The 40697-nt window shown below is 68.3% G+C and carries 41 protein-coding genes and 2 tRNA genes; 18 read left to right on the plus strand and 25 right to left on the minus strand.

The window, feature by feature from the left end; all coding sequences use genetic code 11:
- Both NL1_RS08945 and acpS read left to right on the plus strand, forming a co-directional pair.
- Window positions 1–3418, plus strand: a 3418-nt coding sequence (locus tag NL1_RS08945) for a beta-ketoacyl synthase N-terminal-like domain-containing protein (protein ID WP_281180803.1), incomplete at its 5' end; no start/stop codon positions are given.
- A 131-nt stretch (window positions 3419–3549) separates the two neighbouring features.
- Window positions 3550–3987, plus strand: coding sequence for a holo-ACP synthase AcpS (gene acpS, locus NL1_RS08950; protein WP_067788698.1), 438 nt, complete (start codon window positions 3550–3552; stop codon window positions 3985–3987).
- Between the two features lie 15 nt (window positions 3988–4002).
- On the opposite strand, the gene NL1_RS08955 is transcribed toward acpS, so the two are convergent.
- Window positions 4003–4683 carry a TetR/AcrR family transcriptional regulator gene (locus tag NL1_RS08955; RefSeq protein WP_174553404.1) on the minus strand — a complete coding sequence of 227 codons (681 nt, stop codon included), beginning with the start codon at window positions 4681–4683 and terminating at the stop codon, window positions 4003–4005.
- Window positions 4684–5034: 351 nt separating this feature from the next.
- On the opposite strand from NL1_RS08955, the gene NL1_RS08960 reads away from it, so the two are divergent.
- Entirely contained in the window at window positions 5035–6258 is a 1224-nt protein-coding gene (locus NL1_RS08960; RefSeq protein ID WP_067836360.1) for a hypothetical protein, read from the plus strand.
- Between the two features lie 61 nt (window positions 6259–6319).
- On the opposite strand, the gene NL1_RS08965 is transcribed toward NL1_RS08960, so the two are convergent.
- Together NL1_RS08965 and NL1_RS08970 are read right to left on the minus strand one after the other, a co-directional pair.
- Window positions 6320–7108, minus strand: coding sequence for an ABC transporter permease (locus NL1_RS08965; protein WP_067836363.1), 789 nt, complete (start codon window positions 7106–7108; stop codon window positions 6320–6322).
- Window positions 7109–7125: 17 nt separating this feature from the next.
- Window positions 7126–8085: an ATP-binding cassette domain-containing protein gene (locus NL1_RS08970; protein ID WP_067836366.1), complete on the minus strand. Its 960-nt coding sequence runs from the start codon at window positions 8083–8085 to the stop codon at window positions 7126–7128.
- Between the two features lie 139 nt (window positions 8086–8224).
- Here NL1_RS08970 and NL1_RS08975 point away from each other — a divergent pair, with 139 nt between their 5' ends.
- Window positions 8225–8956: a TetR/AcrR family transcriptional regulator gene (locus tag NL1_RS08975; RefSeq protein ID WP_067836369.1), complete on the plus strand. Its 732-nt coding sequence runs from the start codon at window positions 8225–8227 to the stop codon at window positions 8954–8956.
- 3 nt (window positions 8957–8959) lie between these two features.
- Here the strand turns inward: NL1_RS08975 and bcp are convergent, their stop codons facing one another.
- On the minus strand, window positions 8960–9430 hold the full coding sequence (gene bcp / locus NL1_RS08980; protein WP_067836450.1) for a thioredoxin-dependent thiol peroxidase: 471 nt from the start codon (window positions 9428–9430) through the stop codon (window positions 8960–8962).
- Between the two features lie 140 nt (window positions 9431–9570).
- Between bcp and NL1_RS08985 the strand changes: the two genes are divergently transcribed.
- Window positions 9571–9792, plus strand: coding sequence for a DUF3618 domain-containing protein (locus tag NL1_RS08985; RefSeq protein ID WP_067836372.1), 222 nt, complete (start codon window positions 9571–9573; stop codon window positions 9790–9792).
- 66 nt (window positions 9793–9858) lie between these two features.
- Here NL1_RS08985 and NL1_RS08990 read toward each other — a convergent pair whose 3' ends face one another.
- Window positions 9859–10152, minus strand: a complete 294-nt coding sequence (locus NL1_RS08990) for an excalibur calcium-binding domain-containing protein (protein ID WP_067836452.1) — start codon at window positions 10150–10152, stop codon at window positions 9859–9861.
- Between the two features lie 133 nt (window positions 10153–10285).
- Entirely contained in the window at window positions 10286–11263 is a 978-nt protein-coding gene (locus NL1_RS08995; protein ID WP_067836374.1) for a pirin family protein, read from the minus strand.
- Window positions 11264–11341: 78 nt separating this feature from the next.
- Here NL1_RS08995 and NL1_RS09000 point away from each other — a divergent pair, with 78 nt between their 5' ends.
- Window positions 11342–11806 carry a MarR family winged helix-turn-helix transcriptional regulator gene (locus NL1_RS09000; RefSeq protein WP_067836377.1) on the plus strand — a complete coding sequence of 155 codons (465 nt, stop codon included), beginning with the start codon at window positions 11342–11344 and terminating at the stop codon, window positions 11804–11806.
- Between the two features lie 3 nt (window positions 11807–11809).
- Here NL1_RS09000 and NL1_RS09005 read toward each other — a convergent pair whose 3' ends face one another.
- The 3 genes from NL1_RS09005 to NL1_RS09015 form a co-directional block, all read right to left on the minus strand.
- Complete coding sequence (locus NL1_RS09005) at window positions 11810–12124, minus strand: hypothetical protein (RefSeq protein WP_067836380.1); 315 nt, start codon at window positions 12122–12124, stop codon at window positions 11810–11812.
- Window positions 12125–12200: 76 nt separating this feature from the next.
- The gene (locus NL1_RS09010; RefSeq protein WP_067836382.1) at window positions 12201–12866 is read right to left on the minus strand and encodes a transglycosylase SLT domain-containing protein; all 666 of its coding nucleotides are present in this window, start codon (window positions 12864–12866) and stop codon (window positions 12201–12203) included.
- Window positions 12867–13576: 710 nt separating this feature from the next.
- A tRNA-Lys gene (locus NL1_RS09015) sits at window positions 13577–13649 on the minus strand.
- A 311-nt stretch (window positions 13650–13960) separates the two neighbouring features.
- Between NL1_RS09015 and NL1_RS09020 the strand changes: the two genes are divergently transcribed.
- A complete protein-coding gene (locus NL1_RS09020) occupies window positions 13961–15175 on the plus strand; it encodes a L,D-transpeptidase (protein WP_067836384.1) in 1215 nt (404 codons plus the stop codon).
- Between the two features lie 68 nt (window positions 15176–15243).
- Here the strand turns inward: NL1_RS09020 and NL1_RS09025 are convergent, their stop codons facing one another.
- The 3 genes from NL1_RS09025 to orn form a co-directional block, all read right to left on the minus strand.
- Entirely contained in the window at window positions 15244–15543 is a 300-nt protein-coding gene (locus NL1_RS09025) for a hypothetical protein (protein ID WP_067836387.1), read from the minus strand.
- A 185-nt stretch (window positions 15544–15728) separates the two neighbouring features.
- Window positions 15729–15804: transfer RNA gene (locus NL1_RS09030), tRNA-His, on the minus strand.
- Window positions 15805–15859: 55 nt separating this feature from the next.
- A complete protein-coding gene (orn, locus tag NL1_RS09035; protein ID WP_067836390.1) occupies window positions 15860–16510 on the minus strand; it encodes an oligoribonuclease in 651 nt (216 codons plus the stop codon).
- Between the two features lie 239 nt (window positions 16511–16749).
- Between orn and NL1_RS09040 the strand changes: the two genes are divergently transcribed.
- Window positions 16750–18528: a helicase HerA-like domain-containing protein gene (locus NL1_RS09040; RefSeq protein WP_174553403.1), complete on the plus strand. Its 1779-nt coding sequence runs from the start codon at window positions 16750–16752 to the stop codon at window positions 18526–18528.
- A 43-nt stretch (window positions 18529–18571) separates the two neighbouring features.
- Here NL1_RS09040 and lysA read toward each other — a convergent pair whose 3' ends face one another.
- From lysA to NL1_RS09060, 4 genes are all read right to left on the minus strand, one after another.
- Window positions 18572–19915: a diaminopimelate decarboxylase gene (gene lysA, locus NL1_RS09045; RefSeq protein ID WP_067836396.1), complete on the minus strand. Its 1344-nt coding sequence runs from the start codon at window positions 19913–19915 to the stop codon at window positions 18572–18574.
- Between the two features lie 471 nt (window positions 19916–20386).
- A complete protein-coding gene (gene cmrA / locus NL1_RS09050) occupies window positions 20387–21190 on the minus strand; it encodes a mycolate reductase (RefSeq protein WP_067836398.1) in 804 nt (267 codons plus the stop codon).
- A 22-nt stretch (window positions 21191–21212) separates the two neighbouring features.
- Window positions 21213–23243 carry an NADPH-dependent 2,4-dienoyl-CoA reductase gene (locus NL1_RS09055; RefSeq protein ID WP_067836401.1) on the minus strand — a complete coding sequence of 677 codons (2031 nt, stop codon included), beginning with the start codon at window positions 23241–23243 and terminating at the stop codon, window positions 21213–21215.
- Between the two features lie 22 nt (window positions 23244–23265).
- Entirely contained in the window at window positions 23266–23823 is a 558-nt protein-coding gene (locus tag NL1_RS09060; RefSeq protein ID WP_067836404.1) for a PadR family transcriptional regulator, read from the minus strand.
- A gap of 118 nt (window positions 23824–23941) precedes the next feature.
- On the opposite strand from NL1_RS09060, the gene NL1_RS09065 reads away from it, so the two are divergent.
- The gene (locus NL1_RS09065) at window positions 23942–25273 is read left to right on the plus strand and encodes an MFS transporter (RefSeq protein WP_067836407.1); all 1332 of its coding nucleotides are present in this window, start codon (window positions 23942–23944) and stop codon (window positions 25271–25273) included.
- A 139-nt stretch (window positions 25274–25412) separates the two neighbouring features.
- Here NL1_RS09065 and NL1_RS09070 read toward each other — a convergent pair whose 3' ends face one another.
- Complete coding sequence (locus tag NL1_RS09070) at window positions 25413–26033, minus strand: TetR family transcriptional regulator (protein WP_245673153.1); 621 nt, start codon at window positions 26031–26033, stop codon at window positions 25413–25415.
- Window positions 26034–26228: 195 nt separating this feature from the next.
- Between NL1_RS09070 and NL1_RS09075 the strand changes: the two genes are divergently transcribed.
- The 3 genes from NL1_RS09075 to NL1_RS09085 are packed head-to-tail and all read left to right on the plus strand — an operon-like array spanning window position 26229 to window position 28763.
- The gene (locus NL1_RS09075) at window positions 26229–27287 is read left to right on the plus strand and encodes a ferredoxin reductase (protein ID WP_067836412.1); all 1059 of its coding nucleotides are present in this window, start codon (window positions 26229–26231) and stop codon (window positions 27285–27287) included.
- Between the two features lie 21 nt (window positions 27288–27308).
- Entirely contained in the window at window positions 27309–28457 is a 1149-nt protein-coding gene (locus NL1_RS09080; protein ID WP_067836415.1) for a fatty acid desaturase family protein, read from the plus strand.
- 42 nt (window positions 28458–28499) lie between these two features.
- On the plus strand, window positions 28500–28763 hold the full coding sequence (locus tag NL1_RS09085) for a hypothetical protein (RefSeq protein WP_373862539.1): 264 nt from the start codon (window positions 28500–28502) through the stop codon (window positions 28761–28763).
- On the opposite strand, the gene NL1_RS09090 is transcribed toward NL1_RS09085, so the two are convergent.
- Window positions 28764–29294, minus strand: coding sequence for a DUF4254 domain-containing protein (locus NL1_RS09090; protein ID WP_067836421.1), 531 nt, complete (start codon window positions 29292–29294; stop codon window positions 28764–28766).
- 438 nt (window positions 29295–29732) lie between these two features.
- On the opposite strand from NL1_RS09090, the gene NL1_RS09095 reads away from it, so the two are divergent.
- Window positions 29733–30011 carry a hypothetical protein gene (locus NL1_RS09095; RefSeq protein WP_245673154.1) on the plus strand — a complete coding sequence of 93 codons (279 nt, stop codon included), beginning with the start codon at window positions 29733–29735 and terminating at the stop codon, window positions 30009–30011.
- A gap of 112 nt (window positions 30012–30123) precedes the next feature.
- Here the strand turns inward: NL1_RS09095 and NL1_RS09100 are convergent, their stop codons facing one another.
- The 4 genes from NL1_RS09100 to NL1_RS09115 form a co-directional block, all read right to left on the minus strand.
- The gene (locus tag NL1_RS09100; RefSeq protein ID WP_067836423.1) at window positions 30124–31377 is read right to left on the minus strand and encodes an MFS transporter; all 1254 of its coding nucleotides are present in this window, start codon (window positions 31375–31377) and stop codon (window positions 30124–30126) included.
- A complete protein-coding gene (locus tag NL1_RS09105) occupies window positions 31374–32519 on the minus strand; it encodes a PLP-dependent cysteine synthase family protein (RefSeq protein ID WP_067836457.1) in 1146 nt (381 codons plus the stop codon). The genes NL1_RS09100 and NL1_RS09105 overlap by 4 nt, the downstream gene beginning before the upstream one ends.
- Before the next feature lie 134 nt (window positions 32520–32653).
- Window positions 32654–33073, minus strand: a complete 420-nt coding sequence (lpqS, locus tag NL1_RS09110; RefSeq protein WP_156094759.1) for a putative copper homeostasis (lipo)protein LpqS — start codon at window positions 33071–33073, stop codon at window positions 32654–32656.
- A gap of 168 nt (window positions 33074–33241) precedes the next feature.
- Complete coding sequence (locus tag NL1_RS09115; RefSeq protein ID WP_084510417.1) at window positions 33242–33535, minus strand: excalibur calcium-binding domain-containing protein; 294 nt, start codon at window positions 33533–33535, stop codon at window positions 33242–33244.
- A 238-nt stretch (window positions 33536–33773) separates the two neighbouring features.
- On the opposite strand from NL1_RS09115, the gene NL1_RS09120 reads away from it, so the two are divergent.
- Window positions 33774–34463: a DUF4389 domain-containing protein gene (locus NL1_RS09120; protein ID WP_245673155.1), complete on the plus strand. Its 690-nt coding sequence runs from the start codon at window positions 33774–33776 to the stop codon at window positions 34461–34463.
- A gap of 42 nt (window positions 34464–34505) precedes the next feature.
- Here the strand turns inward: NL1_RS09120 and NL1_RS09125 are convergent, their stop codons facing one another.
- From NL1_RS09125 to NL1_RS09135, 3 genes are all read right to left on the minus strand, one after another.
- Window positions 34506–35372, minus strand: a complete 867-nt coding sequence (locus NL1_RS09125; protein WP_245673156.1) for an ABC transporter ATP-binding protein — start codon at window positions 35370–35372, stop codon at window positions 34506–34508.
- A gap of 128 nt (window positions 35373–35500) precedes the next feature.
- Window positions 35501–36331: an ABC transporter permease gene (locus NL1_RS09130; protein ID WP_067836434.1), complete on the minus strand. Its 831-nt coding sequence runs from the start codon at window positions 36329–36331 to the stop codon at window positions 35501–35503.
- Window positions 36324–37178: an ABC transporter permease gene (locus NL1_RS09135; RefSeq protein WP_245673157.1), complete on the minus strand. Its 855-nt coding sequence runs from the start codon at window positions 37176–37178 to the stop codon at window positions 36324–36326. Before NL1_RS09135 ends, NL1_RS09130 begins: the two co-directional genes overlap by 8 nt.
- A gap of 147 nt (window positions 37179–37325) precedes the next feature.
- On the opposite strand from NL1_RS09135, the gene ectB reads away from it, so the two are divergent.
- The 4 genes from ectB (at window position 37326) to NL1_RS09155 (ending at window position 40586) form a co-directional block, all read left to right on the plus strand.
- Window positions 37326–38582 (plus strand): diaminobutyrate--2-oxoglutarate transaminase, encoded by a 1257-nt coding sequence (gene ectB, locus NL1_RS09140; RefSeq protein WP_067836437.1) that lies wholly within the window; start codon window positions 37326–37328, stop codon window positions 38580–38582.
- 157 nt (window positions 38583–38739) lie between these two features.
- On the plus strand, window positions 38740–39138 hold the full coding sequence (locus NL1_RS09145; protein WP_067836441.1) for an NUDIX hydrolase: 399 nt from the start codon (window positions 38740–38742) through the stop codon (window positions 39136–39138).
- Window positions 39139–39276: 138 nt separating this feature from the next.
- Window positions 39277–40401 (plus strand): lytic murein transglycosylase, encoded by a 1125-nt coding sequence (locus NL1_RS36325; RefSeq protein ID WP_245673158.1) that lies wholly within the window; start codon window positions 39277–39279, stop codon window positions 40399–40401.
- 2 nt (window positions 40402–40403) lie between these two features.
- Window positions 40404–40586: a hypothetical protein gene (locus tag NL1_RS09155; RefSeq protein WP_067836444.1), complete on the plus strand. Its 183-nt coding sequence runs from the start codon at window positions 40404–40406 to the stop codon at window positions 40584–40586.
- The last annotated feature ends 111 nt before the right edge of the window (window positions 40587–40697 follow it).

Genomic DNA, 40697 nt, shown 5'->3' on the forward strand with positions numbered 1-40697 from the left:
CACGGCGGGCGGTGGCGGTGGCGCCACGGTCGACGCGGCGGCGCTCGGCGAGTTCACCGAGCAGATCACCGGCCGCAACGGCGTGCTCGCCTCGGCGGCTCGGGTGATCCTGGAGCAGCTCGGTCTCGCCGAGCGAGTGTCTTCGCCGGAGACCACCGTCGACTCGCTGGTCGACCTGGTGTCGGCCGAATTGGGTTCGGACTGGCCGCGTTTGGTCGCGCCCGCGTTCGACGGCCGCAAGGCGGTGCTGATCGACGACCGCTGGGCGACCGCCCGCGAGGACCTGGCTCGGCTGTGGCTGCTCGATGACGTCGCCTCGGCCGACGGACCGGTCGACGGCTTCCTCGGCGCGGGCGAAGCCGTTGCCGCGCAGGCCGAGTGGTGGCGCGAGCAGGCCAAGCACGAGGCGCGCTCGGTACTGGCAGGCCTGTACGAGCGCATCGCCGAGGCGGCGCGCGGCGGCGCGGAGCCGGGCCTGTGGTCCGACGACATCGCGGTGATCACCGGCGCGAGCAAGGGTTCCATCGCCGCGGCGGCGACCGGACGCCTGCTCGGCGGCGGCGCGACTGTCATCGTGACCACCTCGAGCCTGAACGACGACCGGATGGGCTTCTACAAGAAGCTCTACCGCGAGAACGCCAGGCACGGCGCCGCCCTGTGGGTCGTGCCCGCCAACATGGCCTCCTACCAGGACGTCGACGCGCTGATCGACTGGGTCGGCAGCGAACAGGTCGACAGCGCGGGCGGCGCGAAGGTCAAGATCAAGGACGCGATGACCCCGACCTTGCTGCTGCCGTTCGCGGCGCCGCGGGTGGCGGGTGATCTCGCCGACGCGGGCGCGCGCGCCGAAATGGAGATGCGCGTGCTGCTCTGGTCGGTGGAGCGGCTCATCGGCGGGCTGTCCAAGCTCGGCGCCGATCACGACGTGGACGCGAAACTGCATGTGGTGCTGCCCGGTTCGCCGAACCGCGGCATGTTCGGCGGCGACGGCGCCTACGGCGAGTCGAAGGCCGCGCTCGACGCGGTGGTCGCCAAGTGGCGGGCGGAGAAGTCCTGGTCGACGCGGGTCACCCTGGTGCACGCGCTGATCGGCTGGGTGCGCGGCACCGGCCTGATGGGCCACAACGACCCGATGGTCGAGGCCGTCGAGAAGGCGGGCGTGCAGACCTGGTCCACCACCGAGATGGCCGACGAGCTGCTCAAGTGGTGCACCTCGCGAGCCCGCCAGGTAACTGCCACCGGTCCGCAGCAGATCGACCTGACCGGCGGATTGGCCAGGGCCAAGCTGGATCTGCCCGCGCTGGCCAAGGAGGCGGCCGAGCGGGAAGCGGACGAGACCGCGGAAGCCGCCGCGGCCGCGACCATTCCGGCGCTGCCCGCACCGCCGACCATGACCTCGGCGCTGCCGGTGCCCGAATGGGGCAAGGTCACCGCCGATCTCGCCGACATGGTGGTGATCGTCGGCGCGGCCGAGCTCGGCCCGTACGGTTCCTCGCGCACCCGCTTCGAGATGGAGGTCTCCGACGAGCTGTCCGCCGCGGGCGTGCTGGAACTCGCCTGGACCACCGGACTCGTCACCTGGGAGAACGACCCCAAGCCGGGGTGGTACGACACCGAATCCGGTGACTACGTCCCGGAATCCGAGCTGGCCGAGCGCTACCACGACGCTGTGGTCACCCGCTGCGGCGTCCGCCGCTACGAGGACGACGGCGCCATGTTCGACAACACCGCGCCGTTGATGACCTCGGTCTTCCTCGACCAGGATCTGTCGTTCACGGTCGGCGGCGAGGCCGAGGCCCGCGCCTTCCACACGGCCGACCCGGAGCACACCGTCATCGCGCCGGTGCCGGACTCGGGCGACTGGACGGTGACCCGCAAGGCGGGCACCGAGATCCGGGTGCCGCGCAAGGCCAAGCTGTCGCGCACCGTCGGCGGCCAGATCCCCACCGGCTGGGATCCCACCATCTGGGGCATCTCCGCCGATATGGCCGCCTCGGTGGACCGGGTCGCGCTCTGGAACATCGTCTGCACGGTGGACGCGTTCGTCGGCTCCGGGTTCAGCCCGGCCGAGCTGATGAGCTGGGTGCACCCCTCGCTGGTGGCCAACACCCAGGGCACCGGCATGGGCGGCATGTCCTCGATGCGCTCGCTCTACATCGACAACCTGCTCGGGGAATCGCGGCCCAACGACATCCTGCAGGAGGCGCTGCCGAACGTGGCCCTCGCGCACGTGGTGCAGTCCTACGTGGGCAGCTACGGCGCGATGGTGCATCCGGTGGCGGCCTGCGCCACGGCGGCGGTGTCCGTCGAGGAGGGCGTCGACAAGATCCGGCTCGGCAAGGCCGAGGTGGTCGTGGCGGGCGGCTTCGACGATCTGGGCATCGAGGGCATCGTCGGCTTCGGTGACATGTCGGCGACCGCGGACTCGGCGGCCATGAGCGCCAAGGGCATCAGCGACCGGTACTTCTCCCGCGCGAACGACCGCCGCCGCGGCGGCTTCGTCGAGTCGCAGGGCGGCGGCACGGTGCTGCTTGCCCGCGGTGACGTGGCGCTGGAGATGGGCCTTCCGGTGCTCGGCGTGGTGGCCTTCGCGCAGTCCTTCGCCGACGGCGTGCACACCTCGATCCCGGCGCCCGGTCTCGGCGCGCTCGGCGCGGGTCGCGGCGGACGCGAGTCCCGGTTCGCCGCCGAGCTGCGCAAGCTCGGCGTCACCCCGGACGAGATCGCGGTGGTGTCGAAGCACGACACCTCCACCGCGGCCAACGATCCCAACGAGTCCGAGCTGCACGAGCGGCTGGCCGCGGCGATCGGGCGTTCGGACGGCGCACCGCTGTTCGTCGTCTCGCAGAAGAGCCTGACCGGACACGCCAAGGGCGGCGCGGCCGCGTTCCAGCTGATCGGCCTGTGCCAGATGCTGGAAACCGGTATGGTGCCGCCGAACCGGAGCCTGGACTGCGTCGACGAGAAGATGCAGGCCTACCCGCACCTGGTGTGGCCGCGCGAGGCGCTGCGCTTCGGTGACCGGTTCCCGCTCAAGGCCGGTCTGGTGACCTCGCTCGGCTTCGGGCACGTCTCCGGTCTGCTCGCGGTGGTGCACCCGCAGGCGTTCCTGCGGGCCATCGAGCCGGTGCGGCGCGAGGAGTACCAGCGCCAGGCCGAGCGGCGGCAGCTGGCGGGACGGCAGCGGCTGGTCGAGGCCATGTGCGGCGGGGCGCCGCTCTACGAGCGCCCTGCGGATCGACGGCTCGGCGCAGAAGGCACGCCCGCCAAGAAGATTCGCCAGCTGGAGGCGGACGTGCTGCTCTCGCCGCAGGCCCGCCTCGGGGAGAACGGCACCTACCGCGCCGACGGATTCGGTTGCGGCGCGGGCGCGGTCATCGTCGGGCAACTCGAGGGAGACGGATCTTTGGCCCAGTGACTTCGGCCACTACCCTTCACTCAGGCCGTCCGGCACGGGCGGCCGGGAGCCTGCGGGGACGCCGGGTCCGGTGAGCGGAGTGCGGTCGCGCGAGCGGCCGCACTCCACGAGGGTTGAGGAGCTGCGACGCATTGACCATCCTGGGGATCGGCCTGGACTTGGTGACCATTTCCGAGTTCGCCGAACAGCTCGAACGATCCGGAACCACCATGCTCAGGGAGAGTTTCACCGCCGGCGAGCGGCGCTACTGCCAGAGCAAGGGCACCGATCCGGCGCGCAGTTTCGCCGCGCGCTGGGCGGCGAAGGAGGCGGTGCTCAAGGCGTGGGCGTCGTCGCGTTTCGCCCGGCGTCCGCAGATCGGCGACAATCCGTACCCGCTGATCGAGGTGGTCAACGACGCGTGGGGCAGGCCGAGCATCAAATTGCACGGTCTGGCAGCCGAATTCCTGCCGAGGGCGAGGGTGCATCTGTCGTTGACCCACGACGGCGACACGGCGGCGGCCATGGTCGTGCTGGAAGATCCGGGCGAGCTCGCCGATCTGATCGAGGGGCGCGAGACCACCGCGTGAGATCCCGGCGGACCGTCAGCGCTCGCTGGCGGTGCGGGATTCCTTCTCCGCGACAAGCAGATACGCGACCATCAGCCGCTTGAGCTCGGCGACGGCCTCCGCGTGCGACTGCTCGTCCTGGACCGAGAAATTGAGCATCGAGTACACGACGTGCACGAGGACCTCGGCCATCATGGTGCGTCTCACCCGCGGCGTGCGCGGGGTGAGCGGACGCAGCATCTGCGAGACGACCTCGGCGAACTGCTTTTCGTGGATGGCGCCGGTGGCCCGGGTGGAGGGCGTGGACTGCATGGCAAGCCACACCTCGCGCCGGGAAGGGTCGGTCATCCACAGGTTGGCCAGGTGGTCGACGAACTGGTTCATGTGCCGCAACCAGTCCAGCGAGGGCACCTCGCCGTGGAAGTCGGCCAGTTCCTGGGAAACGGCAACGAGATCTTGGCGATTCAGCTCACAGACGATCACGTACTTGTTGGCGAAGAACTGGTACAGCGTGCCGATCGGGACCTCGGCCCGCGCCGCGACTTCTTCACAGGTGAACGATTCGAAACCGACCTCGACCAGCAGTTCGCGGGAGGACTGGAGCAGCGCGTCGAACTTGCGCTTGCTGCGTTCCTGAGTCGGCCGCTTGCGCGGCATCAGCTCTTGCGGATCGTCTTGCAATTCCAACGCGGGGTCCAGGTGTCGCTTCGACAGCATCGCCCTGGCCTCCGTGTTCACTTCCACGTATCCAGGCTAGCGGTACCGACATGCGCGCGACACGCGCACTTGGTCTGCGTGTTCAGGTCTGTCACATTTCACCACCCATCCAGATCGGTTATGGCCACGAACACATAACCGAGCGTGCGTGCATCCGCGGGCACGTTGCCAAGGGTGTTCGCCCACCTCGGCGCACCTCCGCCTTCGCTACGGCCGTGCGCGGGCTGAGGACGGACTTTCGTCCGGACGCGCCTGCCAGGCGGGTGATCCGGTCCGGAAAGTCACTGGGAAGGCGTATCTGTGGTAGCTCGATCTGTGGTAACACTCGGCGTTTCCACCGAACGTGGCGCCGTGCACGCGGTAGCGCTTGCCGACACCGGCGAGCGGCTGCTCGAGCGCGTGTTGGTCCACCGGGTGGCGAAGACGTACAGCGACACCAAGGCGGATGTGGCGGAAGCGGTCGAAGCCGTGATGGACGAAGTCGCCGCGGAGATCGGAGAGGAACGGGAGATCGTGGGCACCGCGGTCGCGTACCGCGATGCCGCCGAGCGGCGGGCCATCGTGACCCGGCTCGCGTCCGGTCCGTGGCGCACCGCATCGCTGCTCTCGACGAAATCCGCGCACCTGAGCGCGGCCGGGATGATGACCTGGCTCCGTGAGTTCGACGATCTGCTCGTCTGCGAGGTGGTCCCGGGCCATCAGGCCTTCACGCTGGTCGATCGGGGTCGCAACCGCGTGCTGGCGGCGATCTCCCAGACCGGCGGCGCGAGCGAGGCATCGATGGGCGCCGCGGTGACGGCGGCCTGGGACCAGTTCGAGGCGGCGACCGTCCGGCCGGACGCGGTCGTGCTGATCGGTTCCGCCGCGGACGCGCCCGCCGTGCGCGAAGCCGTCGCCTGCTTCGGCGCACCTGTGCTGCCCTGCAGGATCGCGTCGTCGGCCGCAGCCGTCGGCGCCGCGCTGTTCGCCATGTCCGACGTCCCGCAGGTGGTGGACACCGCCGAGGAGCCGCGCGACAGCCGGAACACGGCGGCGGTGTGCGTGGCGGCCAGCGTGGTGGCGGCCGGTCTGGTCGTGGGCGGGGTCTACGCGGTGGGCACCTCCACGCGGTCGGTGGTGGCCGATGCGCGGACCACCGCCGACGCGCACGTGGTCTTCGACACCGGGTCGTCCAGCGGCATGATCGTGGGCTCCTCGGTGCAGCCGGGGGAGTTCCACCCGGAGGGCTTCGCGGGCGGGAATCAGGTCCCGGCATCGGTCCCGCGGCATGTGACCCTGGGCATGCCCGACGTCGCGCCCGCGCCGCAGACAGTGGTGCAGTACTGGCGCCACCAGCCCCGTCCGCTGACGCTGGAGGAGTCCGAAGCCGCGCACGAGTCCGAGCCGGCTGCCGCGCCGGTCGTTCCCGGCACCGGCGTGCCGTCCACCACCGACGTCGGAGCGCCCAACGACGCCATGCTGTTCCCCGGCGAGGCGCCCCCGCCGGCGGCCTTCACCCCGGAGTTCCACCAGTGGTGGGACAACCACCTGCGCTTGCTCGCGCAGTGGGCGTCGCAGCAGATGACGCAGGCCTGAGAGACGACAAGCCCGAAAGGCCCGGCGCCGCACTGGCGTCGGGCCTTTCGTTCGTTCGTGGTCAGGTGCGGGTGCGGCGCAGGAAGAGTACGCCCGCCGCCACGTAGCCGACCGCGGCGATGCCCGTGCACCACAGGACCGCGAGCAGGGCGCTGTCACCGATGGGTGTCCCCATCAGCAGACCGCGCATGGTCTCGATGACCGGCGTCACCGGCTGATTCTCGGCGAACACGTGCAGCCAGCTCGGCATCGAGCCGGTCGGCACGAACGCGCTGCTCACATAGGGCAGGAACATGAAGAAGAAGGTGAAACCGTTGGCCGCCTCGGGGTTTCGCGCGAGCAGGCCGAGGGCGGCCGCCAGCCAGGAGAGCGCGAGCACGAACACGGCGATCACCCCGAGCACACCCAGCCAGCGCAACGGGTCGGCGGTGGGGCGGAAGCCCAGCGCGATCGCGACAACGATGACGAGGCCCGTGGTGATCAGGTTGCGGATCAGGCTCCCGGCCACGTGCCCGGTGAGCACCGCCGACCGCGCGATGGCCATGGTGCGGAACCGGTCGATGATGCCCTCGGCCAGATCGGTCGAGATGCTGACGGCGGTGGTGGACGCGCCGAAACCCGCGCACAGCAGGATGATTCCCGGCACCACGTAGTCGATGTAGGCGCCGGGGCCGACGTCCATGGCGCCGCCGAAAACGTAGACGAACATCAGCAGGATCATGACCGGCAGCGCGATCGTCATGATCATGGTGTCGGGGCTGCGCAGCGTGTGCCGGAGGTTGCGGTCCAGCATGGCGGCGGAGTCCTGGACGGTGCGCAGCGTGCGCAGGGCCGGGGACGGGGTGATCATGGGCGTGGTCTCGTTTCTCATGCGGCCGATTCGGTGCGGCTGGGGTGGCCGGTCAACGCGAAGAAGACGTCGTCGAGGTCGGGGGTGTGCACGGTCAGCTGCTCGACGCCGATGTCCAAGTCGGCGAAGCAGTCCAGTAGGTGCTTCACCTCGGCGGCGGTGCCCTCGGAAGGCACATGGAGGGTCAGCTGCTCCGGATCCATCTGGCCGACCGCGGTGGGGACGGCGCGGGCGGCGGCCGCCAGCAGGTGCCGGTCGGCGAAGCGGAGCCGGATGTGGCCGCCGGGGGCGAGACGCTTGAGTTCCTCGGGCGTGCCCTCCGCGACGATGCGGCCGCCGTCGAGCACGGCGATACGGTCCGCGAGCTGGTCGGCCTCCTCCAGGTACTGCGTGGTGAGCAAGATGGTCGCGCCCTCGGCGGCGAGTTCCCTGATGGCCGACCACAAGTCGCGCCGGCTGCGCGGGTCGAGGCCGGTGGTCGGCTCGTCGAGGAAGACGATGCGCGGCCTGCCCATCAGGCTCATGGCGAGATCCAGGCGACGGCGCATGCCGCCGGAGTAGCCGTCGACCGGCCGATCGGCGGCGTCGACCAGGTCGAAGCGTTCGAGCAGGGCGGCGGTGCGGCGGCGCGTCTCGGCCGCGCCGAGGTGCAGCAGCCTGCCGGTGAGCCGCAGGTTCTCGGTGCCGGTCAGCACGCCGTCGACGGCCGCGTACTGGCCGGTGACGCCGATCATCCTGCGGACGGCGTCGGGTTCGGCGGACAGGTCGTGCCCGAAGACGCGGACCTCGCCGCGGTCCGGCTTGCTCAGTGTGGCGAGGATGCGCACCAGGGTGGTCTTGCCTGCCCCGTTCGGTCCGAGCAGTGAGAAGACCGTTCCCGCAGCGACATTCAGGTCGATGTCGGCGAGCACGGTGTGCGTGCCGAAGGACTTGCCGAGCCCGTGCACCGCGAGGGCGGGGAGTGGTTCGGGGGACATGGGATCTCCGATCCGGAAACTGTTTATAGAATAAACTCAGTTTATAGAGTAAACAGTTCAGGGATGCAAGAGCTCGCACGGCCGCAGCCGAGGCGGAGGTACGCCTACAGTCGAGGCGAGCAAAGGAGGTCGGAGGCAGATGACGACGTCGGACGACGCGGCGCTACCGAAGTCGGTGGAACTGTTGTGGCGGCTCGATCAGCCTGGCGGGCGCGGCCCCAAGCGCGGGCTGACGCTGGACCAGATCCTGGAGGCCGCGATCGAGGTGGCCGACGCGGAGGGCTACGCGGCGCTATCGATGAGCCGGGTGGCCCAGCAGCTCGGCTTCACCGCCATGTCGCTCTACCGGTACGTCGACAGCAAGAACACCCTGGTCGAACTGCTGCTCGATCGTGTGATCGGCGAACCGCCGCGAATCCCGCCCGGGACGCCATGGAGGAAGGGACTGGAGGATTGGGCGCGTAGCGAGTTCGAGGTGATCGGACGGCACCCGTGGTGGCTGGACATCCCGCTCAAGACGCCGCCGATGGGCCCGAACAACATGGCCTGGCTCGAGGCAGGGCTCGCCACGCTCGCCGACACCCCGGTGCCCGAGCCCGTGCGGCTGCAATTGGTGATGAACATGTCGCTCTACGTCATCGGCAGGCGCTGGGCAGCCAGCAACGTGGTCGGAGGGGCCGAGGGCGAGGAAGACTTCACCGCGGCGCTGCGGCGCGTGCTGGACCCGCAGCGGTTTCCCGCGATCGTGTCCGCCCTCACCCACCGGGCCTTCGACCAGGACGACATCGACTGGGCACAAGCCGATTTCGAGTTCGGCCTGGCGCGGATGCTGGACGGCTACGAAAACCTCATCCGCTCCTTCGAGAGCTGACGATCAGACCGACAGGTCGCGACGCAGCTTGGCCACGTGCCCGGTGGCGCGCACGTTGTACTGCGCGACCTCGATCGTGCCCTGCTCGTCCACCAGGAAGGTGGAGCGGATGACGCCGGTGACGGTCTTGCCGTACATCGTCTTCTCGCCGAAGGCGCCCCACGCGGCGAGCACCGCGCGTTCCGGATCGGACAGCAGCGGGAAGGTCAGCCCTTCGGCGTCGCGGAACTTGGCCAGCTTGGCGGGTTTGTCCGGGGAGATGCCGAGGACATCGATGCCCGCGTCGTTCAGTTCGGACAGGTTGTCGCGGAAATCGCAGGCCTGCTTGGTGCAGCCGGGCGTGCTCGCGGCGGGGTAGAAGTAGACGATCACCTTGCGGCCGCGGTAGTCGGCGAGCGAGACCTCCTTGCCGTCGGCGTCGGGCAGTGTGAACGCGGGGGCGGTATCGCCGGGGGAAAGTCGTTGGTTGGTCACGTCCTGCACGGTAACCGAACCGCCCTCGGGCGGGCGGATACACTCGTCCGCGAGCCCTGGTGACTCGCGAACGGCCGGTGGGAACGTCGTCTTCGGCCCGGTTCGCGCCCGGCGGCACGCCCATCGACAGGAGGACATACGTGGCGAAGGACACCGAGCGGATCGAGCGGGAGATCGAGGCTGCCCGCACTCGGCTGGCGAGCACACTCGACGAGATCGCCGTGCGCGCCGATCCGCAGCGGATCGCGGACGACACCAAGAGCCTGGTCGTCGCCAAGCTGAACGAACCCAAGGTCAAGTACAGCCTGATCGGCGCGGGTGCGCTGGTCGTCGGCCTGGTGCTGGTGAAGCTCTTCCGCTGAGCTTTCCGGCAACCGAAAACACCCGGTGTGGCACGGCCACACCGGGTGTTTTGTCTATCAGCGGTATCAGACCGTCGGGCAGGCGAATCCGTCGCCGTCGGGGTCCAGGTGCGGGCCGAAGCCTGGCTCGCCGCGGAAGATCGGCGCGCGACCCGCCGCGCGGGCGTCGTCGCAGTTGGCGAAGGCGCCACCGGCCGAGCCGGTCTGGGACACACCCGCCGAACCGGTCGCTGCCGACCCGGTATCGATGGCGGAGGAGCCGGTTCCGGCGGAACCGGTCGGGGCGGCCAAGGCGGCGGGCGCCGCAAGGATGGTCAGTCCAGCGACGGCGGCGCTGACGGTAAGCCGGCGAACGTTCATGTATTCCTCTGTGTTCTGCGGTGGGTGCGGCGTCTTGACGAGCGACGCCGCACCCACTGTTGCGAGGGGCCGCCCAGTTGTCAACCGCGCCGGGCCCGAATTAGGGCCATTAGGGGCTATAGGGCGGCCTCGCTCAACGTGCGGGCCTGGTACCGGGGAGGTGCTCCGCCGGGATGTTGCCCATCCGTCCCGACTGGAAGTCCTCTATGGCCTGAATGATCTCCGCGCGGCTGTTCATGACGAAGGGGCCGTACTGAACGACGGGTTCGCGGATCGGTTGCCCGCCGAGCAGCAGCACCTCGAGATCGCCGGTGTGATTGCGCTGCTTCGGATCCGCGTCGACGGAAATCGAATCGCCTGGCCCGAACACCGCGAGTTGGCCCGCCTCGATCGGCCTGCGCTCGGCGCCGGCCGTGCCGCTGCCCGCGAGCACGTACGCCATTGCTGAGAAATGCTGCGGCCATGGCGTTTCCAGGCGGCCGCCGGGGCTGATCGACGCGTGCGCGTAGGCGATCGGCGTGTAAGTCGAACCGGGACCGGCGAATCCGCCGATCTCACCCGCGATCAGCCGCACCAGCGCGCCGCCGTCGTGCGAGCTGACCAGGGTCAGTTCGCTGCCGCGCAGATCCTGGTAGCGCGGCGCTGCGAATTTCATGGCGCGCGGCAGATTCACCCACAGCTGCACGCCGTGGAACAAACCGCCGGTGACCACGAGTTCCTCGGGCGGCACCTCGTCGTGCAGGATGCCGGAGCCCGCGGTCATCCACTGGGTGTCGCCTTCGCTGATGACACCGCCGCCGCCGTTCGAGTCGTGGTGGACCATGGTGCCGTCGAGCATGTAGGTGACGGTTTCGAAGCCGCGGTGCGGGTGCCAGGGCGCGCCCTTGGCCTCGTGCGGTTCGTAGGTCACCGGGCCCATCTGGTCTAGCAGGATGAAGGGGTCGGCGCTGCGCAGGTCCACGCTCGGGAAGGGTCTTGTCACCTCGAAGCCCGCGCCCTCGCGCTGCTTGTGCGCGGTGACGACCTGCCTGACCGGCCGCTCGCGCATGGTCTCGTCGGGGCGGGGCAGGCGCGGCAGCACCAGGATGTTGTCGGCGGCGATGGCGGGCATGGGAGCACCTCCTGTGCGGATGGCCGGTCTCGGCCTGTTGGTGTCCATGTCAACCAAAGGGGGTTTAGGATCATTCCCGTGGTGCGATGGCTGAGCGACGACGAGCAGGAGACCTGGCAGGCCTACATCCGGCTGCGCCAGCGGATGGACGCGGCGATCATGGCCGGGCTGGCCCGCGACGGGCTCTCATTCGCCGATTACGAGTTGCTCGTCCCGCTCTCCGCCGCGCCGGAGGGGCGCCTGCGGGCCAAGGAACTCGCGGCAGAGGTGTGCTGGGAGAAGAGCAGGCTGTCCAAGCACCTGGCCAGGATGGCGGCGCGCGGGTTGGTCGAGCGGCGGCCGTCCGAGGAGGACGCGCGCGGGATCGTCGTCGAGCTGACGGCGGCGGGACGGATCGCGCTCGAGCACGCCGCGCCCAACCATGTGGACCTGGTCCGCCGTGTCTTCATCGATCCGATGACCGAGGCGGAAGCGAGCATGCTGCGCTCGCTGTCGGACAAGGTCAGCGCCACCGCGCAGAGCGTCACCGATCTCGCGGTCTGAGCGCTACGACCACGGCGTGATCGGGGGCTTCACCCACAGCAGCTTCTCGTCCGCGTGCGCGCGCTGCGCCGCGGGGTGGCCGGGGTTGCGGGCGGCCCATGCGTTCTTCTCGTCGAGCAGCCGGGCGACGGCCAGCCAGGTCTCGTCGGTGCTCGGCGGATTCGTCTCTGCGGCGCGGGCCAGTTTGCGGCGGGTCGCCGCGGGCATGTCGAGCAGTTCGGCGCCGCTGACATCGCGGTCCCACAAATAGACGGCCAAGCGGCGGGCCTTCTCGGCCCGGCGGCTGACCGACGCGTCGGAGTGCGCGTAATCGGCCACGCGGGCATCCTACGACGAACGCCCCGCACCCGGTCATGGTGACCGGAGGCGGGGCGTTCCTCGTATTGGAGCCGAATCAGTAGGCGCTGTTCACGTTGTCCATGCTGCCGTAGCGGTCCGCGGCGTAGTTGCAGGCCGCGACGATGTTGGCCACCGGATCCCAGACGTCGAACGGGGTGCCCGCGACGTGGTAGGCCGCGAAGGTCGGGTCGATGACCTGGAGCAGGCCCTTGGACGGGATGCCCGCGGCGGCGTTGGAGTCCCACAGGTTGATGGCCTGGGGGTTACCGCTGGACTCGCGGAGGATGTTGCGGTGGATGCCCTCGTAGGAGCCGGGGATGTTGTTGGCGTGCATGATGTCGAGGGCCTGGCGGATCCAGCCGTCCAGGTTGTTCTCGTACACCGGCGCAGGCGGGGCGGGCGCGGGCACGGGCATAGGCGCAGGAAGGGGCTCGGGGGCGGGCGCCGGAGCGGGCATCGGCGCGGCCTCGGGTGCCGGGGCCGGGGCCGGGGCCGGAACGACAGCCGGGGCGACAGCAGGGGCGACTTCCGCGATGGGGGCGGCGGGAGCGGCCTCGGGCTGCTGCTCAGCGACCATGGCGACGCGGGCCGGGACAGTGTCGTCGGCCACCGACACCGCCGACGAGGCGGCGACGGCCACGATGCCTGCCGCGGCTACGGCGAAGGTCAGGCCCTCGCGGAGGGTGGTGCGGCGCAGGGTGGAAAGGCGTCTATCGAGCATTTCTGAATCGGTTCCTTGTTCGGGGACAGGGGGTCCGGCCGCACTAGGGCAGCGCGGATCCGGCGGCGGACGCTGGTGGCGCTCGCCGAGAAAAGTCGATGTGCTGTTGTGGATTTGGTTGTGGGGGACACTCCGGTCCCCGGAACGCGACGGGCTGTGCGGGTACCGGGCGGATTGGGCCCGGGCCGCGGCGTCACGCGGAACTCCACTGCGGTGGAGCAATAGACGGGAGGCTGGCGATCAGGGATCTGCTGTCGGCTTCACACCCGCGACTGGCTGGTACCTGGATCAGGTCCGTCCGGCCGTTTTCCGAATGCGTGTAAACAACATCTCGGTCTAACCAAACCTCAGGTCTCTTTGCGACCTGATTGCAGAATGGTCACGGAAAGTGAACGGAAGATGAACGAGAGCTGAATGGCAGATGCTGCCGATCTTGGAACGCGCAGGTCGTCGTTACCGAAACGCGATGTATGCAGGGAGTTTGCTCGTAAACTCATTGTGCCGCAGGTCACAAAAATGTTGCAGTGACGTGGGCCCCATCTTGTGGTTTCGGTCCGAATCACGCCTGTTCTGGGCTGTTCCGACGGCCCAGATCACGGCGTCGTTACCTTCGTGAGACCGCCTGCCGAACAACGTTCGGACAAGGTTCGGACAAGAAAAGACCGTGCCCTTGCCCAAACATAGCTGGGGGTGAGGCACGGCCTGTACTGTGCGCCATCAGGGACTCGAACCCCGAACCCGCTGATTAAGAGTCAGCTGCTCTGCCAATTGAGCTAATGGCGCTTGCTCCGTGTTCCGGTGCGGGACAAACAGTAACAGGCCGAAGCCGTAGAAGTGAAATCGCCTGGTGAGGGGCTGTTTCGCGTGGCCGGCGACAGGTGTTAACACCGGGTCCTTCAAATGGGATCTATCCGGTGGAACTCGGTCCTGGCGTGATGGTGTTCGCGTTGGATCGGTCTCCACGGACTGGCAGAATGTAAGAACGTGGTCTCGACCGATCCCGCCGACGCGGTGGGTTGAGCTTCTGTAGTCGGTTGGATCCGAAGCCATCGGCGCATGTCTGGACGGCGCCGAGACTTGAAACGGGGTTGATTATGAGCATTGGTCGAGGTCGGCGGCGTGCGATTCGAATACTCAGCGGACCTTTGGTAGTGCTCGCCGTGATCGCATTGGGATCGTCGGCGTGCTCGTCCTCATCCGGCACTGCGGACGCGGCAGTTGCCATCGACCGTAACCCGATCACCGAATTGATCAAGCCGAAGCTGCTTGCACCCGTCAAGGACGGCGACAAGGGCGTATCGCCCGGGATGCCGATGACCTTCAAGGTCGACGACGGGAAGTTCACCAATGTGACGTTGGTCAATCAGCAGGGCAAGCAGGTCAGCGGCACCCTGGCTCCCGACGGCCGGACCTGGGAGACCGCCGAGGTGCTCGCCTACGGCAAGACCTATCGGCTCACCGCCGACGCGATCGGTCTCGGCGGCGCCAACACCACCACGCTGAGCTTCACCACCAGCTCGCCGAACAACCAGACCAAGCCGTACCTGATCCCGGGGGAGGGTGAGGTCGTCGGCATCGGCCAGCCGGTGGCGATCCAATTCGACGAGAACATCCCGGACCGCGAGGCGGCCCAGGACGCGATCAAGATCACCACCAACCCACCGGTGGAGGGTGCGTTCTACTGGGTGAACAATCGCGAAGTCCGGTGGCGGCCAGAGCATTTCTGGGCGCCGGGCACCAGGGTCGACATCCAGGTGAACGTCTACGGCAAGAATCTCGGCAACGGGCTGTACGGCCAGGACAACATCACCTCGCACTTCACCGTCGGCGATGCCGTGATCTTCACCGCGGACGACGACACGCACCAGGTGACGGTCGAGCAGAACGGCCAGGTGGTCCGCACAATGCCGACCTCGATGGGCAAGGACAGCACGCCCACCGACAACGGCATCTACATCGTGGCGGACAAGCACGAGAAGATCATCATGGACTCCTCGACCTACGGCGTCGCGGTGAACTCCTCGGACGGCTACCGCACGCCGGTCGACTTCGCGACCCGAATCTCCTACAGCGGCATCTTCTTCCACTCGGCTCCGTGGTCGGTGGGTCAGCAGGGTTACTCGAACGCCAGTCACGGCTGCCTGAACCTGAGCCCCGCGAACGCGCAGTGGGTGTTCAACTTCGCCAAGCGCGGTGACATCACGATCATCAAGAACACCGTGGGCGGCACGCTGTCCGGCACCGACGGCCTCGGCGACTGGAACATTCCGTGGTCGGAGTGGAAGGCGGGCAACGCGGACATCGGCTAGGCAAGAGTCCGGCATGACAGCGAAAAGGCCCCTGGCGCGAGCGCCGGGGGCCTTTTTCGTGCGTGTACTCAGGGGATGTACGGCCCCGGGGTGCCCGCGCAGGTGAGGTTGGCGTTGATCGCGCTGCCCAAGGCCGCGCAGACCAGCGGGCCGCCGAAGATGATCTGCTCCAGCGCAGAGCCGGAGCCCGTGGTTGTTGCGCCGCCCGAGGATCCGGTGCTGGACGAGGATCCGCTCGTGATGCCCGCGGAACCGGAGTCGGCGGGCAGGTCGATCGGAGTCGCCTCGCGCGCCGCCGAGGCGGTGCCGGTGGATCCGCTGAGCAAGGTGGCGCCGACGAGAGCTGCGAGAACGGCGGAACGCTTCACGTGGTGCTGTCTTTCTCCTGAACCGGGCGATGCCACGGCGGCACGCCCTGGTGCCGCAGTTTACGGCCGCGTGGAGAGATCCGGGACACATTTGGCACTACGTGCGTTTCAGAACACATTCCAGTCCTGTGGCGCCTGCCCGGAAACGCGAAATGCGCGAGTCCATCGGACTCGCGCATTTCGCATGGGGTGAGTGACGGGACTCGAACCCGCGACATCCAGGATCACAACCTGGTGCTCTACCAACTGAACTACACTCACCATCACCGGTGTAATACCGGCGCGCTAGATACTAGCGTGCCGACCCGGCGATTCCCTAATCGGCTTCCAACACGCCATTTCGCGGCGCCGAGCCCGCGGGCTTGGCGGTGCCACTGAGCTGGGCGGCGACAGCGGCGATCTCCGTGGTGGACGGTCCGGGCGGCGCGACGAACGCGGTGCGCCGGTAGTACTCGAGTTCGCGGATGGATTCCTTGATGTCGGCGAGGGCGCGATGAGTGAGGCCCTTCTCCGGCTGGCCGAAGTAGATGCGGGGGTACCAGCGGCGGCACAGCTCCTTGATGGAGCTCACATCGATCATCCGGTAGTGCAGGTGGCTGTCCAGCGCGGGCATGTCGCGTGCGATGAATCCGCGGTCGGTGGCGATCGAATTACCCGCCAGCGGAACGGTTCCCGCGACAGGCGCGTAGGCGCGGATGTAGTCGAGCACCTGCTGCTCGGCCTCGGCGAGGGTGACGGTGGAGCGGCGCACCTCCTCGGTCAGGCCGGAGCGCTCGTGCATGTCGGCGACCACCGGGGGCATCGTGGCCAGCGCCTCGTCATCGGCGTGGATGACGATGTCGACGCCGTCACCGAGAATGTTGAGGTCGCTGTCGGTCACGAGAGCGGCCACCTCGATCAGCTTGTCGCTGTCCAGGCGCAGGCCGGTCATCTCGCAATCCATCCACACCACTAGTTTGTCGGACACTCAGGCAACCTTACTGGCATCGCTGGGCCCACCCTCCGCGAACAAGCGCGTCCGCCTTCCGCGCGCGCCGCCGCCGCTGGATTCCCCGCGCCACGGTGCCGGTTTCCGCACAGCCGCCGGTTTCCGCACAGAGCGGTGTCGGCGACGCGACGGCGGGTATGACGCTGTCACGGGCTATCGGCGAATTACGCCCGACTGGACCCATGAGCGTTGTCGGTTCGACAGACGGAGGACGTGCGATGACCACCCCCCAGGAGAAGGCGGCCGCGGCGCGTAGGGCCGCGGACGAGGCGGCGCGAGTGGCCGCGGAAGCGGCAGCCGCCGCGGAAGCCGCCGAGCGTGAGCTGGCCGAGCAGCAAGCGGCGGCCACTCGGGATGGGAAGGGCGAGTTGGACGCCGCCGCGAAGGCAGCGGGTGCCGGAGCCGACGCGAACTCCGCGACGGCCGCCGAGGCCGAGGCCGATGCCGCTGTCGCGCCGAGTACCGACGTGGACTCGGCCGCACACGAGATCGCCGCGGGCTACGCCTTCGAAGGCGCGGCGCTGGAACTGGGCACCGTGGTCGTCGACGGAGCCGTGGATCCTGCTGCGCGGGTGCGGATTCCGATGCGCACGATGAACCGGCACGGCCTGGTCGCAGGCGCCACCGGCACCGGGAAGACCAAGACGTTGCAGGGCATCGCCGAACAGCTCTCGCGCGCGGGCGTTCCGGTGGTGCTCGCCGACATCAAGGGTGATCTGTCCGGTCTGAGCCGACCGGGGGAGGCCGACGACGAGATCAGCGCCCGGGCACGCGAGACGGGCGCGCAGGACTGGGCGCCCGCGGGCTTCCCGACCGAATTCGTCTCGCTCGGCACCGGTGGGATCGGGGTGCCGATCCGGGCCACCATCACCTCGTTCGGCCCGGTGCTGCTGAGCAAGGTGCTCGACCTCAACGAGACGCAGGAATCGACCCTCGGCCTGATCTTTCACTGGGCCGATCAGCAGGGGCTCGCGCTGCTCGATCTGAAGGATCTTCGCGCGGTCATCACCCATCTGACCAGCCCCGACGGCAAGGCGGACCTGAAAGGCATCGGTGGTGTGTCGGCGCAGACCGCGGGCGTCATCCTGCGGGCCTTGGTCAACCTGGAGGCCGAGGGCGGCGACACCTTCTTCGGCGAGCCCGAACTCGATCCGGCCGACCTGGTCCGGCTCGCGGGCGGGCAGGGCGTCATCACGCTGTTCGAGCTCGGCGCGCAGGCGGCCAGGCCGGTGATGTTCTCCACCTTCCTGATGTGGGTGCTCGCCGATCTGTTCCAGACGCTGCCCGAGGTCGGTGATATCGACAAGCCCAAGCTGGTGTTCATCTTCGACGAGGCGCACCTGCTGTTCGCCGACGCCTCGAAGGCGTTCCTCGACCAGGTCGAACAGACGGTCAAGCTGATCCGTTCGAAGGGCGTCGGGGTGTTCTTCTGCACCCAGCTGCCCACCGACATCCCGAATCCGGTGCTCTCCCAGCTCGGCGCGCGCATCCAGCACGCGCTGCGCGCCTTCACCCCCGACGACCAGAAGGCGTTGTCCAAGACCGTCCGCACCTACCCGAAATCCTCGGCCTACGACTTGGAGGAGGCGCTGACCTCGCTCGGCACCGGCGAGGCCGTGGTGACGGTGCTCTCCGAGCGCGGCGCGCCGACGCCGGTGGCGTGGACCAGGATTCAGCCTCCGCGTTCGCTGATGGACACCATCGGCGAGGACGCCATCAAGTCGCGCGCCTTGTCGAGCGCGCTCGCCACGAAGTACGGCCAGACCATCGACCGCGAGTCCGCCTACGAGATGCTGACGGCCGCATTGGCCGCGGCCGAGCCGGAGCAGCCCGAGACCGCCCAGGCGCCAGGCCGGTCCCCGCGCCGGGAAGAGGAGGAGTCGGCAGCGGAACGGATCATGAAGAACCCGGCGGTGAAGAGCTTCCTGCGCTCGGCCGCGTCCATGGCGGGGCGCGAGATCAGCCGCAGCCTGTTCGGCACGCGCCGTCGCCGCTGATCTCGCGCGGGCGGCGGCTCGCCGTTTCGCCCGCGCGCCACCCTCAGACGCCGACTTCGCGGGCCATGAGATCGTCGACCGTCTCGCGGCGGATGAGCGCCCTGGCGCGGCCGTCGCGCACCGCGATGACGGGCGGGCGGCAGACGCTGTTGTAGGTGTTGGCCAGGCTGTGGTGGTAGGCGCCCGTGCACGGCACCGCGAGGATCTCGCCGGGGCGCAGGTCGGAAGGGAGCCGGACGTCCACGGCGAGGACGTCGCCCGCCTCGCAGTGCCGGCCCGCGATGGTCGCGGTCATGTGCGGCCCGCACGGGTGGCGGTTGGCGAGCACCACGTCGTAGCGGGCGCCGTACAGCGCGACGCGCGGGTTGTCGCTCATGCCGCCGTCGACGGTGACGTAGGTGTGCCCGCCCTCGATGTGCTTGACCGAGAGCACCCGGTAGAGCGTCACACCGGCGCGCGCCACGATCGCGCGACCCGGTTCCAGCGCGACCCGCGGCCGCGGGAAGTGGTGCCGGGCGCAGCCCACGTCGAGGGCGTCGTCGAGGATCTCGGCCAGTTCGGTCAGGTTCATCTCGGCGTCGCCGCCGCGGTACGCGACGGCGTGCCCGCCGCCGAGGTCGAGTTCGGTGAGGATGCGTCCGTGGTCCTGGCGCACGCGCGCCATTTCGCCGATCATCCTGCGGACCGCCTCCCCGTAGTAGTCGGGGTTGTAGATCTGCGAGCCGAGGTGGCAGTGGAAGCCGACCAGCTCCAGGTTCGATCTGCGCATGATGCGATCGACCGCCTCGGCGGCCAGGTCGCTGCCGAGCGGGAAGCCGAACTTCTGGTCGGTGACGCCGGTCTTCACCGCGGGATGCCCGTGCACATCGATGCCGGGGGACAGCCGCACCAGCACCCGCTGGCGCGTCGTCGCCAAGGCGGAGAGCATGGTGATCTCGGTGAGCGAGTCGACCACGATCCGGCCGACACCGCAGCGCACCGCGGCCCGCAGTTCGTCGGAGGATTTGCCGTTGCCGTGCAGGATGATTCGCGCCGGATCCACCCCGGCGGACAGTGCGATGGCCAGCTCGCCCGCCGAGCACACGTCCACTGACAGTCCCTCCTGGGTGACCCACTCGGCGACCGCGCGGATCATCAGCGCCTTACCCGCGTAGATGATCTCCGCCTCGGGAAACGCCCGTCGGTACGCGCGGCAGCGCGACCTGACCTCCTGTTCGTCCAGCACGTACGTGGCCGTGCCGTACTGGTCGGCGAGGTCGGCGAGTGCTACTCCGCCGACCGTGATCCGACCGTCGCCGTCGTAATGCGTGTCCCGTGGCCACACCGCCGGATCGAGCCGCGAGGGCATCCCCGACCGCAGCGACGGGAAGATTTCGAGCAGCGTCACAGTGTTCTCCTGGGTGCGCCCCCGCTTTCTCCACACTGCGGGGCCGATGCCAGGACTACCCCTCCCCGAACACCGTGGACATGTCCCTAACACGTCCTTGACGCCCACCTCACCGTTCCTGACAACCCACTGACACCCACCCCGGCCCGGCGTTATCCCAGCTCACACCCCCTCCACGCGCACCACACAGGCGGTAGCGCTGTGCGGCGTTCAAACGCTTTGTGGTGCCGGTTTCGGGTGGGATGACGCATCCACAGGTCGCAGCGCTGCGCGGCGTCGACTCGCTCTTTGGTGGACTCGCCCCTCAACCACGCGCGGTCCTCGCAGAGATTTCGTACGCCTCGCAGAGGTTGTGGCCCCTGCGAGGCGTCTTAATGGTCTGCGAGGACCCCGCTTCGGGGGCGTGAGCGCAGGGCATTTGTGCACTTCGCAGGGGTAGTACGCGTGTGCGGGCGTCGATGCCGTCTGTGGTCAGCTGCCGAGTTTGCGGTAGAACGCACCGGCGATGGGGGCGGTGAGGGCTCGTGGGCCGTATTGGCCCGCGACGCTCATGCCCTTGGAGATCAGGCCGGGGACGACGCGCATCTTGTTGCGGGCGAGGGCGTCGACGGAGATCTTCGCGGTGTACTCCGAGGAGACCCACATGAAGTCCGGGACCACACGGTCCACGATCGAGGCGTCGGCCGGGTCGGGCAGTTCGGTGCGAACCGGCCCCGGGGCCAGCAGCGTGACGTGCACGCCCGAATTCTTCAGCTCACCGCGCAGCGATTCGCAGAAGGTGTTGGCGAACGCCTTGCTCGCGGCGTAGGTCGCGTTGTTCGGGATCGGCATGTTGCCCGCGGCCGAGCCGCTGATCAGGATGCCACCGCTGCCGCGCGCGATCATGCCGGGCAGCACCGCGAGGGTGAGATCGTGCACGGCGACGGCGTTGAGCTCCATCTGGGCGCGCTCGTACTCCGGGTCCAGCTCGGCGACCGGCCCGAACGTCGCGATGCCCGCGTTGTTGCACAGGATCGAGATGTTGCGCGCGGACAACTCCTCGACCAGCGGCCCGCGCTGCGCGCGATCGGACAGGTCGACCGCGCGCACCTCGGCGGTGATGCCGTGCGCCAGGGTGAGGCGCTGCGCGAGCTCGTTCAGCAGGTCGCCACGCCGGGCGACCAGGATCAGCGAATAGCCGCGTCCGGCCAGTTCGGCGGCCAGCGCGGTGCCGATACCGGAGGAGGCTCCGGTGACGACGGCGCGGTTCTCGGAGGTGGGGGAGGGCAGGCTCACCTGAGCGATGCTAGCGAGGCGGTCACAGGCGCGCGGCCAGCCGGGTGCCCTGATCGATCGCGCGCTTGGCGTCGAGTTCGGCGGCCAGCTCGGCGCCGCCGATCAGGTGCGGGGTGATGCCCACCGCCCGCAGCGGCTCGGCCAGCTCGCGCACCGACTCCTGGCCCGCGCAGACCACCACGTTGTCCACCGGAATCAGTTGCGGGCGTTCGCGTTTCTCACCGAAGCTGATGTGCAGGCCGTGGTCGTCGATGCGCTCGTAGTTCACCCCGCCGATCTGCTCGACGCCCTTGGCCTTGAGCGCCGCGCGGTGCACCCAGCCGGAGGTCTTGCCGAGGTCCTTGCCGAACGCCGACGTCTTGCGTTGCAGCAGCACGACATCGCGGGCCGCGGGCGAGGGCCTGGGCGTGGCGAGCTGGCCCGGCGCCTGCTCGTCGTCGGCGTCGACGCCCCACTCCTCTTTCCACTCGTCCAGCTTGAGCGCGGGATGACCCTCCACGGTGAGGAACTCGCTCACGTCGTAGCCGATGCCGCCCGCGCCGATCACCGCGACGCGCTTGCCCACCGGCTTCTCCTCGCGCACCAGTTCGGCGTAGGAGAGCACCATCGGGTGGTCGATGCCCGGAATGTTGGGGATGCGCGGCCGCACGCCGGTGGCCAGCACCACCTCGTCGTAGTTGCCCGAGATGAGCTCCTCGGCAGTGACCCGCTTGTTCAGGTGCAGGTGCACGCCGCGGACCTCGATCATCCGGCGGTAGTACCGGATGGACTCGTCGAACTCTTCCTTGCCGGGAATCCGTCGGGCGATGTCGAATTGGCCGCCGATCTTGTCGTCGGACTCGAAAAGGTCGACGCGGTGGCCGCGTTCGGCGAGGCTCACCGCCGCGGAGAGTCCGGCAGGCCCCGCGCCGACCACGGCGATGCGCTTGCTGCGTCGCGTCGGCAGCAGCTTCAGCTCGGTCTCGTGCCCGGCGCGCGGGTTGAGCAGGCAGGACACCGTCTTGTGCTGGAAGGCGTGGTCCAGGCAGGCCTGGTTGCAGGCGATACAGGTGTTGATCTCGTCGACGCGGTTCTGCGCGGCCTTGTTCACCCATTCCGGGTCGGTGAGGAACGGGCGCGCCAGCGAAACCAGTTGTGCGTCACCGCGAGTCAGGATCTCCTCGGCGATCTCCGGCATGTTGATGCGGTTCGAGGCGCAGACCGGGATGCTCACCTGCGCGGTGATCTTCGCGGTGAATTCGACGAACGCCGCCCTCGGGACCGAGGTGACGATGGTCGGCACCCGCGCCTCGTGCCAGCCGATGTCGGTGTTGATGATCGTGACACCGGCGCGCTCCAATTCCTTGGCGAGCGCGACGATCTCGTCGAAGGTCTGGCCCTTCTCCACCAGCTCGGCCATGGACAGCCGGAACACGATGATGAAGTCCGGTCCGACCGCGGCACGGACCCGGCGCACGATCTCGAGCGGCAGCCTGCGCCGGTTCTCGGCCGAGCCGCCCCACTTGTCGGTGCGCTTGTTGGTGCGCGGCGCGAGGAACTGGTTGATGAAATAGCCTTCACCGCCCATGATCTCGCAGCCGTCGTACCCGGCGAACTGGGCCAGCTTCGCGCAGCGCGCGTAGTCCGCGATGGTCTGCTCGATGCCGCGGGCGGAGAGGGCACGGGGCCGGAAAGGGTTGATGGGCGCCTTGATCGAGGACGCGGAGACGCTGGCGGGCCAATAGGAATAGCGGCCCGCGTGCAGGATCTGGATGGCGATCTTGCCGCCCTCGTCGTGCACCGCCTTGGTGATCCTGCGGTGCCGGTAGGCCTCGGTCTTGTTGGTCAGCTTGGCGCCGAAGGGCAGCAGCCAGCCGGTGCGGTTGGGCGCGTAGCCGCCCGTGATGATCAGCCCGACCCCGCCGCGGGCACGCTCGGCAAAGTAGGCGGCCAGTTTGTTGGTGTCCCAGGCGCGGTCTTCCAGGCCGGTGTGCATCGACCCCATGACCACGCGGTTGCGCAGTGTGGTGAAGCCGAGGTCCAGCGGCTCGACGAGGTGGGGGAAGGAGGTCATTGGTGACGCTCGCCTTTCTCCATCAGGCCGGATGCGGGGCTGACGCATCCGGTCGCAGTGCTTGCAGTACTTCTTCGCACCATTCGACGAACCCGGACTCGACGCGGATGCCGCCGCGCAGGACCAGGTACTGGTGCAGTGCCGTGCCGGAGAGCTGATCCGGCGCGGCGAAGTCTTTCTTCTCGATGAGCCGGTAGACCTCGAGGCGCTGTGCGTGCTGGTCGCGGTGCCGGACGACCTCCGCGCGCAGCGCGTCCAGGTCGCCGTAGGCCGCGCCGCGGATCTTGACCCCGAGTTCGCCGCGGGGCAGGTCGGTATTGGAGGGCTCGGCGATCCAGCGGGCCAGCTCGGCACGGCCCGCCTCGTTCACCGAGTAGACCTTCTTGTCCGGCTTGCCCTCCTGCACCACCGATTCGCTGTCCAGCCAACCGGATTCCTCCATGCGCTTGAGCACACGGTAGATCTGCTGATGCGTCGCGCTCCAGAAGTAGCCGATGGACTTGTCGAACCGGCGCGCCAGCTCGTAGCCCGAACCGGCCCGCTCGGTCAGCGATACCAACAACGCGTGCTCGAGAGCCATGCCGCCACGGTACTTGGTACAGCCGGTACTATGCAACTGGGTGCATACCGCTGCATTCCCTCGGACCCGCGTCGGCTTTCGGCCGACTTTCTCCGGTGGGCCGGGTTACGCTGCGCCCATGACCGAGGTGGACGCGCGCGGCACGATCGGGGACGCCGCCGGGCGCGGGCAGATGATGGCCTGGGGGTTGTGGGACTGGGGTTCCTCGGCGTTCCACGCCGTGATCCTCACGTTCGTGTTCTCGGTGTATCTCACCGACAGCGTCGGCGACGATCTGCCCGGTGGCATCTCGGCCAGTGCCTGGCTGGGCTGGGCGCTCGGGATCGCCGGACTCGTCGTCGCGCTGACGGCGCCGATCAGCGGGCAGTGGTTCGACGCGGCCGCGAAACGCAAACGCTCCCTTGGCGTATTGACCGCGCTGACGGTCCTTGCCATGGCCGCGATGTTCTTCGTGCACGACGACTACCACGACCTGTGGCTCGGACTGACGCTGCTGGCCTTCGCTTCCGCCGCCTTCGAGCTGGCCAACGTGCCGTACAACGCGATGCTGCGCCAGGTCTCCACGCCGGAGACCGTCGGCCGGGTCTCCGGATTCGGTTGGGCGATGGGGTATTTCGGCGGCATCTTTCTGCTGCTGATCTGCTACTTCGGCTTCATCTCCGGCGAGGGGGACAACCGGGGACTGCTCGGCATACCGACCGACGACGGGCTCAACATCCGGTTGGTCGCCGTCCTCGCGGCGGTGTGGTTCGCCGGATTCGCGCTGCCGGTGCTGTTCGCGGTGCCGGAACTGCCGCGCACCGCCGCCGATCCCGGCGCGGCGAGCGCGGGGTTCTTCGGTTCCTACCGGGTGCTGTGGCGTGATCTGCGCGAGCTGTGGGAGGCCGACCGGCGCACCGTCTGGTTCCTGTTGGCCAGCGCGGTCTTTCGGGACGGACTGGCGGGCGTCTTCACCTTCGGCGCGGTGCTCGCGGTGCGCGTCTACGGCATCGATGATTCCGATGTGCTGCTGTTCGGCGTCGCCGCGAACGTGGTCGCCGCGCTGGGGGCGATCGTCGCGGGCCGATTCGACGACAGGGTGGGACCGAAGGCGGTGATCGTGGCGTCGCTGGCCGCGATGCTGGTCTGCGGGCTTGCGCTGCTTGTGGTGTCGGGACCGCTCATGTTCTGGGTGTTCGGACTGCTGCTGACCATCTTCGTCGGGCCCGCTCAGGCCTCGGCGCGATCGTTCCTCGCCCGGTTGGCGCCACCGGGACGGGAAGGCCAGCTGTTCGGCCTCTACACCACCACGGGCCGGGCCGTATCCTTCCTCGCCCCTATGCTTTTCGGCCTGTTCGTCTGGGCGTTCGACGCCGACCGCGCCGGGATCGTCGGACTGCTCGTCGTCCTTGCTGCGGGCCTGGCGGTGCTGCTCCCGGTGCGCTCACCCGACGTCGCTCGCGCTGAGTGATCCGGCCTCCCATGCCGCTGTGGATCGAGAACAAGGGCGGGTAGGTCGCCGACCGGTGAGTTGGCGCTGAGCCTGGCGGGCCTGCCGGTTCCGGCTTCGTCGGTGAGGGCGGCCGACCAGGTGACGACGCGGTCCGGTACTACCGATCCTTGGGCGGCCACCAGTTGTCCATGCCGAGGGCGATCAGGCGAATCTTCTGCACCGTGTGGTCGATGATGGCCTGCTGATCGCGGTCCGCGGCAGCGACGTGGGCGGCGATTCCGTCGGCGACGGTGCCGACGAGCAGGTCTGCGGCGATCTCCAGATCGCGCGGGCTCCAGTCGTCCAGCGCGCGTATCCGGGACAGATCGGCGACCAGCTCACGCACGATGAGCTGGAGTTCCAGCGCGATCGCCTTGCGCAACGCCGCCGAGCCGCCGTGGCGTTCCCGGGTGAGGAAACCGAACAGCGCGCGTTTGGTCTCCACCTGATCGAAGACGAACCGCACCGTGTCGGCCACGCTGGCATCGGGGTTGCGCCGGACCTCGCGCAGCGCCAGCCGCAGCGCGGTCACGCCTTGGTCGACGAGGGTGGCGCCGAGATCGTCGAGCGAGGCGAAGTGGCGGTAGAAGGCGGTCGGCACGATCCCGGCCGAGCGTGCGATCTCACGCAGGCTCAATGCGGCGAAACCGCGGTCGGCCGCGAGTTCGAGCGTGCCGTCGACCAAGGCCTGCCGCGTGCGCTCCTTGCGCTCGATTCGGGTAGCTGCCTGCTCGCTCATCAAGGTGAGCATACATCCGTTCACCATTCGCCAGTCCCAGAGGTGTAGTTCGGGTCACATGAATTGCCGGTTGACACTGGACCCTGTCCATCGGTCACACTGGATGAGTGTACAGGCGTGCACTGAAATTTGATCGAGTGACAGTCGGCACGCCACAGCCCTGATCGACCGACAAGCAGAGGCACGGAGAACCGAATGGTGGATCTCATCGACCTGGTGCAGACCCTCACTACGCCCCATCCACTCGACCGGTACCTGGAACTCGTGCGCCCCACGCTGACCGTCCGGCAGATGCGCGCCGAGATCACCCACGTGCGCCGATCGGTGCCCGGCTCGGTGACGCTCACCCTGCGCCCCACCCGGCGCTGGCGCGGCCACGCCGCGGGCCAGTACGTCCAGATCGGCGTGGTGATCGACGGCGTCCGGCACACCCGGTGCTATTCGCCGGTGAATCCGGAGCGCAGGCGCGACCGGCACATCCAGCTCACCGTCAAGGCGCATCCGGGCGGCCTGGTGTCGCAGTACCTGCACGAGAAGGCGGTGCCGGGCATGGTGGTGGACCTGAGCCCCGCCGCCGGAGTGTTCCGGTTGCCCGAGATTCGTCCCGATCGGGTGCTGCTGATCAGCGGCGGCAGCGGCATCACGCCGGTGCTGTCGATGATGCGGACCCTCGCCGACGAGGGTTATCCCGGTGAGCTGACCTTCCTGCACTACGCCCGGTCGCCCGATGCGGTGCCGCACCGCGCCGAACTGGAGGCCATCGCCGAGCGGAATCCGCATTTCCGCATCGAGATGCGCTATCCGGAACAGGGCGGCGGCCCGTTCGGCTACGACGAGCTCGAGCGCGTCGCGCCCTGGTTCGCGGACGCGCAGACCTATGTATGTGGCCCGCCGCCGCTGATGGACGCGGTGCGCAAGGTGTACGAGGCCGAACAGCTGGCCGACCGGCTGCACTCCGAGGAGTTCACGCTCTCGGTTGCCCCCGTCGACGCGGACGAGGCCTACGGCGCGACCACCTTCTCGGCCAGCGGGGTCAGCGCCGAGAACACCGGCGCCAGCCTGCTGGAACAGGCCGAGGCCGCGGGCCTGACTCCGGAGTACGGCTGCCGCATGGGTATCTGCTTCTCCTGCACCGCCGTTCGCCGCTCGGGATGTACCCGCAACCTGCGTACCGGCGAAACCGGCAGCGATCCCGACCAGCCCATCCAGCTCTGCGTCAGCGCCGCGGTGGGCGACGTAGACATCGAAATCTAGACAGACACAAGGGGACCGACAATGACCATTCTGACCGAAACCAAGGACGGACCGCTGGTCCTGACCCCCGACCAGGTCGAGGAACTCGGCAAGGCGCTCGATGAACTGCGCGACCGCGTCGTCGCCGATCTCGGCGAACGCGACCGCGAGTACATCTACTCGATCATCAAGGCGCAGCGCGGTTTCGAGATCGCCGGCCGCGGCCTGATGTACCTCGGCTTCCTGCCGCCGGTGTGGCTTGCCGCGGTGGCCGCGCTGAGCGTGTCGAAGATCCTGGACAACATGGAGATCGGCCACAACGTCATGCACGGCCAGTACGACTGGATGCGTGAGCCCGGCCTGAATTCCCGTGAGTTCGAGTGGGATACGGTCTGCCCGGCGGACCAGTGGAAGCACTCGCACAACTACATGCACCACACCTACACCAATATCCACGGCATGGACCGCGACATCGGGTACGGCATCCTGCGCATCGACGAGGGCCAGAAATGGAACCCCTACTACCTGGGCAACCCGCTGTGGGCGTTCCTGCTGATGGTGTTCTTCGAGTGGGGCGTGATGATGCACGACGCCGAGGCCGAGAACATCGTGCAAGGCAAGCGCAAGTGGTCGGATCTCGAGCCGCTGCTGAAGGGCTGGTGGCGCAAGGCGGGCAGGCAGGCGCTCAAGGACTACGTGGTGTTCCCCGCGCTGACCGGTCCGCTGTTCGTCAGCACGCTGGCCGGGAACGTGGCGGCCAACCTGGTGCGCAACGTCTGGGCCTACTCGATCATCTTCTGTGGCCACTTCCCTTCCGGCGTACAGACGTTCACCGAAGAGGAGACCGCCGAGGAGACCCGCGGCGAGTGGTACGTCCGGCAGATGCTCGGCTCGGCGAACATCAGCGGCAGCAAGCTGTTCCACATCATGAGCGGCAACCTGTCGCATCAGATCGAACATCACCTGTTCCCCGACATCCCCGCGAACCGCTATCCGGAGATGGCTTCGGAGGTGCGGGCTTTGTGCGAGAAGTATGGATTGCCGTACCACACCGGGCCGTTGAGCAAGCAGATCGGCGATGTGTGGATGAAGATTTTCAAGCTGGCGCTGCCGCCGCGCTTCACGAAGAAGCCGTCATCTCCCGGTGTTATCGTGATGCGTCAGCGGAAGGCGACCGAAGTGGGCGTGTGAATGATCGGGAAATTCGAAAGCAACAAGGATTTGATTCAAGAATTGACGGCCTCCGGTGCCAAGCACGTCGGAAATATTGCGACGATCATCACCGGAACCGTCCAGGAGGTCACTCGGGAGATCGGTGAGTGGATCACCGATGCGATCGAGATGAACGAAGCGGCCGCGGCGGCCCGCAAGGATGCCGCGACCCAGGCGGAGACGCTGCCGGACGAGGTCCCCGACGAGACCGAGCCCGCGACCCCCGCGGACTCCGCCTACGTCGAGGCCGAGGTCGTCGATTCCGACCTCGACGACCGCCGCTGATCACCACACCGGCAGCCTGCGCCGGTGCTCGGTGACGTCGGTGATCAGGTCCTGATAGCCGTCGGCCAGCTCGGCGAGCCGCGTCCACTGCAGGTGGGCTTCCCCGTCCACCCGTGGTGTCTGCGTCGCCGGGCTGGCCTTGCCCAAAGCCTGTTGTGCCGCAATCCATTTCGCCGCCATGCGATCGATGACAGCGCCGAGCGTCTCGGTGTGCAACGAGGCGCCGGAGCGGTGCGCGATATTGGTCGCCACCCAGTCGTCGATGCGTCCGACCAGCTCGGCGCGGCGCACGTCGATGTCGTCCACCAGCTGACTGCACGCCGCGACGCGGCCGCTGGTGGCATCCGGCGCGTGCCCTGCGGCCAGCGCGTGGTGCCTGCGCTCGTGGCATTCGACCAGCTCGCGTGCCGCGGCGAGCACTCGATGCTTTCGGCGATTCGGGTCGTCGGCTTCGCGAAACGCGCGCAACAGCGCCGATCGCGGTGGCAGCTCGCCGGCTCCGGTACGGCTCCCGGCGTATTCGGTAGGCATGATGCACGCCCCTGCGGTAACGATCCGATCGTGGATACGCCAGGGCCGAGGGGGATTTCGGGGAGGGGCACCCCTCGGCTCCGGCGCAGACCCGAGCCCCGGACGCCCCCCCACACAGTCCACCAGCACGGCAAAGAAACCGGGAAATCCGCGACGATGCGATGAGGAAGACGGCCCGAGAAAATCGGGACACTTTCAGGAAAGCGCGATATTCGAATCGGCGCAACCGTGTGCTGTGAAAATCCATGCACCAGTCGGAAATCGTTATCGTCCGTTACGGTGCGGTCACCCGAAATCTACCTTTGCCCAAGATGAACTGAGCGATTGGCGCATCTCCAGTTATCATTCCGGCGCGGCGGCTGCGCACCCCGGTTCGATGGACTAGCCTCGGTGTTCGTGCCCGCCTATGTGTCATCACCGGAGTTGACATTCGGCTTCATGTTCGCATTGGAAGATCCCGAGCGAATTGCTGAAGTCGTGCGCAACCTCATCGTCCGCAAGACGGTCTCGGTGTTCCGGCTCGCACGGCTGTCCGACGACGACGGCCCGCCGGAGCGCTACGTGGTGAACTGGGCCGTGATCCCGCAGATCTCCATCACCACCAGCGCGCCCGATCCCGAGGAGCTGCGCGTCAACCGGATCATGCTGGTCAACGCGTTTCTCGGCGAGGAAGGCGAGGTCAGCCTGTACTCCGCCCAGGGGGAAGCGCCGAGCTAGCCCTCCTCGCCCGAGCCGCTACGGCATGCTGCGCAGGCGCGGCCTCACAGACGTTCTGCACGCCTCGCAAAGGCTGTGACCTCTGCGAGGCGTGCACGAGGTGTGCGAGGAACTACACCGTCGCGGCCACCGCGGGAGCCGGCGCGTCCAGGCGACCCGAGCGGGTGAGGCCGTACAGCCCCGCGGCGGAGGCGGCGCCGATGGCGATCAGTGCGGCCCAGGCCAGGGAGCTCAGTCCGGCGGAGCGCGCCGCGTCGAGGACGGTTCCGGTGCCGAGGTTGCCGAGCAGAATGCCGGTGCCGACGATGGTGTTGTAGAGGCCGTAGTGGGTGGCGACCAGGCGGTCGCCGCAGAGCGCGACCACGGTGTCCATTTCGAACGGGAAGACCGCGGCCGCACCGACTCCCAGCACTGCGGCGGTGAGCAGGAGCGCGCCGACCGCGGTGGGGACGCCGAGTGCGTTGCCGGGGACCAGCAGCAGCGGGACGAACGCCGCCGCCAGGATCGCCATGCCGGACACCAGGCTGCGCGGCCTGCCCCAGCGGGCGGCGAACCAGCGGGTGATGCGCAGCTGCCCGGCGATCGCGATCACGCCCGAGACCACGAACACCGCCGTCATCAGCGCGGTGGCCGATCCGTCTCCGACGATGCGGGCGGCCTGCATGGGCAGCGCCAGGTACACCTGGAACGAGAGCACGTAGCAGCCGATCATCGCCGCGGAGAACAGCAGGAACGGGCGGTTGGCCAGCACCACTCGCCAATCGTCCAGCACCGAGGCGGTTTTCGGCTCGGCGCGGTGCTGCGGCAGCGCGCGCAGCTGGGCGATGGTGAGCAGGCCGAACACCGCGGCCGCGCCCGCGGCGGTGGCGCGGAAGTCGAAGGCCATCAGCGCCAGTCCGAGGACCGGGCCGAAAAGGACGCCCGCCTGATAGAAGATGTTGAACACCGCGAACGCCTCGACCCGTCGCTCGCCGGAGTCGACGGCCAGATACGCACGCACCGCGGGATTGAACAGCGCGCCCGCGAAACCGGTTGCGGCCGACGCGATCAGCAGCGCGGGCAGCGAGTCCGCGAAGGCCAGCAGTACGAAACCACCGGTGCGCAGCAGACATCCGGCCACGATCAGCGGCTTGTACCCCAGCCGGTCGGCCAGGGTGCCGCCGACGAGGAACATGCCCTGCTGGGAGAAGTTCCTGATGCCGAGCACCAGTCCGATCGCCCACGCGGCGAGGCCGAGCGGGCCCGCCATATAACCGGCCAGATAGGGCATGAGCATGAAGAAGCCGGTGTTGATGGCGAACTGGTTGACCATCAGCACCCGGCTCGGTCTGCCGAAACTGCGATAGGTCGCGTAGACGTCCTTCATCGCGCGACCCCCGGAGCGGTGGTGCCGGGCCGGTGCAGCTTCGGGTCGAGCACGGTCGTGCATCGGGTCCACGAGTCGACCACCTCGGCGTACGGGTGGGCGATCGTGGCGGGTTCGACCGGTGGTTCGATGCCGAGTAATCCGTGCTCGCGGCAGTACGCGTCGCTGTAGACGGTGTCGAAGTAGCGCAGCGGCCCGTCCGGGAAGACGGCGGCGATGCGTGCCTCCCGTTCACCCGTGCGTGCCAGCCACCCCGCGACCAGCGCGACGGCGCCGACGCTCCACCCGCCGCTGGCGTGATGGGTGGCGGCCAGTGTGCGGCAGGCCCACACCGCCTCGGCGGGTGCGACCCAGTGGATCTCGTCGAACGCCGGATAGTCGACGTTGTCGGGATGGATGCTCGAACCGAGGCCGCGCATCAGCCGCGGTCCGGCGGGCTGGCCGAAAATGGTGGACGCGACGGTGTCCACGCCGACGAGGCGCAGGTGCGGGAAATAGCGGCGCAGCGCGCGAGCGACGCCCGAGGAGTGCCCGCCGGTGCCGACCGAGCAGACCAGCACGTCGATTCGGCCGAGCTGCGCGACGAGCTCCATGGCCAGCGATTCGTATGCGGCGCGGTTGTCGGGATTGCGGTACTGGTCGGGGCACCAGGCGCGCGGGTCGTCGGCGAGCAGTTCGGCGACGCGGTCGCGACGGGCCTGCTGCCAGCCTCCGGTGGGATGCGGTTCGGTCACCGACTCCACGCGGGCGCCGTAGGCAGCCAGCATGTGGTGCATGAGCGGCTCCAAGCCAGGATCGGTGACCAAGGTGACCGGGTGGCGGTGCACCATCCCGGCCAAGGCGAGGCCCAAGCCGAGGGTGCCGCTGGTGGATTCGACGATCGGCGCGCCGGGCGTGAGCTCACCGCGGGCGGCGGCGCGTTCGACCATGTGCAGAGCGGGCCGGTCCTTCATGCCGCCCGGATTGGCGCCCTCCAATTTGGCCCAGAATCCGCGGCCCGTCGGCGCGAGCGGTTCGGTGATCCAGAGGACCGGGGTGTTGCCGACCATGGTGGCCGGGCGAGGGCAGCGGCCCGCGGTGGTGAGCAGGCTTGCCGGGCTGGGCAGTGGTTCCGAAGTCGCTTCGAGCAGAGCGGGATTCAGCACGGCATCGTGCCGCAGTGCAGCAGTCATGGGGAATCATCGATTCTGTGCGGTCGCTGAGTCAGCGAGGGTGTGGTGCGGGAACGCACGAACACCGGCCGGGCCTCGGCAGGCCACGACCTGACGCTGACCGATCAGTTCCGATCGATGCCGAATCGAGTGAGCAGATCCCGGCCGCGACGGACCGGAAGGGCGGCGACGGGCGGCGCCCGCGGACCGAGGCCGAGCCCGGCGGCCAACGGGAGCACGAGCGACAGCGCGATCCCGACGAGCAGCAGTTCCTGCAGCGATGGACCGGAGCGCGGCAGGGTCGCGATCACCGCGTCGGCGGACAGATGCCGGTCCGGCTCGGCGGCATGCTGGTGCAGATCGGCGGCGGCCCACGGCACCACCTGCAACGCGCCGCCAGGACCCGCGGATTCGATGTGTGTGTGAATGCCGGTGGCCGGGGTGACCAGGTGACATTCCGGGAGCGCCATGGCGAGCGCCCACGCGGCGAAGACGCAGGCGATCACCGCCCGCATACCGGGCCCCCGTATCGCTCCGAACGTCACGTCTGCCGATAGTACAAGCCCGGACAGCGGATCCGGTCTCACCGCCGTCAGCGTGTGGAAGAGGTCGCGCATGTCCGGCGAATCAGCGCCGGTGGGTGGTCGCCGGCGTGGTCGTGGATCCCGCGTCGGCGTGTTGTTGTCGATCGTCGACGATCGATCGCCGCCGAGTCAGCGGGGTGCGGTGGTCGGGCGGACCAGGCAGGCGACGCCGTCTTCTTTGCCGTCCTGGCGGTCCAGTTGCGTCGAGTAGCCGGGGTCTTGCCGGCGCAGCGGTGCTCTGCCCGCGGCCCAGGCGTCCTCGCAGGTGCGGAAAGCCGACGACGAGGTGGTGGTCGCCGCGGCCACCGGACCGGACGACGAGTGGCGTCGCTTCTTGTTCGAGCCGCAGCCGGTGATCGAGGCCGCCAGCACCGCGATGAGCAGCAGGCTCACGACGAACACGATGGGACGAGAGTTACGCATTATCGGATTCCCCCCAAACACAACGGTTTTCGATCCAAGCGCCAGTCAGTATTGCGGCCGCGTCGGACCTTCGCAACATTGCGGGCCGGGCTGGACGGTCTTTTTGTTGGCGTGTCGGTACCGCATCGTGGCCTTACCGACCGAAGGGTGCAGGACAATTATGAGATACCTCACAGGGGCACTGTGAAATCCAAGCCCGGGAGGGCTGTGTATTCGAAGCCCGAAAGGAGCGTCGATCATGGAAATGGAACCCGAGAAGCCGGTGGTTGCGGTGAATCCGGTTCGCGTCCGAGGGGACTTCGATCCCAGTCTGTCGCGGTGGATGTGGCTGGTGAAGTGGCTCTTGGCCATCCCGCACTACGTCGTGCTGTTCTTCCTGCACATCGCGTACTTCGTGGTTTCGGTGATTGCATTCTTTGCGATCTTGTTCACCGGAAAGTATCCGCGCGGGTTGTTCGACTTCAATGTCGGTGTCATGCGCTGGAATTGGCGGGTCAGCTTCTATGCGCTGACCGTGCTCGGCACCGACAAGTATCCGCCGTTCCATTTGCGGCCGGACGAGGATTATCCGGCCGATCTCGAGGTCGACTATCCCGAGACCCTGCACCGCGGACTGGTTTTGATCAAATGGTGGTTGCTGGCCATTCCGCACTATCTGATCATCGGCGCGCTGATGAGCGGCGCGATCGGCAACGCGATGCACGACGACGGCTCTCAGGTCTGGGTTCTGGTGGTGACCTGGCCGGTGCTCTACCTGCTGCTTGCGGTGGCGCTGATCGCGCTGCTGGTCACCGCGGTCTACCCGAAGGGGCTGTACGACTTCGTCGTCGGCATCAATCGGTGGGCGATCCGGGTGCAGGCCTACGCCTCGCTGATGCGTGACGAGTACCCGCCGTTCCGGCTCGACCAAGGGTCGCGCGAGCCGTAACCCCCGATCGAACCGACTACCGCGAATCCGCCCGCCGACTCGTCAGCGGGCGGATTCGTATATCCGGCGGACCACATCTTCGATTCCGGGCTCCTCGATGGACAGATCTCGCACCTCGGCCCGGTCCGACACCGCCGCGAGCAGCTGTGCGGCGGTGATGGATTCGGCGTCGAAGGCCAGTCGCTGACGCATACCGTCTGCCTCGCTGGTGAGCAGTTCCGCACCCGGCGGCAGTTCGCGCAGGTCCGGGGTCGGCTCGGCGAGATCCACCACGAGCACCCGGCGCGCGCCCACCGTCGCGCCGAGCCCGAAGAGCGAACCGTCGTAGACCAGGCTGCCGTGGTCGACGACGAGCACACGGTCGCAAAGCCTTTCGATATCGCCCATGTCGTGGGTGGTGAGCAGCAGCGTGGTGCCGCGGTCGACCCGCTCCGCCCGCAGGAACTCCCGCAGCCGCTGCTTGGACAGCACGTCCAGGCCGATGGTCGGTTCGTCCAGGATCACCAGCTCGGGGGAGTGCAGCAGCGCCGCGGCGACCTCGGCGCGCATCCGTTGCCCCAGTGAGAGCTGGCGCACCGGCGTGTCCAGGGTCTCGGCCATCTCCAGCTGCTCGACCAGCTCGTAGGTGCGCTTGCGGGTGATGTCGGGTTCCAGCCGGTGGATGGCGGCCAGGATCGTGAACGATTCGCGCAGCGGCAGATCCCACCACAGCTGGGACCGCTGCCCGAACACCACCCCGATGCGGCCTGCCAGTTCGCGCCGCTGCCGGACCGGGTCCAGGCCGCAGGTGCGCACCCGCCCCGAGGAGGGAACCAGAATGCCGGTGAGCATTTTGATGGTGGTGGATTTCCCCGCCCCGTTCGCCCCGATGTAGCCGACCGCCGCTCCGCGTTCGATTCGGAAAGTCATCCTGTCGACCGCGGTGAGAGTGTCGCGCTGCCGGCGCCATCGGCGGCCGTTCCTTCGATACAGCGTGAATTGCCTTGTCAGGTTCTCGATATCGATGATCGCGTCAGATAAGTCGCTGTCCGCCACGCTTATCCGCCACCTCCCTGGTAGTGCCTGGTCCCGAGCCGCCATAAACCGAGTGCCAGCAGCCATATCCACAGCGTCGCCAGCGGAGTCAGCCAGACCAGCCAGGACGGCAGCAACGGCGGGCTGGGCAACCCGAGCAGGGCGATGGTGGGCAGGTACGCCGTGAACGCGACCGGGATGGCGAATCCGAACAACAGTTTCAGCGGCACCGGAAATACCGAGGCAGGCTGCATCGCGGCGAACGACCCGCCGTAGGTGAAACTGTTGGTGAGCTCGGAGCCGTCGATCAGGAAGAACTGCAACCCGGCCGCGCAGACGAAGATCCCGCCGAACAGGAGAATACCGCACCCGAGGGTCATCGCCAGGAGTCCGAATGCGGCCGCATCCCAATCGATGTCGTTCTGTAGCAACCCGATAACCAGCACCACGATGGCGACCGCGGCGCGGGCGAATCGGCGCAGCGAGACGTCGCCGGTGATCAGTTGCAGCAGCAGCGGTTGCGGGCGCAGGTGGTAGGCGTCGAGGGTGCCCATCCTGATCAGCGTCGGCAGCGTGTCCAGATGCCCGACCAGCACCTGGGCCAGCGCGAACGTGGTGTTGCTCAGCCCGAACAGCAGCAGCGCCCCGTGCATGTCCAGGCCGCCGAGGACACGCACGTTGTGGAAGATGACCCACACCTCGGCGAATTCGACGACACCGATGAGGAACGCGCTGAACACCTCGCTGGCGAAGGACAATCGGTATGCGCGCTGGGCCCGGATGCGCGAGCGCAACACCGCGGCATACGGCGTGAACCAGCTCCCCGAGGGCGCGAAGACGAGCGGCTCAGCCACCCTGCACCTCCAGCCTGCGGCGCCCGGCCGCCAGCATCAGCCGTCCGATCGTGGCGATCGCGAGCACCCAGAAGAGCTGGATGCCAACGACGCTCACGGCCTCCATGCCGAGGATTCGCCCCGAGAGCACGTCGACCGGCGCTTGCAGGATGGAAGGGAACGGGGTCGCGTTCGCGAGCGTGCGCAGCCAGTTCGGGAACATGTGCACCGGCACGAAGAGACCGGCGAGGAAGGTGCCGCAGATCTGGTACAGCACCCGGATGCCGCGGGTCTCCACCACCCAGAAGCCGATCAACCCGATGGCGAACAGCAGGAGAAACGACAGGCTGATGGATAGCAGCATCGAAATCGCGCCGAGCACATAGGGTCCCGGCGTGCTGGGCAGCGCCAGCCCGACGGTCAGGAAACCGAACAGTACGCTCGGCACGAAGCGCGGCCCCAGGGTGCACGTCGCGCGCCCGAGATCTGCTGCGAGATAGCCGAGCTGGATGTCGACGGGGCGCAGGAAGTCGATCGCGACGTCGCCGTTCTTGACCCGGTCCACCAATTCCAGTGGCGGGCCCATGAATTGCATGGCGCCGAGCAGCCCCTGCGTGAGCCAGACGTAGGCGCCGACGGTGCCTTCGTCGTATCCGCCGAAATCGCCCGCGCTGCGCACGGCGGCGAGCATGACCGCGGCGCGCACCAACCCGAACACGCAGTTGGTGAACAGACCCGCGAGCATTGCCAGCTTGTACTGCGACTGACGCCGGAACCCGGCCACCGCGAGCCGCCAATACAGTGTCGCCTCGCGTCGCGCCTGGGTTGCTGCGGCCAGCCGTTCCTCCCCTCCCGCACTCCAGCGCACAAGGAGTCAACTTTACTGCCCGGCCGCGGACGCGCGGTAGGTTCACGCGCGATTTTTGAGAAAGTGCTACGGACCTGTCGCTTCAGTGTTAGAAACACAGTCACTTCAGATTTTTGGAGTGCTCGCGCACGACAGGAAGGATCGTCGATGACTGTCGCCGAGTCGACCGTTTTCGAGGCACTCGAATCGAATGTTCGCGGGTACTGCCGATCCTGGCCGACGGTGTTCGACACCGCCAGCGGCGCCTGGCTGCACGACGAGCACGGTCGCGACTACCTGGACTTCTTCGCGGGCGCGGGCGCGCTGAACTACGGCCACAACAATCCGGTCCTCAAGCGCGCGTTGATCGACTATCTCGTGGGGGACGGCATCACCCACGGCCTGGACATGTCGACCGTGGCCAAGCGCAAACTCCTGGAAACCCTGCGCGACACCGTGCTCGCTCCGCGCGGCCTGGACTACAAGATGCAGTTTCCCGGCCCGACGGGTGCGAACGCCGTGGAGGCCGCGCTCAAACTGGCCCGCAAGGTCACCGGCAGGCAGGCGGTGCTGAACTTCACCAACGCCTTCCACGGCATGTCGCTCGGCGCGCTGTCGGTGACTGGCAATGCCGCCAAGCGGGCCGGCGCGGGGGTGCCGCTGGTGCACGTCACGCCGATGCCCTACGACGGTTACCTGGGCGCGGGCGACGAGCTGCACTGGATGCGGCGCGCATTGGACGATCCCTCCTCGGGATTGGACAAGCCCGCCGCGGTGATCGTGGAGACGGTGCAGGGGGAGGGCGGCGTGAACGTCGCTCGGGTGCAGTGGCTGCGCGAACTGGCCGACCTCTGCCGGACTCGCGGCATCCTGCTGATCGTCGACGACGTGCAGATGGGCTGCGGGCGGACCGGTCCGTTCTTCTCCTTCGAGGTCGCCGGGATCACCCCCGACATCGTGACGCTGTCCAAGTCGATCGGCGGCTACGGATTGCCCATGGCGCTGGTGCTTTTCAAGCCGGAGCTGGACCAGTGGGCGCCCGGTGAGCACAACGGCACCTTCCGCGGCAACAACCCGGCCTTCGTCACGGCCGAGGTCGCGTTGCGCCACTACTGGTCCGACGACGCGCTCGAGCGCGCCACCCTCGCGAAGGGCGAGCGGATCGAAGAAGCTCTCGCGCGGGTGGCTGCGGCGTTTCCCGGCGTCTCGACCCGCGGACGCGGTCTCGTGCACGGCATCGTCTTCGAGGATCCGTCACTGGCAGGCAAGGTCTGCCAGGTGGCCTTCGATCGCGGACTGCTCGTGGAGACCTCCGGCTCCGTGGACGAGGTGGTCAAGCTACTGCCGCCGCTTACGATCACCGACGACGAACTCGACCGGGGCCTGGATCTGCTCACTGCCGCTGTCGACACCGTCTGCGGCTGACGCGAAATCAACGAGATAGACCAGGTCGACGTCGTTCGGGAAGGCAGCGACGAACTCGTCCACGGCCGTAGAACACCGCGCGCCCGCCTCCGGTGATTCGCGTGCGGCTCCGTTATTCGGTTGGCCGGCGCCCCGCGGCGGTCAGTAGGGTGGGCCGGTGATTCGCACAGCTGCGTTGGCTCATGTCCGGGATCGGCGTCTGCTGCAGGCGCGATCCGTCGGCAAGGACGTCTTCTACATGGCGGGCGGCAAGATCGACGCGGGGGAGACGCCGGTTGCGGCACTGCACCGCGAAGTCAGGGAGGAACTCGGCGTCGGCGTCGCCTCCTGCGCCGAACTCGGCGTCTTCCAGGCCGAGGCGTACGGCCACGCGCCCGGCACCCGGCTGCACATGACCTGCTTCACCGCCGAACTCGACGGCGACCCGCACCCCAGCGGCGAGATCGCCGAACTCCGCTACTTCACGGTGCGCGAGTACGCCGCCATGGACCACGTCGCCCCCGGCTCCATGCTCGTCTTCCGCAAGCTGCACGAACTGGGCCTCGTCGACTGGTGAACTCCGCCGGATTGCCCGGTGGTACAGCGTGTTTCGATCGGCGGCGGCGCCCAGGCGGGAGGAGGTCCGAGCCGCCGGGCATCGCCATGTCTGGAACCGGACGTGCCGGGTGTTTCCGGGGACTTCGATGCTGCACAGGTGTCAAACCTGCTGCCGACCACGGGCGGCGTCTTGGGAATTCCGGAGGTCGTGCTGGCGGCGTACCGCAATGCCGAGCTGGCGCTGGCGTCCGCGCTGCCCGGATGCGGGTTGTCGTGGCATCTGCTTGCCGGGATCGGCCGGATCGAGTCCCATCACGCGGGCAGCGGTCGCACCGACGCGGCGGGGACGACGGTGACGCCGATCTTCGGTCCTGCGCTGGACGGGACCCTGCCGGGCAACGAGATCATCCACGCCGCCGACGGCGGATATGTGCGCGCGATGGGACCGATGCAGTTCCTGCCGAGCACCTGGAGCGCGTACGCCGCGGACGGCAACGGTGACGGAGTCGCCGACCCGCACAACGTCTTCGACGCGTCGGTGGCCGCCGGAAAGTACCTGTGCTCGGGTGGGCCGGACTTGCGGGATTCGGCGCAGGAGTTGCGAGCGGTGCTGCGGTACAACAACTCCCTGGCCTATGCGCGCGACGTGCTGAGCTGGTCGGTGGCGTATCGCACCGGCGGCGCTCCGGCTCACGTCGAGATCGGTCCGGAGCTGATTCCGCCGGGGTCGGCGCCCATGAGCCGGCCCGGACCGGAGCTGTCCGCTCTCGATACAGCGCTGCCGTCGACCGCTTCCCCGGTGGAACCACCGCCGGTCGCCGCCCCTCCGACTCCGACGCAGGTGATGATCACCATCCCGGGTTTGCCGCCGATTCCGTGCGGGATTTTCTGCCCGCCGCCGCAAGACATTCCGTGCGAGGCGACGATTCCGGCTCCGATGCCGCGACCCGTCGAACCCGGGCAGCGCCCGATCGCGCCGAGCCGGTCCTACGGCGCGGACGAGCAGAATGCACCCGAAGTCGCTGCCGTGCAGCCGGATCCGGCCTGCGAGGTCCCTCGTCCACAGGATGGCGGGCCGCGGCCGTATGAAGAGCCGAAAGCCGAAGCGCCGATGGTGAATTCCGAGGCAGCGCCCGAGCACGCACCGGCTCCCGAGACCGCGCCGGAGCCGGGCGTCGAGCCGGAACCCGCTGTGCCGGAACCCCCGGCCCGGCCCGCCCCGCCCCGCATCACCCTCCCGTTCGGCATCGTCATCCCGCTGCCCGCCCCGCCGCAGGGCTGAGCATGCGAATCCACGCGATCCTCAACTACTTCGGCAAATGCCCGGACTGCGGCTACCCGGCCGAGGCATCGGCCGTCGAGCGGCACCTGATCGACGGCACGGTGTGCGTGGAGATCGTGGCGAGCTGCGGCCTGCCCTGCGGGTGGTCGGGCTCGGCGCCGCTCACGACAATGACCGTGCGCTGACCGGTCGAAGGCCCCTAGGGTGGGTGGCGCAGTCGACGACAGGGGATCTCCATGTTGGAAGTCGCACATCTGGTGCGCCGATTCGGGGACAAGGTCGCCGTGAACGACGTG

It is taken from the genome of Nocardia lijiangensis NBRC 108240 (assembly GCF_001613045.1).
Taxonomy (GTDB): Bacteria; Actinomycetota; Actinomycetes; order Mycobacteriales; family Mycobacteriaceae; genus Nocardia; species Nocardia lijiangensis.

Coding starts and splice junctions, on each gene's coding strand:
- NL1_RS08955 (WP_174553404.1), bottom strand. CDS start 4,683: ATGCTGTCGAAGCGACACCTGGACCCCGCGTTGGAATTGCAAGACGAT.
- NL1_RS08965 (WP_067836363.1), bottom strand. CDS start 7,108: ATGATCACCCCGTCCCCGGCCCTGCGCACGCTGCGCACCGTCCAGGAC.
- NL1_RS08970 (WP_067836366.1), bottom strand. CDS start 8,085: ATGTCCCCCGAACCACTCCCCGCCCTCGCGGTGCACGGGCTCGGCAAG.
- NL1_RS08975 (WP_067836369.1), top strand. CDS start 8,225: ATGACGACGTCGGACGACGCGGCGCTACCGAAGTCGGTGGAACTGTTG.
- NL1_RS08990 (WP_067836452.1), bottom strand. CDS start 10,152: ATGAACGTTCGCCGGCTTACCGTCAGCGCCGCCGTCGCTGGACTGACC.
- NL1_RS08995 (WP_067836374.1), bottom strand. CDS start 11,263: ATGCCCGCCATCGCCGCCGACAACATCCTGGTGCTGCCGCGCCTGCCC.
- NL1_RS09010 (WP_067836382.1), bottom strand. CDS start 12,866: ATGCTCGATAGACGCCTTTCCACCCTGCGCCGCACCACCCTCCGCGAG.
- NL1_RS09020 (WP_067836384.1), top strand. CDS start 13,961: ATGAGCATTGGTCGAGGTCGGCGGCGTGCGATTCGAATACTCAGCGGA.
- NL1_RS09040 (WP_174553403.1), top strand. CDS start 16,750: ATGACCACCCCCCAGGAGAAGGCGGCCGCGGCGCGTAGGGCCGCGGAC.
- NL1_RS09055 (WP_067836401.1), bottom strand. CDS start 23,243: ATGACCTCCTTCCCCCACCTCGTCGAGCCGCTGGACCTCGGCTTCACC.
- NL1_RS09060 (WP_067836404.1), bottom strand. CDS start 23,823: ATGGCTCTCGAGCACGCGTTGTTGGTATCGCTGACCGAGCGGGCCGGT.
- NL1_RS09065 (WP_067836407.1), top strand. CDS start 23,942: ATGACCGAGGTGGACGCGCGCGGCACGATCGGGGACGCCGCCGGGCGC.
- NL1_RS09070 (WP_245673153.1), bottom strand. CDS start 26,033: ATGAGCGAGCAGGCAGCTACCCGAATCGAGCGCAAGGAGCGCACGCGG.
- NL1_RS09075 (WP_067836412.1), top strand. CDS start 26,229: ATGGTGGATCTCATCGACCTGGTGCAGACCCTCACTACGCCCCATCCA.
- NL1_RS09080 (WP_067836415.1), top strand. CDS start 27,309: ATGACCATTCTGACCGAAACCAAGGACGGACCGCTGGTCCTGACCCCC.
- NL1_RS09090 (WP_067836421.1), bottom strand. CDS start 29,294: ATGCCTACCGAATACGCCGGGAGCCGTACCGGAGCCGGCGAGCTGCCA.
- NL1_RS09095 (WP_245673154.1), top strand. CDS start 29,733: ATGTTCGCATTGGAAGATCCCGAGCGAATTGCTGAAGTCGTGCGCAAC.
- NL1_RS09100 (WP_067836423.1), bottom strand. CDS start 31,377: ATGAAGGACGTCTACGCGACCTATCGCAGTTTCGGCAGACCGAGCCGG.
- NL1_RS09115 (WP_084510417.1), bottom strand. CDS start 33,535: ATGCGTAACTCTCGTCCCATCGTGTTCGTCGTGAGCCTGCTGCTCATC.
- NL1_RS09120 (WP_245673155.1), top strand. CDS start 33,774: ATGGAAATGGAACCCGAGAAGCCGGTGGTTGCGGTGAATCCGGTTCGC.
- NL1_RS09125 (WP_245673156.1), bottom strand. CDS start 35,372: ATGACTTTCCGAATCGAACGCGGAGCGGCGGTCGGCTACATCGGGGCG.
- ectB (WP_067836437.1), top strand. CDS start 37,326: ATGACTGTCGCCGAGTCGACCGTTTTCGAGGCACTCGAATCGAATGTT.
- NL1_RS09155 (WP_067836444.1), top strand. CDS start 40,404: ATGCGAATCCACGCGATCCTCAACTACTTCGGCAAATGCCCGGACTGC.